Source organism: Vibrio sp. FF266 (assembly GCF_041439695.1).
Taxonomy (GTDB): domain Bacteria; phylum Pseudomonadota; class Gammaproteobacteria; order Enterobacterales; family Vibrionaceae; genus Vibrio; species Vibrio tasmaniensis_A.
Genome location: NZ_JBGOOO010000002.1, coordinates 247405 through 304856, shown reverse-complemented (window position 1 = coordinate 304856; position 57452 = coordinate 247405). Strand labels below are relative to the sequence as shown.

At 44.2% G+C, this 57452-nt stretch carries 57 protein-coding genes (1 of these 57 running past the window's edge); 27 read left to right on the top strand and 30 right to left on the bottom strand.

Annotated elements, in window-relative coordinates; genetic code table 11:
* Positions 1–137 precede the first annotated feature (137 nt).
* Together ACED59_RS03180 and ACED59_RS03175 are read left to right on the top strand one after the other, a co-directional pair.
* A complete protein-coding gene (locus tag ACED59_RS03180; RefSeq protein ID WP_009847354.1) occupies positions 138–1067 on the top strand; it encodes an SPFH domain-containing protein in 930 nt (309 codons plus the stop codon).
* 3 nt (positions 1068–1070) lie between these two features.
* Positions 1071–1526, top strand: a complete 456-nt coding sequence (locus tag ACED59_RS03175) for an NfeD family protein (RefSeq protein WP_009847355.1) — start codon at positions 1071–1073, stop codon at positions 1524–1526.
* Between the two features lie 37 nt (positions 1527–1563).
* Here the strand turns inward: ACED59_RS03175 and cueR are convergent, their stop codons facing one another.
* The 5 genes from cueR to zipA form a co-directional block, all read right to left on the bottom strand.
* Positions 1564–1959 carry a Cu(I)-responsive transcriptional regulator gene (gene cueR / locus ACED59_RS03170; RefSeq protein ID WP_009847356.1) on the bottom strand — a complete coding sequence of 132 codons (396 nt, stop codon included), beginning with the start codon at positions 1957–1959 and terminating at the stop codon, positions 1564–1566.
* Between the two features lie 538 nt (positions 1960–2497).
* The gene (locus tag ACED59_RS03165) at positions 2498–3340 is read right to left on the bottom strand and encodes a DUF2057 domain-containing protein (protein ID WP_371704750.1); all 843 of its coding nucleotides are present in this window, start codon (positions 3338–3340) and stop codon (positions 2498–2500) included.
* 125 nt (positions 3341–3465) lie between these two features.
* Positions 3466–4620 carry a porin gene (locus tag ACED59_RS03160; RefSeq protein WP_017096848.1) on the bottom strand — a complete coding sequence of 385 codons (1155 nt, stop codon included), beginning with the start codon at positions 4618–4620 and terminating at the stop codon, positions 3466–3468.
* Positions 4621–5144: 524 nt separating this feature from the next.
* Positions 5145–7157: an NAD-dependent DNA ligase LigA gene (ligA, locus tag ACED59_RS03155; RefSeq protein WP_017096847.1), complete on the bottom strand. Its 2013-nt coding sequence runs from the start codon at positions 7155–7157 to the stop codon at positions 5145–5147.
* A gap of 92 nt (positions 7158–7249) precedes the next feature.
* Positions 7250–8386 carry a cell division protein ZipA gene (gene zipA / locus ACED59_RS03150; RefSeq protein ID WP_017096846.1) on the bottom strand — a complete coding sequence of 379 codons (1137 nt, stop codon included), beginning with the start codon at positions 8384–8386 and terminating at the stop codon, positions 7250–7252.
* A 229-nt stretch (positions 8387–8615) separates the two neighbouring features.
* Here zipA and cysZ point away from each other — a divergent pair, with 229 nt between their 5' ends.
* The 5 genes from cysZ (at position 8616) to crr (ending at position 13617) form a co-directional block, all read left to right on the top strand.
* Positions 8616–9374 carry a sulfate transporter CysZ gene (cysZ, locus tag ACED59_RS03145; RefSeq protein ID WP_012604561.1) on the top strand — a complete coding sequence of 253 codons (759 nt, stop codon included), beginning with the start codon at positions 8616–8618 and terminating at the stop codon, positions 9372–9374.
* Positions 9375–9610: 236 nt separating this feature from the next.
* Positions 9611–10579, top strand: coding sequence for a cysteine synthase A (cysK, locus tag ACED59_RS03140; protein WP_012604562.1), 969 nt, complete (start codon positions 9611–9613; stop codon positions 10577–10579).
* Between the two features lie 303 nt (positions 10580–10882).
* Positions 10883–11140: an HPr family phosphocarrier protein gene (locus ACED59_RS03135; protein ID WP_004734263.1), complete on the top strand. Its 258-nt coding sequence runs from the start codon at positions 10883–10885 to the stop codon at positions 11138–11140.
* A 136-nt stretch (positions 11141–11276) separates the two neighbouring features.
* A complete protein-coding gene (ptsI, locus tag ACED59_RS03130) occupies positions 11277–13001 on the top strand; it encodes a phosphoenolpyruvate-protein phosphotransferase PtsI (protein WP_017096845.1) in 1725 nt (574 codons plus the stop codon).
* Between the two features lie 106 nt (positions 13002–13107).
* Positions 13108–13617, top strand: a complete 510-nt coding sequence (crr, locus tag ACED59_RS03125) for a PTS glucose transporter subunit IIA (protein ID WP_009847364.1) — start codon at positions 13108–13110, stop codon at positions 13615–13617.
* A gap of 742 nt (positions 13618–14359) precedes the next feature.
* On the opposite strand, the gene ACED59_RS03120 is transcribed toward crr, so the two are convergent.
* From ACED59_RS03120 to ACED59_RS03105, 4 genes are all read right to left on the bottom strand, one after another.
* On the bottom strand, positions 14360–15526 hold the full coding sequence (locus tag ACED59_RS03120; protein WP_086049875.1) for a flagellin: 1167 nt from the start codon (positions 15524–15526) through the stop codon (positions 14360–14362).
* Between the two features lie 297 nt (positions 15527–15823).
* A complete protein-coding gene (locus ACED59_RS03115; protein ID WP_017096843.1) occupies positions 15824–16957 on the bottom strand; it encodes a flagellin in 1134 nt (377 codons plus the stop codon).
* A 120-nt stretch (positions 16958–17077) separates the two neighbouring features.
* Positions 17078–18001, bottom strand: coding sequence for a Dyp-type peroxidase (locus ACED59_RS03110; RefSeq protein WP_017096842.1), 924 nt, complete (start codon positions 17999–18001; stop codon positions 17078–17080).
* Between the two features lie 65 nt (positions 18002–18066).
* Positions 18067–18528, bottom strand: coding sequence for a DUF2919 domain-containing protein (locus tag ACED59_RS03105; RefSeq protein WP_032499208.1), 462 nt, complete (start codon positions 18526–18528; stop codon positions 18067–18069).
* 109 nt (positions 18529–18637) lie between these two features.
* Between ACED59_RS03105 and ACED59_RS03100 the strand changes: the two genes are divergently transcribed.
* Positions 18638–18982, top strand: coding sequence for a DUF2956 domain-containing protein (locus ACED59_RS03100; RefSeq protein ID WP_017096841.1), 345 nt, complete (start codon positions 18638–18640; stop codon positions 18980–18982).
* A gap of 12 nt (positions 18983–18994) precedes the next feature.
* Complete coding sequence (locus tag ACED59_RS03095; RefSeq protein WP_017096840.1) at positions 18995–19327, top strand: DUF4156 domain-containing protein; 333 nt, start codon at positions 18995–18997, stop codon at positions 19325–19327.
* 56 nt (positions 19328–19383) lie between these two features.
* Here the strand turns inward: ACED59_RS03095 and ACED59_RS03090 are convergent, their stop codons facing one another.
* Entirely contained in the window at positions 19384–19671 is a 288-nt protein-coding gene (locus ACED59_RS03090; protein WP_004734273.1) for a helix-turn-helix domain-containing protein, read from the bottom strand.
* A gap of 205 nt (positions 19672–19876) precedes the next feature.
* Here ACED59_RS03090 and ACED59_RS03085 point away from each other — a divergent pair, with 205 nt between their 5' ends.
* The 4 genes from ACED59_RS03085 to ACED59_RS03070 all read left to right on the top strand — a co-directional run bounded on the left by ACED59_RS03085 (position 19877) and on the right by ACED59_RS03070 (position 22396).
* Positions 19877–20224, top strand: coding sequence for an ArsC family reductase (locus ACED59_RS03085; protein ID WP_017096839.1), 348 nt, complete (start codon positions 19877–19879; stop codon positions 20222–20224).
* Positions 20225–20320: 96 nt separating this feature from the next.
* Positions 20321–21457 (top strand): succinyl-diaminopimelate desuccinylase, encoded by a 1137-nt coding sequence (gene dapE / locus ACED59_RS03080; protein WP_017096838.1) that lies wholly within the window; start codon positions 20321–20323, stop codon positions 21455–21457.
* 46 nt (positions 21458–21503) lie between these two features.
* Positions 21504–22178 (top strand): M15 family metallopeptidase, encoded by a 675-nt coding sequence (locus ACED59_RS03075; protein ID WP_017096837.1) that lies wholly within the window; start codon positions 21504–21506, stop codon positions 22176–22178.
* Between the two features lie 8 nt (positions 22179–22186).
* Entirely contained in the window at positions 22187–22396 is a 210-nt protein-coding gene (locus ACED59_RS03070) for a DUF2897 family protein (RefSeq protein ID WP_017096836.1), read from the top strand.
* 164 nt (positions 22397–22560) lie between these two features.
* On the opposite strand, the gene bamC is transcribed toward ACED59_RS03070, so the two are convergent.
* The gene (gene bamC, locus ACED59_RS03065; protein ID WP_017096835.1) at positions 22561–23607 is read right to left on the bottom strand and encodes an outer membrane protein assembly factor BamC; all 1047 of its coding nucleotides are present in this window, start codon (positions 23605–23607) and stop codon (positions 22561–22563) included.
* Between the two features lie 49 nt (positions 23608–23656).
* On the bottom strand, positions 23657–24535 hold the full coding sequence (gene dapA, locus ACED59_RS03060) for a 4-hydroxy-tetrahydrodipicolinate synthase (RefSeq protein ID WP_009847376.1): 879 nt from the start codon (positions 24533–24535) through the stop codon (positions 23657–23659).
* Between the two features lie 372 nt (positions 24536–24907).
* Between dapA and ACED59_RS03055 the strand changes: the two genes are divergently transcribed.
* Both ACED59_RS03055 and bcp read left to right on the top strand, forming a co-directional pair.
* Complete coding sequence (locus ACED59_RS03055; RefSeq protein ID WP_009847377.1) at positions 24908–25450, top strand: glycine cleavage system protein R; 543 nt, start codon at positions 24908–24910, stop codon at positions 25448–25450.
* 12 nt (positions 25451–25462) lie between these two features.
* Complete coding sequence (bcp, locus tag ACED59_RS03050) at positions 25463–25933, top strand: thioredoxin-dependent thiol peroxidase (RefSeq protein ID WP_009847378.1); 471 nt, start codon at positions 25463–25465, stop codon at positions 25931–25933.
* 158 nt (positions 25934–26091) lie between these two features.
* On the opposite strand, the gene ACED59_RS03045 is transcribed toward bcp, so the two are convergent.
* On the bottom strand, positions 26092–27168 hold the full coding sequence (locus tag ACED59_RS03045) for an AI-2E family transporter (protein WP_009847379.1): 1077 nt from the start codon (positions 27166–27168) through the stop codon (positions 26092–26094).
* Positions 27161–27400, bottom strand: a complete 240-nt coding sequence (locus tag ACED59_RS03040) for a sulfurtransferase TusA family protein (RefSeq protein WP_012604576.1) — start codon at positions 27398–27400, stop codon at positions 27161–27163. The genes ACED59_RS03045 and ACED59_RS03040 overlap by 8 nt, the downstream gene beginning before the upstream one ends.
* 178 nt (positions 27401–27578) lie before the next feature.
* Here ACED59_RS03040 and ACED59_RS03035 point away from each other — a divergent pair, with 178 nt between their 5' ends.
* From ACED59_RS03035 to ACED59_RS03020, 4 genes are all read left to right on the top strand, one after another.
* On the top strand, positions 27579–29033 hold the full coding sequence (locus tag ACED59_RS03035; RefSeq protein WP_009847382.1) for a M48 family metallopeptidase: 1455 nt from the start codon (positions 27579–27581) through the stop codon (positions 29031–29033).
* Positions 29034–29156: 123 nt separating this feature from the next.
* Positions 29157–29507 carry an arsenate reductase (glutaredoxin) gene (gene arsC / locus ACED59_RS03030; RefSeq protein WP_017096833.1) on the top strand — a complete coding sequence of 117 codons (351 nt, stop codon included), beginning with the start codon at positions 29157–29159 and terminating at the stop codon, positions 29505–29507.
* Positions 29508–29513: 6 nt separating this feature from the next.
* Positions 29514–30107, top strand: coding sequence for an NAD(P)H:quinone oxidoreductase (gene wrbA / locus ACED59_RS03025; protein ID WP_017096832.1), 594 nt, complete (start codon positions 29514–29516; stop codon positions 30105–30107).
* Complete coding sequence (locus ACED59_RS03020; protein WP_017096831.1) at positions 30104–30541, top strand: DUF2069 domain-containing protein; 438 nt, start codon at positions 30104–30106, stop codon at positions 30539–30541. The genes wrbA and ACED59_RS03020 overlap by 4 nt, the downstream gene beginning before the upstream one ends.
* Positions 30542–30656: 115 nt before the next feature.
* Here ACED59_RS03020 and ACED59_RS03015 read toward each other — a convergent pair whose 3' ends face one another.
* Positions 30657–31916, bottom strand: coding sequence for a DUF2066 domain-containing protein (locus ACED59_RS03015; RefSeq protein WP_029223800.1), 1260 nt, complete (start codon positions 31914–31916; stop codon positions 30657–30659).
* Positions 31917–32193: 277 nt separating this feature from the next.
* Between ACED59_RS03015 and ACED59_RS03010 the strand changes: the two genes are divergently transcribed.
* Positions 32194–33432 (top strand): uracil-xanthine permease family protein, encoded by a 1239-nt coding sequence (locus ACED59_RS03010; RefSeq protein WP_017096829.1) that lies wholly within the window; start codon positions 32194–32196, stop codon positions 33430–33432.
* 160 nt (positions 33433–33592) lie between these two features.
* Here ACED59_RS03010 and upp read toward each other — a convergent pair whose 3' ends face one another.
* Positions 33593–34219, bottom strand: coding sequence for a uracil phosphoribosyltransferase (upp, locus tag ACED59_RS03005; RefSeq protein WP_009847387.1), 627 nt, complete (start codon positions 34217–34219; stop codon positions 33593–33595).
* A gap of 168 nt (positions 34220–34387) precedes the next feature.
* On the opposite strand from upp, the gene purM reads away from it, so the two are divergent.
* A complete protein-coding gene (gene purM / locus ACED59_RS03000) occupies positions 34388–35428 on the top strand; it encodes a phosphoribosylformylglycinamidine cyclo-ligase (RefSeq protein ID WP_008222945.1) in 1041 nt (346 codons plus the stop codon).
* Between the two features lie 120 nt (positions 35429–35548).
* Entirely contained in the window at positions 35549–36235 is a 687-nt protein-coding gene (gene purN / locus ACED59_RS02995; protein WP_139137269.1) for a phosphoribosylglycinamide formyltransferase, read from the top strand.
* Positions 36236–36370: 135 nt separating this feature from the next.
* On the opposite strand, the gene ACED59_RS02990 is transcribed toward purN, so the two are convergent.
* The gene (locus tag ACED59_RS02990; RefSeq protein WP_009847389.1) at positions 36371–37216 is read right to left on the bottom strand and encodes a class II glutamine amidotransferase; all 846 of its coding nucleotides are present in this window, start codon (positions 37214–37216) and stop codon (positions 36371–36373) included.
* 67 nt (positions 37217–37283) lie between these two features.
* Positions 37284–37859, bottom strand: coding sequence for a D-sedoheptulose 7-phosphate isomerase (gene lpcA / locus ACED59_RS02985; protein ID WP_009847390.1), 576 nt, complete (start codon positions 37857–37859; stop codon positions 37284–37286).
* A gap of 328 nt (positions 37860–38187) precedes the next feature.
* Between lpcA and fadE the strand changes: the two genes are divergently transcribed.
* Positions 38188–40653 (top strand): acyl-CoA dehydrogenase FadE, encoded by a 2466-nt coding sequence (gene fadE / locus ACED59_RS02980; RefSeq protein WP_017096827.1) that lies wholly within the window; start codon positions 38188–38190, stop codon positions 40651–40653.
* 190 nt (positions 40654–40843) lie between these two features.
* Here the strand turns inward: fadE and ACED59_RS02975 are convergent, their stop codons facing one another.
* Both ACED59_RS02975 and dnaQ read right to left on the bottom strand, forming a co-directional pair.
* Positions 40844–42091, bottom strand: a complete 1248-nt coding sequence (locus ACED59_RS02975) for a TIGR03503 family protein (RefSeq protein WP_017096826.1) — start codon at positions 42089–42091, stop codon at positions 40844–40846.
* A gap of 9 nt (positions 42092–42100) precedes the next feature.
* Positions 42101–42868 (bottom strand): DNA polymerase III subunit epsilon, encoded by a 768-nt coding sequence (dnaQ, locus tag ACED59_RS02970; protein WP_009847393.1) that lies wholly within the window; start codon positions 42866–42868, stop codon positions 42101–42103.
* Between the two features lie 56 nt (positions 42869–42924).
* On the opposite strand from dnaQ, the gene rnhA reads away from it, so the two are divergent.
* Entirely contained in the window at positions 42925–43389 is a 465-nt protein-coding gene (gene rnhA / locus ACED59_RS02965) for a ribonuclease HI (RefSeq protein WP_009847394.1), read from the top strand.
* A 56-nt stretch (positions 43390–43445) separates the two neighbouring features.
* Here rnhA and ACED59_RS02960 read toward each other — a convergent pair whose 3' ends face one another.
* On the bottom strand, positions 43446–44231 hold the full coding sequence (locus ACED59_RS02960; protein ID WP_371704752.1) for a class I SAM-dependent methyltransferase: 786 nt from the start codon (positions 44229–44231) through the stop codon (positions 43446–43448).
* 53 nt (positions 44232–44284) lie between these two features.
* On the opposite strand from ACED59_RS02960, the gene gloB reads away from it, so the two are divergent.
* From gloB to ACED59_RS02945, 3 genes are all read left to right on the top strand, one after another.
* Entirely contained in the window at positions 44285–45043 is a 759-nt protein-coding gene (gene gloB, locus ACED59_RS02955; protein ID WP_017096824.1) for a hydroxyacylglutathione hydrolase, read from the top strand.
* A gap of 70 nt (positions 45044–45113) precedes the next feature.
* Positions 45114–46685, top strand: a complete 1572-nt coding sequence (locus ACED59_RS02950) for a LysM peptidoglycan-binding domain-containing protein (protein WP_069595676.1) — start codon at positions 45114–45116, stop codon at positions 46683–46685.
* Positions 46682–47368, top strand: coding sequence for a YIP1 family protein (locus ACED59_RS02945; RefSeq protein WP_012604590.1), 687 nt, complete (start codon positions 46682–46684; stop codon positions 47366–47368). The genes ACED59_RS02950 and ACED59_RS02945 overlap by 4 nt, the downstream gene beginning before the upstream one ends.
* Positions 47369–47509: 141 nt before the next feature.
* Here ACED59_RS02945 and ACED59_RS02940 read toward each other — a convergent pair whose 3' ends face one another.
* From ACED59_RS02940 to lpxA, 9 genes are all read right to left on the bottom strand, one after another.
* Positions 47510–48352 (bottom strand): endonuclease/exonuclease/phosphatase family protein, encoded by an 843-nt coding sequence (locus ACED59_RS02940; protein WP_029223798.1) that lies wholly within the window; start codon positions 48350–48352, stop codon positions 47510–47512.
* A 61-nt stretch (positions 48353–48413) separates the two neighbouring features.
* Positions 48414–48752, bottom strand: a complete 339-nt coding sequence (glnB, locus tag ACED59_RS02935) for a nitrogen regulatory protein P-II (protein WP_017063373.1) — start codon at positions 48750–48752, stop codon at positions 48414–48416.
* Between the two features lie 130 nt (positions 48753–48882).
* Positions 48883–49206, bottom strand: coding sequence for a cytochrome c (locus ACED59_RS02930; protein ID WP_017096821.1), 324 nt, complete (start codon positions 49204–49206; stop codon positions 48883–48885).
* 46 nt (positions 49207–49252) lie between these two features.
* The gene (tilS, locus tag ACED59_RS02925) at positions 49253–50599 is read right to left on the bottom strand and encodes a tRNA lysidine(34) synthetase TilS (RefSeq protein WP_017096820.1); all 1347 of its coding nucleotides are present in this window, start codon (positions 50597–50599) and stop codon (positions 49253–49255) included.
* Positions 50600–50730: 131 nt separating this feature from the next.
* Positions 50731–51690 carry an acetyl-CoA carboxylase carboxyl transferase subunit alpha gene (gene accA, locus ACED59_RS02920; protein WP_017096819.1) on the bottom strand — a complete coding sequence of 320 codons (960 nt, stop codon included), beginning with the start codon at positions 51688–51690 and terminating at the stop codon, positions 50731–50733.
* A gap of 45 nt (positions 51691–51735) precedes the next feature.
* Positions 51736–55215, bottom strand: a complete 3480-nt coding sequence (gene dnaE / locus ACED59_RS02915) for a DNA polymerase III subunit alpha (RefSeq protein ID WP_017096818.1) — start codon at positions 55213–55215, stop codon at positions 51736–51738.
* A gap of 96 nt (positions 55216–55311) precedes the next feature.
* Positions 55312–55932, bottom strand: coding sequence for a ribonuclease HII (gene rnhB / locus ACED59_RS02910; RefSeq protein WP_017096817.1), 621 nt, complete (start codon positions 55930–55932; stop codon positions 55312–55314).
* 48 nt (positions 55933–55980) lie between these two features.
* Positions 55981–57177: a lipid-A-disaccharide synthase gene (lpxB, locus tag ACED59_RS02905; RefSeq protein WP_371704753.1), complete on the bottom strand. Its 1197-nt coding sequence runs from the start codon at positions 57175–57177 to the stop codon at positions 55981–55983.
* A gap of 129 nt (positions 57178–57306) precedes the next feature.
* Positions 57307–57452: the 3' end of an acyl-ACP--UDP-N-acetylglucosamine O-acyltransferase gene (gene lpxA / locus ACED59_RS02900; protein ID WP_009847407.1), read on the bottom strand. 643 nt of this gene lie beyond the right edge of the window; 146 of the gene's 789 nt are visible here — the last part of the coding sequence; its start codon lies off the right edge, out of view; its stop codon occupies positions 57307–57309.

The window sequence follows — 57452 nt, the reverse complement described above, 5'->3', positions numbered from 1 at the left end:
CGAATTAAATAATGTAAAATGGGCCATAAAATCAATATTTTATGGCCCATTTCTCATTTATAAATTTGCTCAGAATTTAAATATGAGCCAGTATCAATACTGAACTATCAAAAACTTAAACTTGCAAAGGATTTTGTATGGCTATTGATACATTGATTACTATCGGCGTCTTTACTGCCGTCGCAATATTGTTTATTTTCGCCGGAGTAAAAACGGTTCCGCAAGGCAATAACTGGACAGTAGAACGCTTCGGCCGTTATACACAAACCCTCCAACCAGGTCTGAATCTGATCATTCCGTTTATCGATAAAATCGGACAACGCATCAGTATGATGGAACGTGTTCTCGACATCCCGGCACAAGAAGTCATCTCCAAAGATAATGCAAATGTGGTTATTGATGCGGTGTGTTTCGTACAAGTGATCGATGCGCCTAAAGCGGCTTATGAGGTGAATGACCTTGAGCACGCGATTCGTAATTTAACTCTCACCAATATCCGTACTGTATTGGGCTCGATGGAACTGGATGAAATGCTCAGCCAGCGAGACATGATTAACACCAAATTATTGAATATCGTTGATGAAGCGACAAACCCTTGGGGTGTCAAAGTTACGCGTATCGAAATTAAAGACGTGCAGCCACCAGCCGATCTTACTGCTGCGATGAACGCCCAGATGAAAGCCGAGCGTAACAAACGTGCAGATATCCTAGAGGCAGAGGGTGTACGACAAGCTGAGATACTGAAAGCAGAAGGTCACAAGCAATCAGAAATCTTAAAAGCAGAAGGCCAAAAGCAAGCCGCGATACTTCAAGCTGAAGCTCGTGAACGGGCTGCAGAAGCAGAAGCTAAAGCGACAGAAATGGTATCAACGGCGATTGCTCAAGGTGACATGCAAGCAGTCAATTACTTTATTGCACAAGGTTACACTGACGCACTGAAGTCTATTGGCCAAGCAGAAAACGGTAAGATCATCATGCTACCGCTCGAAGCGACTGGACTAATGGGTTCTGTTGCGGGTATTGCAGAGATGTTTGCACATAAGAATGACAAGGGTAGTAAGGATTAACTTATGGTCGAATTACTCGAACAAGTAAACTACTGGCATTGGTTAGCGTTCGGTCTAGCATTGTTAGCGCTTGAGCTAATTGGAACCGCTGGTTACTTTTTATGGATAGGCATATCTGCCATGCTGGTCGGGGCCCTATTAGGCGCACTACCAATCGGTTGGCAGATGCAATGGCTATCCTTTGCGAGCTTCTCGCTTATCACCACTTGGCTGTGGTGGAGAAGACAGCTATCTAGTGACAAGCAATCTGACTCTACTCGAGACCTTAATCAGCGAGAGAAGCAACTGATTGGAAGAAAGACTCGCCTCTTAGAGCCGGTACAAAAAGGTAACTGCAGGATAAAGCTAGGGGATAGCTCATGGTCTGCGATGAGTACACATGATATTGATGCGGGAGAGGAAGTCGTGATTACTGCTGTCGATGGCATTGTTCTCACGATAAGCCCTACTAAACAATAATCAAGAAAACCCTCCTTCAAAGCCATAAGTAACCAACTTATGGCTTTTTCTCTACAAGTGAATCGATAATTGGGCAATGGCTATTTGAGTCACCAGGGCATTGTTCAACCCACTCTTTCAATGTCTTCTGAATGATCAGTAAGTCTTCAATTTTTTTATTCACTTCTTCCAATTTACTTAGCGCTTTTGCTTTAACATCGGCACTTTCGCGACATGGGTTGTCGGCTAATTCAACAAGCGCACGACACTCATCAAGCGAAAAACCAGCGCTTCTCGCTTTCGCTACGATTCCGAGTTCCTTGATCTGCTTCTCACCATAAGACCGATAACCATTTTCAGAACGTAACGGTGCAGATATCACCCCTTTGTCTTCATACAAACGAATAGACTTAGGTGATAACTGCGTGAGGCTTGCAACTTCGCTTATGTTCATAATATTACTCAAGTAAATATCGCATAAAAACTATTTAGAAACCTAAGACCATTATTCAAACATCTAGGAATGCTAACTACCGAAACAAAAACATTGAAGCAATATAATGTTCGAAAATAAAGTCTGCTGTTTATGGCTATTTTACATCAAATGATGAGAGTAGCTTAGATTTTCCAACAAACCCAAACACCAACTATCAACAAGTTACTGATTGAAATAGCAAAATAGGCTTTGGTTATTTTTCATAGGAAATTTTTTGATTTTTTTGATTTTTGAGAAATACCTCACATACTAATGAATATCTCTTGTTTGAAGAGATTTTTAGTGAGGTGTCATTATGAAATGTTATCTAGCGTTAATTTTTAGCTTAATTTTAAGCTTCTCTGTATCCGCCCAAAATGTAGGAAGCACTGCATCTGGGCCGATCATAAAATGTGACTTAGGAAGTAGTGTTGTAGAATATATGCCTATCGTTATATGCAAGCATAGTAATGGTAAGGTTCTACACTAACAAAAAAGGAGCCTAGGCTCCTTTCCTTTAAAACTCGATTAATTGTTTGATTATCGCTTTACGTTCTTCTTTGGAAGCTTTGTTAAACCAATATTCGAACATTTCAATCTCTTTGACATTATCACCTAAAGAATCAACAACACCATTTCGATTTGCTACAGACCAGTTAATAACAGAGTCTCTTTGTTCCGTCGGAATTTGTTCAAACCAATATTTTGACATCTCTTGAGCTTGGCTTACCGGCTCTTGCTGAAGCGCGGGAACTGCAGCTACAGGTGCGGCTGCGGCTACAGGTGCGGCTGCGGCTACAGGTGCTGCTACTATCACTGGCTTAGCTGTTGCGTTTTTATCACCCGTATTTACGATTGCTTCGATATAGCCAGCAGGAATAGAAAACGAAATGCTGTTCGCATTTGAAACCTGGACATCAAAAATTAGATCTTTAAAAGGTGCTTCGTTGAAGATTTCATTAGATACAGGAAATTTCACATACTGTGTTTGAGTACATATATCGCTGCATGTTTCAGCTGAAGCCGCATAAGGTTTTAATGGCACTTTACCTTCAGAACCTTGAACTAAGACAGAGCGATACTCGTTGTAATTTTTAAAGTACTGAAGCTCCATCGTTATGTATGAATCAGGTACCGCTACAGTACTGTTCGGGGTAACGTAATTTAGCTCTAAAGACGAGTTAACTAGCTGACCTTGTCTAACTTCAAGCACATCAGGAGACAACGACTCACCAACGACGATTTGGTAATTTTGCTTACTCTCTATTCTTTTTACGGAATCCGTAAAATCACTATTAGAATCTAATGTTGTACATCCAATTAAGAACAAAGGAATCGATGCTAAAACTATTTTTTTCATATTAACTACCTCGAGGGTTTCCCCATAATATTATTTCGATGCCTTTTCTTTCTTAGGCTGGACCAGAAATGAATATGCGCCGACTAACAAGTCAGCGCATCTCTTTACTTAAAGCATGGTTTCAATTAGAAGCCGTACTCTAAACCAATACGTGTAACGAACGTATCTGTGTTAGCAATAGAACCTTTATCGTCAGCTTTGATATCACGCTGTGCAATACGGATGTAAGGAACAAAGCCGTTATGAACGTACATTAGCTGACCTGAGATTACGCTATCTTCATCAGCATTTTTAACACCATCAGTTTCAGACTCTAGGTTAGCTGCGTAACCTAGTTTGAAGCCCCAAGGGCCGTTCCAGTACTGACCGATTACAGAGTATGAAGCCTGTTCAGACTTAGCGCCGCCTTGAACATCTGACTCACCCGCTTTGTAAGCTGCAGAAATACCGAAGCCTGCAGGAAGTGACGCTTCAAAACCGATTAGGTAACCGAATGTGTCAGCCATTTCAGCAGAAGTCGCTGCAACCGCTGCAGTCGCATCGCCAAACTTAACACCATCACAGCCAGAACTTACTAAACATGTACCAGCAGCTTTTGCATCAGTACCAGCTTTAAGTTGACGATCTGATTCAGATTCAACTGCAGCGTGGAAAGTAACCGTATCAGCTAAACGGTAGTGAGCAGCCGCGCCGTAGAAGTAGTTATCTTTAACACTAGAGTCACCACGACCTGTTGCTAGGTTGAATGTAAAACCATTCAAGTCAGCAGAGTCGTATCGAGCCATATCACCATGACGGTCACGGTTATATTTAACATCACCGCCCCAGTCCCATACTGCGCCCAAACCTGGGTTAGCATAAGGCCAGTCAATTACTTCATACATTGGCGTTAGCATACGACCAAAACGTACTTTACCCCAGTCACCTTGCAGGCCTAGGAACGTATCACGGTTACCTAGTGTTGCACCGTCACCGTTTTCACCAACGTAGCCAGATTCAATTTGCATGAATACGTTCACGTTATCGAACATGTCTTTACTTGCACGGAAACCAATACGAGATTCATTCTCGTAATCGTATCCCGTACCTGTATCAGTTTTTACGCCGTTTTTAGTTTTTTCTGAATCGTAGTTAACAACAGAGATTGCTGCTACACCGTAAGCCTGAACGTTAAAATCTGAGATAACACCAACTTGAGAAGATTCAGATGCGAATGCACCACTTGAAATCATCGCAACTGCAGCACCAAGTAAAGTACGTTTGAAAATTTTGTTTTCCATGGAATAAAACTCCTAAAAATGGATATAGCTGTTTGAATATTTCCCGCCTAAAGTTGGCCGCCGTAGAGAGAAATACCTTTTCTTGTTTGAGAATCCTGAAACACCGAATTCTCGATTTCCTTTCTGGTTATACACAATGTGCATCCATGCCAATAAGACTAACTTCACCCCAAAAAAGATCAATGAGAACTTAATTTTCATCTAAAAAAATATGAGTTGGTGCAAATTTATCATGTACTTAGTGATCCAGATCTACTAATTGAAAAAACCGAGGAACCAAAGAGTAAAAACATTAAAAAACAAAAACTTACTAACAAAGCAGCCTCTTAAAAATTGATATCACTCGCATTTAGTAAACAACTATAACAACATTTCATTAATGTTGAGCGTCATCACTGTCCTGATTTCATAGTTCGTATAGGAACAAATTTCTCAACAATTAAAAAGTGATTACTTTTATATCAGAAACGAAAAAGGCACTCCCTTGAAAGGAGTGCCTTTGAGCTTTTTTTATCTGTATTTACTTACGAAATAAGGGCTATTAGATCTTCTTCTGTTCTTATTTCGATACCTAAATCTTGTGCTTTAGTCAGTTTAGAACCAGCGGCTTCACCAGCAAATAAGATATCCGTTTTCTTAGACACGCTACCGGTTACTTTTGCACCTAAAGCTTGCAAAGCAGCTTTCGCTTCGCTGCGACCTAATTTAGAAAGTGAGCCAGTCAACACAACTACTTTGCCTTCTAACGGTAGCTCTTGATCATCCGCAACAGCTTCAATTGCAGGCCAGTTAACTCCAAGCTCGATAAGTTGGTCGACTACTGCTCTGTTTTTCTCTTGTGAGAAGAAGCTCGTGAGGTGACTTGCTACGATGTCACCAATATCTGACACTTCAACCAACTGCTCATGAGTTGCAGCTTGAACCAACTCTAGCGTTTTAAAGTGCTGAGCTAAGTTCATAGCCGTCGCTTCACCGACTTCTCGAATTCCTAAAGAATAAAGGAAGCGTGCCAATGTCGTGTCTTTCGCTTTGTTAAGCGCACTCACTACATTCTGTGCCGATTTAGGTCCCATACGATCAAGAACAGTAATCACGCCCGCGCTCAGCTTGAACAGGTCCGCTGGCGTTTCGACCATTTCGCGATCCACAAGCTGTTCTATCACCTTTACGCCAAGGCCATCGACATCCAGCGCCTTTCTAGACACAAAGTGCTTAAGTGCCTCTTTACGCTGCGCCTGACACACTAAACCGCCAGTACAACGCGCTACAGCTTCGCCCTCTACGCGCTCCACTGCAGAATTACATACAGGGCAAGCATCAGGGAAAACTATATCTTTTGCCGACTCAGGACGACGATCTTGTACCACAGCCACAATTTGTGGGATCACGTCACCGGCACGGCGGATAATCACGCTATCTCCGACCTTCACTCCTAAACGAGCGATCTCATCAGCATTGTGCAACGTTGCATTACTCACCGTCACGCCGCCAACAAAAATAGGTTCAAGCTTAGCAACCGGCGTAATAGCGCCTGTACGACCGACCTGAAACTCAACATCATTGAGCAGAGTAATTTCTTCTTGAGCTGGGAACTTATAAGCAATAGCCCAGCGAGGTGCTCGTGCAACAAAACCTAGAGTTTCTTGTGCGGCAATGTCATCAACCTTAATCACCACCCCATCAATTTCATAAGCCAAGGTGTCACGACGAGTCATGATATCTTGGTAATAGGCTTTTACATCCTCAAGAGAACTTAGTTGCTTTGTCTCTGGACACATAGGCAAGCCCCAAGCCTTGAGCTGTAGGAAACGTTGATAGTGGCTATTTGAAAGCTCAGCGCCTTGTACAACACCGACACTGTATGCGTAGAAAGCCAAGGGGCGTTTTGCTGTAATACGAGAATCAAGCTGACGTAAGCTACCTGCGGCGGCATTACGTGGATTCACAAAGACCTTCTCGCCCTTCTTCAATGCCATCTCATTCAATTTGTCGAAGCCCGCTTTTGGCATAAACACTTCGCCACGTACTTCGATGCGTTCCGGCCAGCCTTCACCTTGTAACTTAAGCGGAATCGAGCTGATCGTACGCACGTTTTCGGTAATATTTTCGCCAGTCGCACCATCACCACGCGTCGCCGCCTGTACTAAGGTGCCGTTAACATAGAGTAGGCTCACCGCTAAACCATCAAGCTTAGGTTCACAACAGAAGGTTTTTAGGTTCGCAGTTGGCGCTCGATCAGACATGCGCTTATTGAACGCATCTAAGTCGTCATCAGAGAAAGCATTATCTAAAGAAAGCATCGGGATCTCATGGGTCACTTGAGTGAAGCCGTCTAGAGGCTGACCGCCGACACGCTGACTCGGCGAATCTACCGTCACAAGTTCTGGGTTCTCTTCTTCGAGCTTTAGCAGTTGTTGCATCAATCGATCGTACTCGACATCAGGGATCTCAGGGCTATCTTCTACGTAATAACGAACGGCATGATAGTGCAGAGTTTCTCTTAACTGCTCTAAGGTAACTTGAATCGATTCTTTCATATCATTCTCTGTCGTGATTGAAATATCAAAAAGGGCTCCCTTAGGAGCCCTTTTCTATAAATATAGATTATTTACAAGGCTAAACAATACGGCTAGGCGTTAGCTGCCGTCATAAAGTCTCGGATTTGCTTGCGGTAGTCAGACAAACGGTTTGGCGTCATTAAGTTACGTGACTCATCCAATACGTTTCCGCCCATATCGTCGGCAATTTTCTGTGCAGCACTCAGCATCACATTGAAGTTTTGGTCAGCTTGACCATAACAAGGCAGCGTCATAAAGAACGAAATACCTTTGGTGGTAAAGTCAGCAGGGTCGTCATGTTCTAGTGTTCCTGGCTGCATCATATTTGCTACGCTGAAAATAACTTTTGGCTCATCGCTCGCTTGTGCAAAGCAGTGATAAATCGACATTTCACCATAAGCTAGGCCGTTGTTCTCCATGCTACGGAAAAGTTCAGTACCCACAAACGGGATCTCCCCAGCACAGTGGACATTAAGAACAATGACTTCAAGGCCAAGATCTTCATTTGAGTGAGCTTTTTCATCTAACTTACTTTCGTCAGCTAAATTAACTTCGTTACCCAACTGAGCTTCTTCTGCTAAGTTAGCATCTTTATCTAACTTAGTTTCTTCAACCGAAGTAACACTTTGTGCAGCAACCACTTCTTTCCCAATAAATGGTTCGCTTGGCGTTAAGCCTTCGCTAGAAAGTAGTGGATCAGCGACCGCATCAGAGGCTTCTTCAAACGAACCGTACTGCTCTTTAAAGCCTGCGTGATTTTGTTTTTGCTCGTCAGTCAATTCAAAGTTAGGAACTTCAGGTTCAACAACCTTCTCTTCCTCAACCTGTTCAAGCTCACCTTTAACTTCGATCGGGTCTTCAACACTGAAAGAAGGAAGATCATTCAATTCTATTTCGTCTTCGTGAGCATCTTTTTGCTGTGGCGCTGACAATGGATCTGAGTCAATCAGCGGATCAGTTGCAGACGGTGAGACAGAAAAATCCGGTTCTTTACGCTCTTTTCGGATTATCTCAAAATCATCCTCAGGAGCGAATGAACGGTTTGGGATCGTTTCAGCTTCATCTAAGCTGTCGTTATCAAGCTTACCAAGCGGCTTATCTCCAAACTTTGCTTTCCCTTCTTTCTTACTCGTCCATAGACCATGGAACAATAATGCGGCGATAGCTAATGCGCCAACAATAATGAGTACAAATCGCAATTCCTGCATTTTTCGCTCTCAGCTTTCTTAGTCAACTAGCTATAAACACGCTGTCACTAAGTTAGGTTAATTTGGCTAATCTCACTACTCTATCAAAAGTAGCCACTGTTTTAGAACCACTTAATACAATTAGTTCATTACTTGGTGTGATTTTCACCACGCTTTTTTTCTTAATTTCGGTCGAGTACACTAGAGATGTTTGCTATTTAACCAAATTCACATGTGACCCAATTTAAATATGACTATTGAATCTGTTCCTCGCTCTGGCTTTGGCTATTTTATTTTCGGAATAAAAATTGCCTTATCGCCGAGTATCCGTAAGTTTGTACTGCTTCCTCTTATCGCTAACGTGTTACTCGTGGGCGGTGCTTTATTTTATATTTTCTCCAACTTAAACACTTGGATTGAAGGCTGGATTGGTGCATTGCCAAGTTTCTTGTCGTGGTTGTCATATATCCTATGGCCGCTACTTGTGTTAACCGTTTTGGCTACGTTTTCGTATTTCTTCAGTACACTCGCTAACTTTATTGCCGCACCTTTCAACGGATTACTCGCGGAAAAAGTCGAAGAACTGCTGAGTGGTAAAAAAGTCAATGATGATGGTTTACTGGATGTACTTAAAGACACCCCTCGTATTTTAGCAAGAGAATGGCGCAAGCTTGTCTATATCCTGCCAAAAGCGATCGGTTTGTTCCTACTTTTGTTAATTCCAGCGCTAGGACAAACTGTTGCACCGTTTTTATGGTTCATTTTCACTGCATGGATGTTAGCTATTCAGTACGCTGACTACCCATTCGACAACCATAAAATCAAGTTTGATGACATGAGAAATAATTTGAAACAAAAGCAAGGTAAGAGCTACAGCTTCGGCGCACTTGTTTCCGTGTTTACTACCATTCCAGTTTTAAACCTGATTGTGATGCCAGTTGCCGTCTGCGGCGCTACTGCAATGTGGGTTGCAGAGTTTAAAGACCAAGCTCTACGCTCTCGTCTATAGCTATCGCCTATAGTTCTACAGCCTGCTCTAACAACGCCTATCTTTTTGAAGTTCTGATTTCAATAAAGATAGGCGTGAATCCTGCGACATCTCTATATGATATAACTTTTTAATCCTTTTACCTTTTTTTCAACTTGTTTAATCTAAATTCAAGCTAAACAAACATCGAAAGACACTAGACGGTAAATTGGTAGATATACTACGTTTAGTTCTGTCATTAAATGAAGGAATATCGCATGAGCAAGATCTACGAAGACAACACCCTAACGATTGGTAACACACCTCTAGTCCGCCTAAACAAAGTAAGCAAAGGTAACGTCCTAGCTAAGATCGAAGCTCGTAACCCAAGCTTCAGCGTTAAGTGTCGTATCGGTTCAAACATGATCTGGGAAGCAGAAAAAGCAGGTACGCTTAAGCCAGGTATCGAGCTTGTTGAGCCTACCAGTGGTAATACAGGTGTTGCTCTTGCATTTGTTGCTGCAGCGCGCGGTTACAAGCTAACACTAACAATGCCTGAATCAATGAGCCTAGAACGTCGTAAGCTGCTTAAAGCTCTTGGCGCAAACCTAGTGCTAACTGAAGCACCAAAAGGTATGAACGGCGCGATTGCTAAAGCTGAAGAGATTGTTGCTTCAGACCCAGACAAATACCTACTACTGCAACAATTCAACAACCCAGCGAACCCACAAATTCACGAGCAGACAACTGGCCCTGAAATTTGGGAAGCAACAGATGGTGAGATCGACGTGTTTGTAGCCGGTGTAGGTACAGGTGGCACTATCACTGGAACAAGTCGTTACATTAAAGGTGAAAAAGGCAAAGCCATCACTTCTGTAGCCGTTGAACCAGCAGAATCTCCAGTGATTGCGCAGGCACTTGCAGGTGAAGAAATCAAACCAGCACCACACAAAATCCAAGGTATTGGCGCAGGTTTCATTCCTGGCAACCTAGATTTAGACATTATTGACCGTGTAGAGTCAGTAACTTCTGAAGAAGCAATTGAGATGGCTCAACGCCTAATGAAAGAAGAAGGTATCCTAGCGGGCATCTCATCTGGTGCAGCAGTAGTAGCAGCAAACAGAATTTCGGAACTACCTGAATTTGCAGGAAAAACTATCGTTACTGTACTACCAAGCTCGGGTGAGCGTTACCTTAGTACGGCCCTATTTGCTGGTATCTTTACGGAAAAAGAGAACCAACAATAATATGTGGTCAAATCAATTTTTCGTCCAAAAAAGCCCCATTTAGGGGCTTTTTTGTTGATCCCTGCCTCACCTTTGGTAATATCGGGTCTGTTTTATTTTTCGCTTCAAAATAAAAGAAGCAATAAACAAATTCTGAAAGTCATGAGTACTCAACAAAAGACGACCATGGCTGGATAAAAATTTATAACCAGTCTAAGTTCTAACACGAACATGGCGTACTAGCCTCTAGCGCATTTGAGCTAAAGCAGTTAAGCTAAATCTGGTTACAAACTTACAAAAAATAAATTAATTGGGGTATATAAAATGTACGAGAAGCAAGTAGAAATCACAGCAGAAAACGGTCTTCACACTCGTCCAGCTGCACAGTTTGTTAAAGAAGCAAAATCTTTCGACGCTGACATCACAGTGACTTCTAACGGCAAAAGCGCTAGCGCGAAAAGCCTGTTCAAACTACAAACTTTAGGCCTAGTAAAAGGTACTAACGTTACTATTTCAGCTGAAGGCCCTCAAGCTCAGCAAGCTGTAGACCACCTAGTTGCTCTTATGGATCAACTACACTAATACGGTCTCCTTCTTTCAAAGCCATTTTGCACAGCAAAGTGGCTTTGTTCGAAATAGATAGCAATAAGCGCGACATTAGTCGACGACTTAAAGTCACACATTCTCCCGTTTACAGTTGAACAACTAAGGTAAGGCTATGATTTCAGGCATCCTAGCATCTCCTGGTATTGCTTTCGGTAAAGCACTACTACTTCAAGAAGATGAAATTGTCCTAAACACTCAATCTATCTCAGACGATCAAGTTGAAGCAGAAGTTCAGCGTTTTTTTGACGCTCGTAACAAATCTTCTCAACAACTTGAAGTTGTAAAGCAAAAAGCACTTGAAACTTTTGGCGAAGAAAAAGAAGCAATCTTTGAAGGCCACATCATGCTGCTTGAAGATGAAGAGCTAGAAGAAGAGATTTTAGCACTCATCAAGAAAGACAAAATGCACGCAGACGACGCGATCTACACAGTGATCGAAGAGCAAGCTGTTGCACTAGAGTCGCTTGATGATGAGTACCTAAAAGAACGTGCGACTGATATCCGTGATATCGGTACTCGCTTCGTTAAAAATGCACTAGGCATTAACATTGTGTCTCTAGCAGATATCAATGAAGAAGTTATCCTAGTTGCTTACGATTTAACGCCATCTGAAACGGCACAAATCAACCTAGACTACGTTCTTGGTTTTGCTTGTGACATCGGCGGTCGTACATCTCATACTTCAATCATGGCACGTTCACTTGAGCTTCCAGCTATCGTTGGTACTAACGATATCACTAAGCAAGTTAAAAACGGCGACATGCTTGTGCTAGACGCGATGAACAACAAGATCATCATCAACCCTTCTGACGCTGAATTAGCAGAAGCTAAGAAAATCAAATCTGATTTCGAAGCAGAAGCAGTTGAACTAGCAAAACTAAAAGATTTACATGCTGAAACTCTAGACGGTCACCGTGTAGAAGTTTGTGGCAACATCGGTACAGTAAAAGACTGTGACGGTATTCTGCGTAACGGTGGTGAAGGCGTTGGTCTGTACCGTACTGAATTCTTATTCATGGACCGTACTGCACTTCCTACTGAAGAAGAGCAATACGTTGCTTACAAAGAAGTAGCGGAAGCAATGGAAGGCGAGTCAGTGATTATCCGTACTATGGATATCGGTGGCGATAAAGACCTACCATACATGGACCTTCCACAAGAGATGAACCCTTTCCTAGGCTGGCGTGCAGTACGTATCAGCTTGGATCGTCGTGAAATTCTACGTGACCAACTACGTGGTATCCTACGTGCATCTGCACACGGTAAACTACGCATCATGTTCCCAATGATCATTTCTGTTGAAGAGATCCGTGAACTGAAAAAAGCAATCGAAGAGTACAAAGTTGAACTTCGCGCTGAAGGCCTAGCTTTCGATGAAGAAATCGAAATCGGCGTAATGGTTGAGACTCCAGCAGCAGCTGCAATCGCACACCACCTAGCGAAAGAAGTATCTTTCTTCTCTATCGGTACTAACGACCTAACGCAATATACACTTGCGGTAGACCGTGGTAACGAAATGATTTCTCACCTATACAACCCACTATCTCCAGCGGTTCTTCTTGTTATCAAGCAAGTAATCGATGCTTCTCACAAAGAAGGTAAATGGACAGGTATGTGTGGCGAACTAGCAGGTGATGAGCGTGCAACTCTACTTCTTCTTGGTATGGGTCTAGATGAGTTCTCTATGAGCGGTATCTCTATCCCTAAAGTTAAGAAAGTAATCCGTAACTCTAACTTCGCTGAAGTTAAAGCTATGGCTGACGAAGCACTATCTCTACCTACAGCTGCAGAAATTGAAGCTTGTGTAGAAAAGTTCATCGCTGAGAAAACTCAGTAATCACCAAGAGCTTAATGAAGTTAGACGGCTAAAAATAGTCGTCTAATTTGTTAGATTGGTATAGTATATTCTACAGAATAAAACTAAACGTTAGGAGCATGACACAATGGGTCTGTTTGACAAACTGAAAAAGCTTGTATCTGATGACAGCGCTGATGCTGGTGCAATCGAAATCATCGCACCTCTTTCTGGTGAAATCGTAAACATCGAAGACGTGCCAGATGTAGTTTTCGCTGAAAAAATCGTTGGTGATGGCATTGCTATCAAACCAGCTGGCGATAAAATGGTAGCTCCAGTTAACGGTACTATCGGTAAAATCTTCGAAACAAACCACGCATTCTCTATCGAGTCTGACGACGGTATTGAGCTTTTCGTTCACTTCGGTATCGATACTGTTGAACTTAAAGGCGAAGGCTTCACTCGTGTAGCTGAAGAAGGTCAATCTGTTAAAGCTGGTGACACAATCATCACTTTCGACCTTGCGCTTCTAGAAGAGAAAGCAAAATCTACGCTTACTCCAGTTGTTATCTCTAACATGGACGAAATCAAGGAGCTGAACAAGCTTTCTGGTTCTGTAACTGTTGGCGAAACTCCAGTTCTTAAAGTAACTAAGTAATCCCGATTACTTATCTGCTTTAATTAAAACGCTACCTAAGGGTGGCGTTTTTTGTGCCTGCTATATTTGTCGAGTTCCTTAACCGACGGTTCTGACTGCCGCTCTTCACCTCATTGTAGACAGCCCCTCAATAAGCCACAGCAATACCAATCCTTAATTGCCAACTAACCGCCCTACTTTGTTATTAAACCAAGTTAAACGCCATCCTAGGCGCTGAACCTGCATGTTAGATCATGCGGTATGACTTCAGGTAGACAACAGATCTCTGATATCTCGCTCAGCTCGATTTCGAGATGACGAATGTTGACCACATTACTTATTCCTGGTTATTCACCTATGTGAAAGGCAGTTAGCGCTATCTAGTTTATTATCTTTCGACCACAACAAGAGCCTAATGTCTAATCCGAATCAAGCCTCGACCAAAAGCAGATTCCTGATACCTCGCTCTGCTCGGTTCTGGAATGACGAAAGGCTGCTTCAATGCAATAGATGATGGAAGTATCATTTCCCGGTCCCGTTATTCCCTACAGCGAGGGACGAGCGTGATAGGGAACCGCGCTTTTGCTACTTTCAGCATTACGGCACTTTTCCAAATTCACCTTCGCTAAATAACAGGCAATAAAAAACCCAGCCGAAGCTGGGTTTGTTTAGCGCTCATCTCTCACCACGAGCTAATTTGTGGAAGCCTAACGTTGACGCTTGTGATCAACAACGCTTAAAGTCAACGTGGCCTTTCAACCGATTAACCTAGTAGGCTAAGTGCCGAGTTCGGAGCTTGCTTCGCTTGTGCAAGAATTGAACTTGAAGCCTGTGAAAGAATCTGAGACTTAGTCATATTAGTCGTTTCTTTAGCGAAATCGGTATCTTTGATACGGCTCTTAGATGCATTAACGTTTTCGTTGATGTTGTCTAAGTTGTTAATTGCGTGGTCGAAACGGTTTTGGAAAGCACCAAGCTCAGAACGATGGCTATCTACATATTTAAGTGCCGCATCGATAACAGCTACAGATTCTTGAGCGCCACCAACAGACGTTACGTCGATAGTATCAACCGTTACTTGCTTAGCCTCTAGCGTTTTTGGGTCTTCAGGTTTAGCACCTGCTGTCATGCCTAGTTCATCTGATAAAGCACCAGAAAATGCAATTTCCCCATCAACTTTGTTGTTACCAGCGAAGATTTGCAGTTTACCTTCTTCATCAATTGACGCTTTTACTAGGTCTTGTTGACCGTTAATGTAAGTCGCTAGCTCTTCGATATCATCGCCTGCTTTAGCAGAGATGTTGATTTCTCGTTGGTCACCGAAGCTATCTTTTAATGACATGGTTAAGTCATTAGCACCAGCTGTTACACCCCAATCTTTACCTTTAGCTTCTGTAAATTGGTAGCTGTTGCCGCCCATTTGGTCGTTATCAGAACGCATGTCTTTCAGCTGAAGCATTACTGCCTCACCATTGTCTGCACCAATTTGGAATGACTTAGTACCGTGAGTACCGTTAAGCAGCTTGTTGCCACCAAAAGATGTGGTTTCAGCGATACGATTTAATTCATCATTAAGCGCCGTTACTTCTTCTTGGATTGCTACACGGTCAGATTTAGTATTTGAACCGTTTGTTGATTGCAAAGACAAATCACGCATACGTTGTAGAATGTTTGATGTTTCATTCATCGCACCTTCTGCTGTTTGAGCGATAGAGATACCATCGTTCGCGTTACGTACAGCAACATCAAGACCGCGGCTCTGAACGTTCAAACGGTTCGAGATTTGTAGGCCAGCAGCGTCATCTTTTGCGCTGTTGATTTTAGAACCTGAAGATAGACGTTCCATTGATGTTTGTTGAGCGCTGTTTGCACTGTTTAGGTAACGTTGTGCTGTCATTGCTGATACGTTGGTATTTACATTCACTGCCATGGTGATTTCTCCAATTGATTTTCCGGTATAGCGGCTTCCGACGTCTCGGAAAACCAAGTAGTTATCTCTAAGTTACTTTTAATAACGGCGTGAATGCTGAAACCTTTAGAAAAAAAGCAACAAAATTAAAGAAATAGCGAGAAAGGATAAGAAAGCGTGACTGGCAGTGAAATTATCAAAAAAAGATGAGAAAAAGGCTAAAGTTGTCGAAAAGTCAGCCGGGGGAAATATTGTATTTTAATTAACCAAAGGACTTTAGTTAACCGAGAATACCTTTATAAGAATTGACCTAATTTATTAGCCTAGCAGCGTTAAAGCTAAGTTCGGCGCTTGCTTAGCTTGAGCTAAAATAGTGGTACTGACTTGCTGCAGTATTTGTTGTTTGAGCATTTGAGTGGTTTCTTTGGCGTAGTCTGTATCTTTGATTCGACTGTTTGATGCCCCCAAGTTCTCATGAACATTTTCAAGGTTATTAATCGCATGATCAAAGCGGTTTTGCATCGCCCCGAGTTCAGAACGGTGACTATCAACATACTTCATCGCTGTATCCAAAATAGACACGGCGCGCTGTGCTCCACCAACATCAGTGACATTAATATCATCGACTGACTCGTAATAACCCGCCGACATCGAAAGCTCACTGGCTAACGAGCCTGAGAAAGAGATCGTGCCTGCCGTGTCTTCGCCTGACATGTAGATCTGAAGCTGCCCTTCATCATTGACGGAAGCCGAAACCAGATCCGTTTGACCATTGATATAAGTCGCTAGCTCTTCAATGTCATCGCCCGCCTTGGCATTAATGTTGATCTCTTGAGGCTGACCAAAACGATCGGTAAACGCCATCGTCATATCTGTCTGGTTGGATTTAACTTCCCACGAGTCACTTGCCATGCCATTGGCAACATAGCTAAAGCCGCCCATGTTGATATCATCGGTGCGCATGTTTTTCAAACCTATCTGCACCGCCTCACCAGAGCTACCACCGATTTGAAATGACGAGCTACCAAAACTGCCGTTAAGGAGCTTTTTCCCACCAAATGAAGTGGTTTCCGCAATTCGGTTCAACTCATCATTTAAGGCGGTTACTTCTTCTTGAATAGCCGTCCTTTCCGATTGGCTATTCGAACCATTAGTCGCTTGCAGTGACAGGTCTCGCATGCGTTGCATGATATTGGTGGTTTCATTCATCGCCCCTTCTGCTGTCTGCATAATGGAGATACCGTCGTTAGCATTTCGAACCGCAACATCGATGCCGCTCATCTGTGCTTCTAATCGATTGGAGATTTGTAAGCCAGCAGCATCGTCTTTTGCACTATTAATACGACTCCCTGAAGCCAAGCGCTCCAAAGATTGGTTCAGCATGTTATTGGCATTAGAGAGATTCCTCTGAGCCACTAATGCTGAAACATTCGTATTAACAGTTATAGCCATAGACCTTCACTTACAAAAAGATGAATAAAACTTACGATTGCTCTTGTATCGACCTATTTATATAAAACTTTAAAAAAAAGGAGCCATGAGGCTCCCTTTGTTTATTCTATTTGAGACGACTTACTTAATCGTTAGTACACTCAACATCTCAGCTGAAGGAGCAAAGTAGTAAGCGCCAGTAACGGCTTTAGTAAAGCGAAGCAGTTGGTCTGTTTTGCCATCTGTTTCGCCGTACATACTCTCTAACATCGCATCAAAATTATGACGAACGTTACAGTAAGCAATGAACAGTAAGCCGTGATCGCCCGTTGCTGTGCCGTAAGGCAGGCTATGACGAACGATTTTAAGACCCTTGCCTTCTTCTTTGATATCCACACGGCCAACGTGAGACGCCGCTGGAACATCGTCTAGCTCGATCGAATCTGGCTTGGTACGGCCAACCACTTTCTCTTGTGCCGATACGTTTAATCTATTCCAAGCTGGCAGGTTATGCACAAAACGCTGCACCATTACGTAGCTACCACCTGCGAATTCACCTTCAGGCACAATCGCCACTTCAGCACGCTGCGCGTCTTTCGGGTTTTCAGTGCCATCAACGAAATCAGTCATGTCACGTGAGTCTAGGAAACGGTAACCGTAAGTTTCATCTACCACTTCCACGTCCGCAGCTACTTCAGATAGCAATTTACGTAGGATGAAGAAGTGTAGGTCATGTCGGTTTGAATGACAGTGAATCAGAACATCAGACAGTGTGCTCGGTGCTGTGATATCACCTTCACCAAGCGCAGGAAAATCAATTAGATCAGAGGGAGCAGCTTGCTCGAACTTATCCCAAAAAGTTTTTGAGAACGCTATCGACGCCGTTAGGTTCGCATCAGGTTGAGTTTGGTTTAGCTCGTCGATTAGAGTCGGAAGCTTTTGAATTTCTGCTAGTACATTAGCAGTATTAGCGTTCACTTTAAGTTGAACGTAAAGAGCGAAAGGCCCAGCTTCAGGCAAAATAGCACTTTGAACGTTAGGCTGCTCATTTAAAACATTAAGCATAGATTATTCCTTCCAGTTTTAGCTTCTAAGTATAATTGTGAATGGTACAAATGTTTTGATGAGAATCAGTCTTCGTGCTCAACCACTTTAAAGCAATCCCTAGCGGCATGGCTATTGGTTAAATAAAGCGCTAACCAGAGGAGCAATAATAGGGTGATAGCATTTGACCAACGGAACCATCCGTTATCCAAATAGATTAAATAAATTGTATGGGAGCCCTGTGCCAAGATAGCCATCATGGTAACCCAACGCCCCCATGACACGACTTTGTTAAGGCGCTTTCTATCTGGAGATCTTAGTCCAAACAACCACATCAATAACAAACTAGGGACACTCAACGCAATCCCGACATAAAACATCTGGTGGTCTGGATAGATGGTCTCAAGAATATCCGTTCCCGACTCTCGGCTTGCGCCCGCAACAATGAAAACGACCAAAGCTTTCGCAAGAAACAGCCAACCTAACCATAATAAGATTGGGGCTTTCAAAAAGCCGTGTTTATCGTATTGTTCTATGGAGTACCGCACAACTCTCACTTTCACTTGTTTTCAAACCAACACTTTAACGCAAATCATTCATACTTAACTAGGTTTGCGTTATCTTATTGGTTAATCCGTTTTAATTGTCGAACTCAGTATGAAAAAGAAAACTAATACACCGTCTGTTGAATCTCAACAAGAAGCACTGAAGATAGCCAAAGCGACGCAAAAGCCAGCTCAAACCAAAGAACAAACAAAATTAATTGCTCAAGGTATCGAAAAAGGCATCGCACTTTATAAGAAACAGCAAAAAGAACGCAGCCGCCAAGCCGATAAAGCAAGAAAACGCGTACAGAAAGAGAAGCAAACTCAACAAACTAATCTAGACGAAGAGAACAATGTAGACACAATTGTTGAAACAACATCAAATCACGCCAACAAATTGTCGTGGTTACTATTGATCGCAAGCTGGGTAGGTTTCGCGATTTATTTGATGAAATAGCAGGATAAATGTATGAAAAAAGAATTAGTCGCTTTAGCTATGACAGGCATATTAGTTGGGTGCACGACACCGACAACAGTCCCACATAGCGAATCTGACCAAGTACAAATGGATTACCACGGACTGATTGATATCAACGAGTGCGAATATAAAGGCGAAGTGACCGGCAGCGAAGGTCACTGGTATAGTTACCTGTTTTACCCGAACGACACTCTAATTCAAGGCGCAATGAATGAGCTAAAGTCCAATGCTATTGGATTAGGTGCGGACACCGTAATTTTCACACTTCCCCAAGATTTTGCGACTTCCGTAACCATGTTGGGCACCGCTTATCGGTGTCGCTAATTCGACTTATCGCTAATCGGTAAGGAGAAGAAAGAAGAAAGCCAGCTTTCGCTGGCTTATGCACTAAATCCAAGGCTTGTTGCTATATCGCCTTTACGCTGGATAACCCATTGACTGTCAAATGGCCCCCAGTCGGATAATTGGTAATAGCCATCATTATGACGTCGCCCATCTTGAACAAACATAAGTTCAATACCGATCCCCGGTAACGCCTTGAGTACATCTTGAATAGTACGACGAGGCCACCCCGTTTTTTCGATGAGTTTAGGCACATTTGGCCTATCAAGGCTTTCCACTAACAATGCTAAATATAGCCGCCTTGCAAAAACAGGACTCAACTCCATTGACACCTCCTATATATGTGCAACTCAATTATTTCTTTTTTTGCTGACAACATGTTGAGGCTGATCAATAAGTCTCCAATAGTGACATTTTCTTACTGTTTTTTTTCACTCTATGAAATATTCCTCACTCTATTTTGTCTGAATTGCCGCTTCCTGATAGGATTCAACTCATAACAACGAAATAAAATCACCCAAAGGAAGAATAATGACTATCACTATGTTTGGCATTCCGAATTGCGACACCATCAAAAAAGCAAAAAAATGGCTAGAAGCTGAAGGTATTGAGTTCGAATTTCACGATTATCGTAAACAAGGCATCACCGAAGAGTTGGTAACAAGCTTCTGTTCAGAGCTTGGTTGGGAGCTTGTGCTAAACAAACGTGGGACGACTTACCGCCAACTTTCTCAAGAGCAAAAAGACACGCTAACGGAAGAAAAAGCCGTTGCTCTGCTTGTTGAACAACCAGCAATGATCAAGCGCCCTATCTTGAAAGTCGATGGCAAGCTTCATATTGGCTTCAAAGCTGATCAATACGCTGCTATTTTTGCGTAATCAGCTGTATTAGAACAGATAACAAAGCGTTGAACTTCCCCTGTTCAACGCCTGAAATTAATGACTAGACGTTTAATTTAAACAAGGAACTCAAGGATGACAGACAGCCCAACTTTGGCTCTGGCAAAAGACCTAATCAGCCGTCAATCGGTAACACCAGAAGATGCAGGCTGCCAAGACCTGATGATTGAACGCTTAAAAGCGCTAGGTTTCGAAATCGAAGTGATGGTATTTGAAGATACGACGAACTTCTGGGCTCGCCGTGGTACCGAAGCCCCCCTATTTGCTTTTGCTGGTCACACTGATGTTGTACCTGCAGGCCCAATTGAGCAGTGGAACACTAAGCCATTTGAACCGACTATCGTAGATGGTTTCCTACACGGTCGCGGCGCGGCAGATATGAAAGGTTCTCTGGCTTCAATGGTTGTGGCTGTAGAACAGTTCATTGCTAAGCACCCTGATCACACAGGCTCAATCGGTTTCCTTATCACGTCAGATGAAGAAGGCCCGTTCATCAACGGGACAGTGCGCGTTGTCGAAGCATTGATGGCTCGTGGTGAGAACATCGACATGTGTATTGTTGGCGAACCATCAAGTACTGAGTACGTAGGTGATGTCGTAAAGAACGGCCGTCGTGGTTCTATCACTGGCGATCTAACGATTAAAGGCACACAAGGTCACGTTGCCTACCCTCACCTTGCGAACAACCCGGTACACAGCTCCCTGCTTGCGATCAATGAATTGGCGACGACCGAGTGGGACAAAGGTAATGATTATTTCCCACCAACCAGCTTCCAGATCCCAAATGTAAGTGCGGGCACTGGCGCATCAAACGTGATTCCTGGTGAATTTAATGTTCAGTTTAACCTTCGCTTTAGCACAGAGTTAAACAACGACATCATCGTTGAAAGAATCACAAATACACTCGACAAGTACGATTTCGAATACGATTTAAAATGGACATTCAATGGCGACCCGTTCTTAACCGACGCAGGCTCGTTGCTTGATGCTATTGTCGATGCAGTAGGTCACGTGAATGATGTCAAGCCAGCACTGCTTACCACAGGTGGTACTTCTGACGGACGCTTTATTGCGCGCATGAAAGGACAAGTGGTAGAACTAGGCCCTGTGAATGCAACCATTCACAAGGTTAACGAGTGCGTGAAAGTGGCTGATTTAGAGAAACTAACCGACATGTACGAAAGAACACTAGTGAACCTGTTCGCTAAATAGTTCTTTCATCAGCGATTAATAGCATCTAATTATTGAGAGACACGTTATGACACCAGAGCAGCTTACCGGACAATCAGATTCTCATCTGGAACCTAGCCTGATTGGCAGCAAAACCTTCTTGGTCCACAGTGATGTCAAAGATGACCTAAACAATTTGATTGAAGCTGCTCAAGTCGCTGGTTTTAAAATGGAGATTGCCAGTGGCTTTCGCGACTATGAAAGGCAATCTCTGATTTGGAACCGCAAGTTTTCTGGTGAAGCACCGATATTAGACTCAGAAAGCCAACCACTGGATGCTTCAACACTCAGTGAACATCAAAAGTTGTCGGCGATTCTTAGGTGGTCTGCGCTTCCCGGAGCGAGTCGTCACCATTGGGGTTGTGACTTTGATGTCTTTGCTCGTAATCACTTACCTGAGGGGACTCAGCTACAACTGGAACCATGGGAATACCTCACTGGCCACCAGCAAGTGTTTTACCAATGGCTGTCTGCCAACGCATCTCAGTTTGGATTCTTCTTTCCTTACAGCCAAGACCTTGGTGGTGTGGCGATAGAACCTTGGCATATAAGCCACCGTAAAGTTTCACAGTTGTGTTTATCACAGTTATCTCCCACTTTACTTGGCAAGCAACTCCAATCTAAGCCAATATTAGGGTATGAAATTATTGCGGAGCAGCTAGACGAGATCTATGCGCGCTTCGTGGCGAATATCAGTCATTAGGAGCGCTTATGTTAGAGTGGCTTACAAACCCTTGGGTTATCATCATCATCGTGGTTAGCGTTGTGGTGGGTAATATTGCTGCGCTCAAACAGACCGCTAATATGGATCTGACAGGTCGTAACAAAACAGAAAAAGACTTAGACAAGCTCAATCAATTGGATAAACAGAACCAAGAGAAAGCTCAAAAAGATGAGTCGACTGACAGCAAAAACATTTAGCTTAACGCCCTTGATGCGCTAGCCCCAACAAGTCAGGTGCGTGTGACTCCTTGTTAGCGAAATAACAACATAAATTGACAACACGCACATAAAACACTGACTAACAAACATAAAAAAGAGGACATTGTATGTCCTCTTTTTTTTCTTCTAAATTTGCTCAGTGCTTATTCAGATTTTGCTTCTTTCTTGTCTTTGGTTTGGTCTGCAACGTGTGCTAATACCGGTACCATTGACTTAAGTAGCTCTTCTTCTACAGGCTTACCTGTTGCATCCGTTACGTTGATCGATGTACGGTTGCCAAGATCACCAAACAAGAAGGTGTAAGTACCTGGCGCTAAGTCAATAGGCTGTAGGCCAATCTCTTCCCAGAATTCATCATCTGGCGCGGCATACTTAGCTTTCACTGTACCTTGAGACTGGTTACGCTCTTCAAGTTCGAAGCCCATCGTCGGTAGCAAGGTAGGTAGACGTTGCCACAATACATTGTATGGTGTACGAGCAATGATCACAGGGAAACCACTGCGGTCCGACCCCATTGAAATAGGAATACGTTTCACCAACTCTTGTGCTTTCAGTGCCGCTTCAGCACGAAGATCTGCATCGTATCTCGCCATCACTAGGTTCGTTAGGAACGCGTTGTAGCGTTCTTTATTGGTTGCCGATACTGGCTTCTCTTCAGAACCTTCACGCCAATCAATCAGGTTAATCTTGAAACCATGGCGATTGTTCGCCTGAAAACGTGAGATAGAGTAGCGGCTACCAATCTCAACTTCTTCATCTTCAGAAACCCACGTAACCCAATCAGTCTCAATGTCATTTTCTGACTGTTCACGAATGCCGATATTACGCTGGGTCAGCATATCTACAGCCGTTTGCCATACTCGGTCAGCCTCTTCAGCACGAAGGAGCCATAACGTCACTTCACCATTTTGACGCTCAGTACGAGCACCTGGGATCAGTTCAAGAACCTGTTGAGGAGGACGAATATCCACTTGACGACCGGTACCACCACTGAATTCACCGCTTGGGATATCAAAGTTTGGGTAAAACTGAGGCTGAGCATCTTCAGGCAATTGCCATTGTGAAAACTCAGGTGTTTCTAAGTATTCAAAATCATCTTTGGCTTGGCGACGTTGAGTCGGGCTGCCAGAACATGCTGTAAGAACGAAAACAGCCAGTGAACCGATCACTAGCTGGTGAGAATACTTCATTTATACTCCTAAATGCCGAAGGTTCGCTTCGGCATTGCTTTATACGTTTTTAGTAAATGCACGCTTCAGTCATTGCTTGAGCAACAACAGGTTGAGCTGGTTTTGACAGTTCAGTCAGTGGTAGACGTAAGCCACCTTCAGCAATCAGACCCATTTTGTGAACCGCCCATTTTACGGGAATAGGGTTAGACTCAACGAACAAATTCTTATGTAGAGGCATCAAACGCTCATTGATCGCTTCTGCTTCCTCAAACTTGCCCTCCTTCGCTAGCTTGAACATAGTCGCCATATCAGCAGCTGCAACATTGTTCGTTACAGAGATCACGCCATCGCCACCACGCTTAACAAATTCAAGACCAGTTAAGTCATCACCACTTAGTAAGATAAAGTCTTCGCCACAAAGTTCACGGTGAATTGCAATTCTTTCGAGATCACCCGTCGCATCTTTAAGTGCAACGATGTTTTCGATCTCTGCAAGGCGAGCAACCGTTTCTGGCAACAAGTCTACCGCAGTGCGACCAGGTACATTGTAAAGGATCTGTGGAACGTCACTGACTTCAGCAATTGCTTTGTAATGTTGGTACAAACCTTCTTGAGTCGGTTTGTTGTAGTACGGCGTTACGCTCAGGCAACCAGCAATACCAGAACCATTGAGCAAACGGCTGAAAAGTACAGATTCGTGAGTTGCGTTTGCACCCGTACCAGCTATAACAGGAATACGGCCATCAGCAAATTCAACGACCTTATTGACGACTTTGACATGCTCTTCAATAGTGAGTGTTGAAGACTCACCAGTTGTGCCAACCGCAACCAGACCATCACTACCTGCTGCAACATGGTGATCAACTAACTTTTTAAGGCTGTCGAAATCCACTTCACCATCTGTATTAAATGGTGTAACTAGCGCAACGATACTTCCTGAAAACATGTCTATCTCCCTTAATTTATTCTTTTTGCATGTTACTGTAAGCCAATCAATAAACACAAGACATTAAAGTGGCTTACCAGCAACATCTGCAGTAAATATTGTCGTATGTTTGAGGTAAAACGACTTATAACCGCGTTCGACCTAGAATTTGGGTAACCTACACTCAATCTAGCGAATAGCTCAGCACTCGATGTCAGTAACAAGTAAGCAATACTCTCACACCACTCTTTGAATTTTGAACACTCTAAATATTCCTATTACTTGTTACATATTTGAAGCAAAGTACCTCATAAAAGCCCCAAGCACACACTTATTCCTCTAGCTAACTGTGCTAACATGCATGAATCAATGGAATATAAGAGACGTGATTTTATGACTCAACATCTAGTAATCACAGCTGTGGGCACAGATCGCCCAGGTGTATGCAACCAAGTGGTTCATTTAGTCACCCAATCAGGCTGTAACATTATTGATAGCCGTATCGCTCAATTTGGCGAAGAATTTACGCTTATCATGCTACTGTCTGGAAAGGCAAACAACATCACCCGCGTTGAAACCACCCTGCCCTTGCTTGGACAAGAGCACGACTTGATTACGATTATGAAGCGAACCTCAACTCATGATGTTATTGAGAACTCTTACACAGTAGAGGTGTTCGTTGAGTCAGACGATAAAATCGGCCTTACCGAGCAGTTTACCCAGTTCTTCGCAGACCGAAACATCGGCCTCGATTCGTTAAGTGCGCGAACCATCAATAAATCTAAAGTTCAGCTCGACAACGACCAATTCCATATCTCTATTACCGCTTCTGTGCAATCAGAATGTAATTTGATGCAGCTACAAGAAGAATTCGACGCGCTGTGTCAGAGCCTATCCGTACAAGGCTCGCTCAACTTTATCAAAAACAGTTTTTAAAAAGGAAATATCATGAATACGCTAACGGCTGGTGTTCCAGCACCTGCTTTTTCTCTTCCAGATCAAGATGGCAATATCGTATCTCTTGGTGACTTCAAAGGTAAAAAAGTCCTTTTCTATTTTTACCCAAAAGCAATGACTCCAGGTTGTATTGTGCAAGCGGAAGGCCTGCGTGATATCAAAGCACAGCTTGATGATCTGAATGTGGTTGTTCTAGGTGTGAGTGTTGACCCAGTTAAACGCTTACCAAATTTCGTTGCGAAGAAATCTCTGAACTTCACACTTCTATCTGATGAAGACCACAGTGTTGCTGAACAGTTTGGTGTTTGGGGCGAGAAGAAATTTATGGGCAAAGTGTACGACGGTCTTCACCGTATTAGCTTCCTAATTGATGAAGAAGGTCAGATTGAACATGTCTTCAACAAGTTCAAAACAAAGACTCACCACGAAGTGGTTCTAGACTACTTCAATCCAGAAGCTTAATGTTGATTTTAGTGAGTTGATTCTCTAAATTCGCACCTAGCGAATCTAAATACACTACTCACTACTAAGCCAAATGCCAAAAGGCCGAATATCATGGATATTCGGCCTTTTTGTACTTATTAAAATTGATAGCGCATTCAAATTGATAGCGCGTTCAATTACGATTGGTGTTCAGGGTCATCATCGAGAGCGTGACTCGGTAAGGCATTCCAAACCGCTTTCACTAGCGTGGCTAGAGGGATCGCAAAGAACACTCCCCAGAACCCCCACAGTCCGCCAAACACCAACACCGCTACAATAATCGCTACTGGGTGTAGGTTCACTGCTTCAGAGAACAGAACAGGAACGAGCACGTTACCATCTAACGCTTGGATAATACCGTAAGCGAGAAGCAACCAATAAAACTGAGGTTCTAAGCCCCACTGGAACAGGCCAACAATCGCGACTGGAACGGTCACAGCCGCCGCACCGATGTAAGGAATCAATACCGAGAAACCAACCGCAACAGCCAGCAGTGCTGAATAACGTAAATCCAGAATCGCAAAGGTTACGTAGCTGACACCACCGACGATCAAAATCTCAAGCACCTTACCGCGAATGTAATTTGAGATTTGTTGATTCATCTCTACCCAAACCTTGGTCGCTAGACGACGGTTCTTAGGCAGAACACCACTTGCCATACTGATCATCTCTTCTTTGTCTTTCAAAAGGAAGAAAATCAGCAGCGGTACAAGAATCAGGTAAACCGCAAGCGTCGCCAAACTAACAAGAGAAGCTAAAGAGCCCTTCACAACGCTTTCGCCAAAGCCTAATGCTTTGTTTTTCGCATTGGACACAATCGATTCTACGATCTGCAGGTTTGCTAGTTCAGGGTAACGCTCAGGAATGGTTGCGATGAACTTCTGTAAGCCACCATACATGCTTGGAATATCATTGATAAGGTTACCTACCTGTTCCCAAATCGTTGGTACTAGACCAAACAGCGCAAGTAACATCACGCTAAAGAACATTAAAATCACCAACATCACTGATGGGGTTCTTGGAACACCGAGTCTTTGAAGTTGAGTAACCGGCCACTCAAGCAGATAAGCCAAAACAATAGCCACCAAAAGTGGGGCAATGAGGTGACCAAAGAAGTAGATCGTAATAAAGCCGAAGAGAATGATGGCAACCAAGCTGACAGCATGGGGATCAGAGAAACGTCGTTTATACCAACGATTGACCATTTCAAGCATTTGACTGCAATTCCTTTTTAGTGACGAGGAGATGATGGTAATTAGAGCAAACCTCTACGATGACGTCATAGGCTTGCTTAGACAAAAAAGTAACAATATCTTTCATCGAGCTGTTATCAGAGACATAAATTGACAATGATTGCCCTACTTCTAACTTTACACTGTGACGCTTGGCTAATAATAGTGCCATTGGACAGCGCTCTTGGCGTAAATCTAGAATATTAGGTGTCATTCTTTAGCTCGATGCTTATTATAAGGGTCGTATTGTAATCTGTTTTTGAAAACGCGCCATCATTCATTCATCTTCCTTCATGATAGCGCACGCACTTGATAAAGGTTACATCAGATAGAGAACCAATTTGCATTGCACTTGTCTTACTGTCAGAAGAAACGGAGTATTACTGACTAATATGTTTAAACGCGCTCGCTCAATTGCTTGCTTATGCATCGCAGCTACATTAAGCACTCCAACGTTGGCAAATACCAATGGTTTGGAGCTTCCCGATATCGGCACCGCGGCTGGCGGCACACTCACTATCGACCAAGAACTTATCTATGGTGATGCCTACATGCGCATCATCAGAAGCAGCCAGCCTATCGTAAACGACCCGGTTCTAAACCAATACATTGACACGCTTGGCCATCGCCTTGTTGCGAACGCAAATGATGTAAAGACACCTTTCCAGTTCTTTATGATCCGTGACCGAAACATCAACGCTTTTGCTTTTTTTGGTGGTTATGTTGCTTTGCACTCAGGTTTGTTCTTGCATGCACAGTCTGAAAGTGAACTCGCTTCCGTATTGGCGCACGAAATCGCGCACGTTACCCAGCGTCACTTAGCACGTAGTATGGAAGATCAAGCTCGCCGCTCTCCTGCAACCATCGCAGCACTGGCCGCTTCTGTATTATTAGCGATTGCAGCACCAGAAGCCGGTATCGCAGCGATCACTGCAACAACTGCTGGTAACATGCAAAGCCAAATAAACTACACCCGAAGTAATGAAAAAGAAGCCGACCGCTTTGGCATCAACACGCTGGCAAAAGCAGGGTTCGATGTAAACGCGATGCCACGTTTCTTTGGTCGCTTAGCTGATGAATACCGCTATGCAAGCACACCGCCACCAATGCTATTAACTCACCCGTTGCCTGAAGACCGAATCACAGATTCACGCGCTCGTGCTCGTAGCTATACCCCACTAAAACTGGCTCCGTCATTGGATTACCATTTAGCAAGAGCCCGTATTGTTGCGCGCTATGCTGGTATCAATAATGATGCAGCTCTTGATTGGTTTGAGCGAAAGCTGAAGAAAGCCCCCAAAGCCTTGGTTCCATCATTAGAGTATGGACAAGCACTGGTTTACCTAGATTCAAAAAAACTAGATAAAGCAGAACCGATTCTGACCAAGCTGATGAATAGCGACCCAACCAACTTGTTCTATCTGGATGCTATTTCAGATCTGCACATTGAACAGAAAAAGCCTGAGATTGCGATTAAAGAACTTAAGTCAGCACTTGAGCGTCAACCAAACAACTCAGTTCTAACCATAAACTACGCCAATGCACTGATCGAAAATGAAGACCTACAGGAAGCCGTTCGCGTGTTGCAACGTTACACGCACGATAACCCGAACGACACCAATGGGTGGTACCTGCTTTCAAAGGCAAATACAAACCTTGGTAACAGCGATGAAGAACTGTCTGCTAGGGCAGAGATCTTGGCACTGCAAGCCAACTGGAACAAAGCGATTCAGTACTACACGCAGGCGAGCCAAATCGCGGAACTAGGCAGCCTAAAACAAGCACGTTATGACGCTCGAATTGATCAACTAATGATACAGCGCGAACGCTTCTTATCGTTGCAATAAGTATAATGACTGGTAGCGAAGCTCGTTGCCAAAATACAAAGAAAGCTCGACGTTACACAATAAGAAGCCACTCAGTTGGCTTCGACTGAACGATTAAATCAAAAACAATAATGAGGAAGAACCATGTCTGTCGTGATTTATCATAACCCACGCTGCTCAAAGAGCCGTCAAACTCTCGAACTGCTTGAAGCAAACGGCGTACAGCCAGAGGTGATCAAATACCTAGATACGCCTTTGACTGTTGAACAGCTGAAAGTGCTTTTCACTCAGCTTGGTTTTGAGAGTGTTCGCGACATGATGCGTACCAAAGAAGCGGATTACAAAGAAGCGAACCTTGGTGACGCATCAGTGACTGATGAAGATCTTTTCGCTGCGATGGCAACGAATCCAAAACTGTTTGAACGTCCAGTAGTTGTCGCGAACAACAAAGCAAAAATTGGTCGTCCACCAGAACAAGTACTAGAGATTCTGTAATCCAATATGAGCATCAACATTCTTGTTCTCTACTATAGTCGACACGGCAACACCCAAGCGCTAGCAAGGCAAATCGCTCGAGGGGTGGAATCCATCCCGAACTGCGAAGCCATGCTAAGAACGGTGAACAACGTGTATACGGTAGAAGAGCAGCCGGATTCGCGCTATCAACCAACAGATCCTATTGCGACCTTACAAGATCTCCGTTCTTGCGATGGTTTAGCACTCGGCAGCCCAGTATGGTTTGGCAATATGGCAGGGCCAATGAAGCACTTTTGGGATAGCACAACATCGTTATGGATTAATGGCGATCTCATCGATAAACCAGCTTGTGTATTTACTTCCTCTTCATCACTACATGGTGGTCAAGAGACGACACAGCAAAGCATGATGCAGCCTCTACTTCATCATGGCATGTTAGTCGTGGGCATCCCCTATTCAGAACCTGCGCTGCACACCACTCAAACCGGTGGCACACCTTACGGTGCAAGCAGCACTGGAGAGAGCGCTTCATTAAGCAAAGAAGAAATTGAGTTGGCGAAAAACCTAGGCAAACGCGTAGCGCGCATCGCTATTAACCAGAAGGGAATGCCTCAATGATGTATATGTCAGAGAGACCGATGTCTCCCAAAACCAAGCTATTTCGCTACCTTGCTTTAACGGGCAATTTGTCGCTTTTATTCTGGGTGGTTGCTTGGCAGATGACACTTTCACCGCACCCTCACCTCAGTAATGTAACACTGGCGATGGCTTGGGCTATACCGCTGTTACTACCATTACCGGGAATATTATCGGGCAAACCTTATACGCATGCTTGGGCGAATTTCGTCTTAATGCTCTACTTCCTACACGCGTTAACTATTATGTATGTAGACGGTGGAGAGCGCTTGTTAGCCGCTGTAGAACTGCTTTTGACGACTCTAGGCTTCGCAGGCAATATATTATTTACCCGTTTTAGAGCCAAAGAGTTAGGCATCAAGTTGAAGCGCCTTTCCGAAGTAGAAAAGAAAGAGAAAGCTAAATTCGAGCAATAATATTGATTCGATGCTCTAGATCTGACATGACAACAGATAAACAAAAAGCCCTGCGAGATTTCTCTTGCAGGGCTTTTTTCATGATTTCATATCAATCTGTCATGTCGGTAGACGATTACGAGCGAACCCATTCGTATACCAAGCTTGGCTTAGCATGTACTGGCGCTGTAACTGGTAGCGCTTCCTCGTCAGATTCACCTAGCGTCACCTCAGTTGTATTTGTTAGCTCAGCACCTGTAGATAACTCACTGCCTTTCATCACTTGAACGCTTGGCGTAGTTTCATTGCCCATCGCATCAGTAACAACAGCAGAGTTATCGCCTACAGACATAATGTTATCTTGCGCTTCAAATTCTGGGCTCACTTCAGGTTCGATATAAGACTCTTCAACCTTCGCGACTTGGCGAATGCTTTCAACTTCTTGTTCAAACTCTTGTTGGGTCGATAACAAATGAATTCGGAACGTCACTTCATTGTTTTGAATTTGTAGAATATCTAAGCTTGCCACCGAGTTTAGACGCTTCAGTGCATTCTCCAATTGGAAGAAGTCTTGCGCGTTATTCAGGCTGATAAACTGCGTTAAGATTGATTCCGAAGATTCACTCGCAACCGTTACTGCACTCTTACTCGCGTAGTAGTTACTGATTTGGTCAACAAGCTTCTTAGAAGTCGTCGCGCTGTTGCCCGATACCGAACCACTCACAGGCGATTTTGGCGCGCTCGTCAGTTGGTTTGGTTTTTGATCATACAAAGTCCAGCGTAATCCAGAAGACTGTGCCTTAATCACCAAAACAGCATCAACAGGGTAACGTTGACTCGCGTTGCTAATCGGTGTGACAAAGCTGCCCCACAAATCCGAGGTGGCCACTCCCGTAACATCATCAAAATCACCAACAGGAAACATCAAAGGCAAACCGCGCTCTTTTGCATTGGCTTGTAAGCCTACAGCTAACAGTGAGTTGGAGTGTTCCCAGACAATGTTCTTGTCGTAGTTACTCTCTTCTACCAGCCAAACAAGAATATTTGAGCGAGTATCAGGCCAATACGGTAATTGCGCTTGAGTCAGTAGTGAACGAATTTGAGCACCGTTAAAACGCATACGCAATGTTGATTGGTCATTGCTTTCGCCAAAACTCATTTGAGACATGTACTGCGCACTCTTACGCATCGCCTTTTGAATCGTCTCATTCGACGCGACATCAGTTTGGCCAGTCGCACGTATCAATACCTGCTCCATGCCAGTATTTCTTGCCACTTGTTCTGGTTGTTTGTCTTCAGCGTTAATCGCAACTTCAGCACTAAAGATATCTACTTGAGTTAAGGCATAACTCGGAGAGGCTAATAGTCCCATCAACAACAATGCTATGTAGCGCATATTGATCCTAATATTCAAAGCTTGTGCCTTGATGATAAGCAACTATGGATTGAGGGGCAAGGTCGTTAGCACCCACTGTGTTTAATAACCACAAAATATCACCTGACCATGATAAATCGTTCACTTGTAAACTGAATTTTTCTTATTTTGATAGAGATAAACATAACTAATATAAATAAATTTGATCTATCTGACATAGCAACCGATTGCCAAGTGATAGAATCCCGCGAATTTTATTTTTCGCTTTTCATATAACGACCATTTTTAAGGACATAACATGAAAAATGCTCTGCAAGGTGCGCAAATGCTATTTGTCGCTTTTGGTGCACTTGTACTGGTGCCCCTGCTGACAGGCCTTGATCCCAACGTAGCGCTCTTTGGGGCAGGTATCGGTACCCTTTTATTCCAACTTATTACACGCCGTTCAGTACCTATTTTCCTTGCGTCTTCTTTTGCATTCATCGCACCTATCATGTTTGGCATTCAAACTTGGGGTGTAGGTGCAACCATGGGCGGCCTTATGGCAGCAGGTGTTGTGTATGTATTAATGGGTGCCTTAATTAAGGTACGTGGTGTAGCCTTTATCCACAAACTGCTTCCACCAGTCGTAGTTGGCCCTGTAATCATGGTGATCGGCTTAGGCCTTGCGCCTGTTGCGGTTAACATGGCGCTAGGTAAGACAGGCGATGGCGCGGTTCAGCTTGTTGATGCAGACGCTGCACTGTGGATCTCTTCTATTTCACTGTTAGTGACCATTGTCATCAGTGTGTTCTCGAAAGGCTTCCTTAAGCTACTGCCAATCTTCGGTGGTATTGTCGCAGGTTACATCACAAGCTTGGTTTATGGCGCAGTCGACTTCACACCAGTAGCGCAAGCATCTTGGCTAGCACTGCCAAACTTCACAGCGCCAGAGTTCAACATCAACGCTATCTTCTTTATGGTATTTGTTGCGATTGCACCTGCTGTTGAACACGTAGGTGACATGCTTGCTATTTCTAACGTGACCGGTAAAGACTACCTTAAAAAACCTGGCCTACACCGCACAATTACTGGCGACGGTGTGGCAACAATTGCTGCTTCTATGCTGGGCGCGCCACCAAACACGACGTACAGTGAAGTAACGGGTGCGGTAATGCTGACCAAAGCATTCAATCCAGTGATCATGACTTGGGCAGCAGTAACAGCGATTGTTCTAGCATTAGTAGGTAAGCTAGGCGCACTACTTCAAACGATTCCAGTTCCTGTTATGGGCGGCATCATGATTCTTCTGTTTGGTTCTATCGCAACGGTAGGCTTGAATACTCTAATTCAGAACAAAGTTGACCTACACAAATCACGCAACCTTGTGATTGTCGGCATTACTTTGGTCTTCGGCATTGGCGGCATGGCATTTGGCATCGGCGACTTTAGCCTGCAAGGCGTAAGCTTATGCGGTATCGTGGCAATTCTGCTTAACCTAGTGCTTCCAGAAGAGTTAGGCGATAACACCGTAGTAGACAAAGCCCAAATCGACTAACTGCAAGTCAACAAACTGTTGAGGCTTGTGATCCTCAATTAAGAGCATCACAAGCTAGCAAGATCAAAAAAGGGAGAGCATCGAATGCTCTCCCTTTTTATTAATACGGCTAATTCAGCGAGTTAAGAAACGGTTTAGCGTAACTTAAGCTGAAACCGAATTACTTAGTACCGAAGATCTTATCACCAGCATCACCAAGACCAGGAACAATGTAGCCCTTGTCGTTTAGCTTCTCATCGATTGCAGCAGTGTAAAGCTCAACATCTGGGTGCGCTTTTTCTAGTGCAGCGATACCTTCAGGGGCAGCAACAAGTACCAGTACTTTAAATACTTTACAGCCTTGCTCTTTTAGAAGGTCAAGAGTTGCAATCATAGAACCGCCAGTTGCTAACATTGGATCAACCACTAGAGCAATACGCTCATCAATGTTAGATGCTAGCTTGTTGAAGTATGGTACAGGCTCTAATGTTTCTTCGTCACGGTAGATACCCACGACACTGATTCGAGCACTTGGCATATGCTCTAAAACACCATCCATCATGCCTAGACCTGCACGTAGGATTGGCACTACTGTTACCTTTTTACCTTTAATTTGGTCAACTTCTACTGGGCCGTTCCAACCATCAATAGTTACACGTTCAGTTTCAAAGTCTGATGTCGCTTCGTATGTTAGAAGGCTACCCACTTCTGTCGCTAGCTCACGAAAACGCTTAGTACTAATGTCACCTTCACGCATCAGGCCAATTTTATGTTTTACTAGCGGGTGTTTCACTTCAACAACTTTCATTTCCAACTCCGGCAATATTTAAACAAACCTGTAGATTATACACGAACTGTGGGGTTATTTCAGAATCTTTATTCTAATAAAAAAACCGCGCAAACGTTTGCTCTTCGTAATCAAGCCCTGTTAGAATAGCGCCGTTTTCACATCCAACTTAAGTTCGAGGACTATCCCGTGAGTGGTAATACTTCTTCTCTAAGCTACAAAGACGCTGGTGTTGATATCGATGCAGGTAATGCACTAGTAGACCGTATTAAAGGTGCTGTTAAACGCACTCGTCGCCCTGAAGTAATGGGCGGTATTGGTGGCTTTGGCGCCCTATGTGAACTTCCAACGAAATACAAAGAGCCGGTACTTGTTTCAGGTACTGATGGTGTTGGTACTAAACTTCGCCTTGCTTTGGATCTGAAAAAACACGACACCATTGGTATCGACCTAGTGGCAATGTGTGTGAACGACTTAATCGTTCAAGGTGGTGAGCCGCTATTCTTCCTAGACTACTACGCAACAGGTAAGCTAGATGTAGATACAGCAGCAGATGTTGTTTCTGGTATTGCTGAAGGCTGTGTTCAAGCAGGTTGTGCACTGATCGGCGGTGAAACGGCTGAAATGCCAGGTATGTACGAAGGCGACGACTACGATGTAGCCGGCTTCTGTGTTGGTGTTGTAGAAAAAGCTGACATCATCGACGGCACTAAAGTAGCTGCAGGCGACGCACTTATCGCTGTTGGCTCAAGTGGTCCACACTCAAATGGTTACTCTTTGATTCGTAAAGTTCTAGAAGTTTCTGGAGCTGATAAGAGTGAAGAGCTAGAAGGTCGCACTATCGGTGAACACCTACTAGAACCGACTAAGATTTACATCAAATCGGCACTTAAGATGATTGCAGAGCATGACATTCATGCTATCTCGCACATCACAGGTGGTGGTTTCTGGGAAAACATCCCACGCGTACTTCCTGAAGGTACTAAAGCAGTGATTGATGGCAAGAGCTGGGAATGGCCTGCTATCTTCAACTGGCTACAAGAGAAAGGTAACGTGGAGACATTTGAAATGTACCGCACTTTCAACTGTGGTGTAGGCCTAGTTGTTGCTCTACCTAAAGATCAAGCAGACGCTGCGGTTGAACTGCTGAAAGCCGAAGGCGAAAACGCTTGGGTTATCGGTGAGATCGCAAACGCTGAAGCTGGCGAAGAGCAAGTTGAAATCAAATAAGTGACACGTTCGCTTACTTAGTTAATCAATGAGGACCTTATGGTCCTCATTTTGCTATTAAGCCCACAGAAAACCTTAGTTTATGTAGGTACATTGTAAACAGTTCAGTTAATCAATCGCATGACCCACTCTATGAAAAACAGCCATTCTATGAATAACAGTCACTCTAAGAAAAACATCGTCGTTTTAGTCTCAGGAAGCGGAAGTAACTTGCAAGCAATTTTGGACGCCTGCGAGAGCAATATGATTGATGCTTCAGTTAAAGCTGTCTTCTCAAATAAAGCAGAAGCTTTTGGTTTAGAGCGAGCGAAAACCGCGGGTGTTGACGCACATTCTGTGAACCCAAAAAACTATGGTTCACGTGAAGAGTTCGATCATGAATTGATGATTCAGATCGATGCTTACCAACCCGATTTAATCGTACTTGCGGGATACATGCGTATCTTGAGTTCAGAATTTGTTCGTCACTATGCCGGTAAAATGGTCAACATCCACCCTTCCCTGTTACCTAAATACCCAGGCCTACACACCCACCAGCGTGCCATTGATGCACAAGACAAAGAGCACGGTACAAGCGTCCACTTTGTTACCGAAGAACTTGATGGTGGCCCTGTAATCTTGCAAGCCAAGGTGCCGGTATTTGAAGATGATGATGCTGACATGTTAGCAAGCCGAGTACTGACTCAAGAGCACTGTATTTACCCGATGGTTTGTAAATGGTTTGCTGAAGATCGTTTATCGATGGTAAACGGGAAGGCTGTCTTAGACGGTGAAACATTAGGTACACACGGTTACGCAGAAGAGTAATTAATAAGGTTGTTCTCCCAGAGTAAATCACGGAAGAATAAGCCTTAAAAAACAGAAAACAAAAAGGCCGCTCACTGACTTATTAGTACAGTAAGCGGCCTTTTTTAATCAGAACAAATAATAGTATCGACTAGATTAGCTCAATGGTTCAGTAGGCGCTTGGCTTGCCACCTTCTTCGGAGCATAAGCGACATCTTCCAACGCTTGGTGGTTGTTGCCAATTAACTCTCCAAAATGAAACAGTGCGTACTCACCCGGCTTCATTCTAAACCACTCTTCATTATCTGTTAGAGGTTGAGTTGCAACGACGGTTACCACATCATTGGGCGTAGTTTCTTCTTGGAAGTTAATCTCAACATCTTCATCAATCAGGCTCGCGTTACCAAAAGGAGCGCGTCTTGTTATCCAGTATAAATGGTTCGTACAATAGTTCATCACGTACTCACCGTCACTGAGCAACATATTGAAAACACCTTTCTCTCGTAACTGGTCACAGCACTCAGCGACAAAGCGAAACATACCTTCCATATCTTGAGGAGGTTCAGGAAAACGGTCTTCAAGTTGTTTCAACAACCAGCAGAAAGAGAGTTCGCTGTCCGTCTCACCAACAGGTCTGAATCGACCACTAATCAGATCATCATAATCCGTTAGTTGACCATTGTGAGCAAAGGTCCAGTATCGTCCCCAAAGCTCACGAGTGAAAGGGTGAGTATTTTCTAGATTAACGCCACCGCGGTTAGCTTGACGGATATGACTGACAACAGCTTGGCTCTTAATTGGGTAGTTTTGAACCAGCTCAGCGATCTTTGATTCACAACTAGGATTAGGGTCTTTAAATGTACGAAAACCCTTCCCCTCATAGAAAGTAATACCCCAGCCATCACGATGTGGACCAGTGTTGCCTCCACGCTGCATAAGGCCAGTAAAGCTAAAACAAATATCAGTTGGCACATTCGCGCTCATACCGAGCAATTCACACATGGTTTAATCTACTCCCTATTTAAACCAATGGAGCCACAAACCTAGGCTCCAAATATCTGTAAAACTATTATTCCATTTCTTTTTCAACAAGCTGAATCACAATGTGGATGATCTTAATGTGAATCTCTTGGATGCGATCAGCGTAGCCAAAGTGTGGGACTCGGATTTCGATATCAGCACAACCTGCCATTTTACCGCCATCTTTACCGGTCAGCGCAATGGTTTTCATCCCTTTAGCTTGAGCAGCTTCAATCGCTTTTAGGATGTTGCCAGAGTTACCTGAAGTCGACAAACCAAACAACACATCGCCTTTACGACCGACGGCTTCTACATAACGAGAAAATACGTGGTCGTAGCCAAAGTCGTTACTCACGCAAGACAGGTGACTCGGATCTGAAATCGCAATACCAGCAAAGCCTGGGCGATTTTCGCGGTATCGGCCTGTTAGCTCTTCCGCGAAATGCATTGCATCACAGTGTGAACCACCGTTACCACAAGAAAGCACTTTGCCTTCTTGCTTGAATGAATCTGCAATCATTTTTGCAGCAGCTTCAATTTGAGCAATGTTATGGTCATCACTCAAGAACTTGTTCAGAACGTCAGCAGCTTCGTTCAATTCACTTTTGATTAGGTCTTGGTACATTTGGCTTATCTCTTATGTTTTTTGACGCAACTTAAAGTGCGTGAAATGAGAATTGAGGGTTTTCCCCTCTTTATCACTGAGTTTACCCACAAACATGAAATAGTGTCGACACTTAAGCCCAAAGATTGCCATCTTAATTAACCTCTCACTGTCGATCCGTCCAAATATTCACCACCAACCTCTCACAATTAGAACTTTAACTCTATTGAGATCACTTTTTATTCACTTTGGAGTTTTACAAATATTTAATATTTTGTTTACACTTGACTGGTTAGACCTCTTACCTAAACTTAATAACAATAAGTGATCTCTGAAAAGGAAATCGATCATGAACATATTGCTCTCCCTACTCGGCATGACAGCCATCTTAGGCGTCTGTCTTTACCATAGAGTTAGTCTGGTCCGTGCGTTAATTGTGTTAACTGGCGCAATGGTCGCATTAACCCTGTTTGGCAGCGTGGCAGTCACTGGCTGGCTTTGTTATCTATTGGCCATTGCAATCTTTGCTGTACCAGCAATTCGCCAGACCCTCATTAGCCAAAAAGCACTTTCTTTGTTTAAGAAGGTTCTACCAGCAATGTCTCAGACGGAAAAAGAGGCATTGGAAGCAGGCACAGTATGGTGGGAAGCAGAGCTGTTCAAAGGCAAGCCTGAGTGGAAGAAGCTTCAAAACATTGCGGATCCGAAACTTTCTGAGGCGGAACAAGCGTTTTTAGATGGCCCAGTCAATACAGTGTGTGAAATGGTCAATGACTACCAAGTAACACATGAGCTTGCTGATTTACCACCAGAAGTTTGGCAGTACCTAAAAGACCATAAATTCTTCGCCATGATCATCAAGAAAAAATACGGCGGTTTAGAATTCTCAGCTTACGCTCAGTCGTTAGTTCTACAGAAGCTAACGGGTGTTTCTAGCGTATTATCCTCAACCGTTGGCGTCCCTAATTCGTTAGGTCCCGGTGAGCTATTGCAACACTATGGTACAGAAGATCAAAGAAACCACTACCTACCTCGCCTAGCCGAAGGTAAAGAAATCCCTTGTTTTGCCTTAACTAGCCCAGAAGCCGGCTCAGATGCTGGCTCAATTCCAGATTACGGCGTGGTGTGTAAGGGTGAATGGCAAGGCGAAGAAGTATTGGGCATGCGCCTAACTTGGAACAAACGTTACATCACTCTAGCGCCTGTTGCGACCGTTTTAGGCTTAGCCTTTAAACTGAGAGACCCAGAAGGTCTGCTTGGTGACAAGCAAGACCTTGGCATCACCTGTGCCCTTATCCCTACCGATTTAAAAGGCGTAGAGATTGGTAACCGTCACTTCCCACTCAACGTGCCTTTCCAAAATGGTCCGACTCAAGGTGATGACATCTTCGTGCCTATCGATTTCATCATCGGCGGCCAGAAAATGGCAGGACAAGGCTGGCGTATGTTGGTTGAATGTCTGTCGGTTGGTCGTGGTATCACACTGCCTTCAAACTCAACCGGTGGTATTAAGTCTGCAGCATTAGCAACCGGTGCTTACGCTCGTATTCGTCGTCAATTCAAACAACCCATTGGTCGTATGGAAGGGGTTGAAGAGCCACTGGCACGTCTAGCAGGTAACGCCTATGTAATGGACGCAGCAAGTAACCTAACGGTTGCGGGTATCGATCTTGGTGAAAAGCCTTCGGTTATCTCAGCAATCGTGAAGTACCACTGTACTCACCGTGGCCAACGCAGCATCATCGATGCGATGGATATCGTCGGCGGTAAAGGCATTTGCTTAGGCCCATCGAACTTCCTCGCTCGTGGTTATCAAGGCTCACCAATTGCAATTACGGTTGAAGGCGCAAACATCCTGACTCGTTCAATGATCATCTATGGTCAAGGCGCGATTCGCTGCCACCCTTATGTTCTGAACGAAATGGAAGCGGCTTATTCGGAAAGCAGCGATGCACTTGATAAGTTTGATTCAGCATTAGCAGGACACGTTAGCTTTACTATGAGTAACCTAGTCCGCAGCTTGTGGTTTGGTTTAACCGACGGCCGTGGTTCAGACGCTCCAACACCATCCAATAAAACGGATAAGCAGACACAGCGTTACTACCAACAGCTGAACCGCTACAGTGCTAACCTAGCGCTACTGTCTGATATTTCAATGGCTGTATTAGGCGGTTCACTGAAACGCAGAGAGCGCCTATCAGCAAGACTGGGGGATATCCTGAGTCAACTCTACCTAGGTTCAGCAACACTTAAGCGCTTTGAAAGCGAAGGTAGCCATGCTGAAGATCTCCCATTAGTCCATTGGGGTATGCAAGACAGCTTGCGTCAAACTGAAGTCGCGATTGATGAGTTCTTGGCGAACTTCCCTAACCCTGTGATTGGTCGACTACTTCGCGTTGTGTTAATGCCATTTGGCCGTATCCGTCGTGCACCAAACGACAAGTTGGATAGCCAAGTCGCGCAAATCCTACAAACACCTAGTGAAACACGCTCTCGTATCGGCCGTGGCCAATACTTGGAAGCAACGGAATACAACCCTGTAGGCAAGATTGAAAAAGCGCTAGAAGTGATTCTTCAAGCTGAACCTCTGTTCGATAAGGTTTGTAAAGAAACACATCAAAAACGTGCTTTCTTACGACTCGACCTTGTCGCTCAGTTGGGACTTGAGAAAGGTATCTTAACGCAAGAAGAAGCAAATCTTCTGATTAGCGCTGAGGAACACAGACTGTACACGATTAACGTGGATGATTTCTCGCCTGAGGAGCTTGCAGCAAAGACTCAGTACCCAGACCAATCGATTGATAACGTCGCTTAAGGTCAGAGAAACAAACAAAAACGGGACTCCTATGAGTCCCGTTTTTTTATTCATCACTTCATTGTCACAAATTTTAATGCTTGCTCTATCGAGGCTTGTTCTATCTAAGTTTAGTCTCTCGAGGTTTGTTGTCCCGACGTTTACTCACTCAAGACAACAATCTCAAGACAACTCTAGGGATGCAGACGAGTTACTTAGGCGCCTTGAGCTGCATCTCAGGTAGCGCTCTCTTCTTCGCTGTGATTTTACGTATTGCAAACCAAATCAGTAAGCCCAATAAAATCGCAGCCACATTCCCTACCGCTATAATCATTATGCTGCGCTGCCTGTCATCTTCTCTTTTTTGAAGAATCATTAATTTTTCAGCAATACGCTTCTGCTCAGCAAGAGCTTCCTCTTGAAGACGTCGAGATTCTGCTAGGTCTATCTCTTGAACAACGCTGTACGACTGCTCGGTAATCGGGAAGATCAGTGGACGCTGGCTTGACGCATCGGTGGCATAAACCATCCCCGACCAAGTGTAAATTCCCAAATCATCATTATAAGGCAACGATAAAGATACTTTCATCGCATCCGCTTCGGCTTGGCCTTGCTTATACATCACATACCCATCAGGGGCTTTATACTCAACGTGAGCTGCTAACGAGCTCGGTGCAATCATACCTGGCTCGCCAGATGCCACGACGGTATGAGATAAGCCTTCTTTGCGAGACTGAATGAAGGTGGTGGTGATTGGCGTTGGGTAAACCAAGACCTCTTGCTCTTGCGCTCGCAGGAACACACCATTACCAGAAGTAATTCGAGCTCGATATTTACCAGGCTCAATGTCCATTGGTAACGACACGGTGAACACACCATCTCCAGCTTTTTCGTCAAGATCAACGCCATCATCGGCAAATTCACCCATGACAACCGGAATTGGCCGCGCTTCTCTCACTAAGGACTCTTCGTTTTCGACGAACTTAGTGAATGTTACTTTAAGCTTCACACGGTCAAGAAAATCCCGCAGCACAAGCGGCTTGCCATCGGATGTCAAACGAGCGGTAAATTTAATGTGTTCAGTTTGGTACAACTTGTCTGGAAATTCATTGGCGTCTAAAACCAGATGAGATAAAAGTTTGATATTATTTTTAGGTGAGACTTTACCTACCGCTTGCCAAGGACCCGGCATCGGATTGTCGATAGAGATAATATCCATTGACGATTCTTGGTACCAACGGACATTATCAGCATGACGCAAAGCGTGGTACTTCTTGCCATCAGGACGAACCAAGACGACGGGTTTAGAATTATCGGCTCGATAGATCACAAAAGTAACTTGCTCGATACTGGGATCAACTCGAAAGCGATTATCCAATAAACTCATTACAGATTCTGTTGCTGCGTGTAAGCCAAAGCTCAACAGCAATAAACAACCGGTAGCCAATACCCTTAACATACTTTCTCCCTACTGACGCCAGAGGCAGCTTCCGCTTTTCTCGACGAGGTCTAAACGACTTTGATGCGCTTCTACTTCATCGGCCGTAGCTCGCAAAACCTTTAGGGATTTTCGACCACTTTCTGCTCTTCGTATGCTTTCGCCTTCGCCTTCTTGTTGGCCAGCGTTAAATTGCAGCGAAGTTTGCCCACCTGTCATCAATAAGTAGACGTCCGCTAGAATCTCCGCATCGAGCAATGCGCCGTGAAGAGTACGGTGTGAGTTATCAATACCATAACGGTCACATAAGATATCTAGATTGTTTCTTTTCCCTGGGAATATCTTCTTCGCCATCGCCAAGGTGTCGGTAACTTTACAGTAGTCATCCGTTTTACCTATCGCAGGATTAAGTTTCTCAAACTCATAGTCCATAAAGCCCGTATCGAAGGGCGCGTTATGAGCCACCAGCTCCGCACCTTTAATAAAGTCGAGAAACTCTTTATGTATGTCTTGGTATTCTGGTTTATCAATCAAGAATTCATCGGTAATACCGTGAACGCCAATCGCCTCTTCTTGAATCGCACGATCGGGCTTGATATAGACGTGAAAGTGACGCCCAGTCAGCCTACGGTTGATGATCTCTACTGCACCAATTTCAACGATGCGATGTCCCATATAGTGGGGGCCACCCTCTGTATTCATACCGGTGGTTTCGGTATCAAGTACAACGATGCGTTTGTTTTCATTCGAACTGTTTTTTTCGTTCGTGCTTTGTTCTGGAGTGCTACTGGTATTCATAAGGATAACTGTGTCAGACTATGCCGATAATGTGCTTGAGGTAATAGTATCAAATCATGACGAAACAAGTTGAAATTTTCACTGATGGTTCTTGTTTAGGCAACCCAGGTCCTGGCGGCTACGGCATCGTACTTCGCTACAAAAAAGTAGAGAAGACGTTAGCCGAAGGTTTCACCTTAACCACCAATAACCGCATGGAAATGCTCGCCGCTGTTGTGGCTCTCCAAGCCCTCAAAGAGCCTTGCTCTGTCATTCTGACCACAGATAGCCAATACGTACGTCAAGGTATCACCCAGTGGATTCACAACTGGAAAAAGCGTGATTGGAAAACAGCCGATAAAAAGCCCGTTAAAAACGCAGACCTGTGGCAAAGACTCGACAAAGAGACGGCGCGCCATAGCGTTGATTGGCGCTGGGTTAAGGGGCACGCGGGGCACCGAGAAAATGAAATGTGTGATGATTTAGCTCGAAGTGCAGCTGAAAACCCGACCCAAGAAGATACGGGCTATCAGCCAAGCTGATCATTTTCTTAAAGGAAATGTCAGTATCTAAAACAGATATAGCAATGGAAAGCCGACTATGAGTCGGCTTTTTCTGCTTTTAACGGATACGAATTTTTAGCGGAGTCCAAGGTGCGACGCGTATTGGTTCTAAAACTGGCTCCTACAGGAGAGAAGCGTCGCTTAAGGTGCCAATGTGGCTTGATAGGCTTAAGTGGATAAGTACGTTTACGAGCAACAATAAAGTATTGGCTACCAGCGAACGATGCACAGCTGCCTAAGCTGTTCTCCAACCACGTCCACATCGCTTGGTATTTACTCATAGGGAACAACGCGTAGGTGTCACAATGAATCACTTCATAATTAAGTACGCCTAGCCAATCTTTAATTCGGTTTGGCGTGTACATACGTCCACTCCATGGCAAGCTGTTCTTTCGCCAAGGCATCAAACTGGCAAGCCCAGTCACACTAAAAGGGTTAAAGCCGGTGATAATAATATAGCCATCGTCCATCATTACTCGGTCGACTTCCCTCAATAGCCGGTGTGGGTCGTTGCTATAATCTAACTGATGACTCAGCACCACAACATCAAAGCTTTTCTCTAAAAAGGGTAAATTATAACCATCTGCTATCACATTATGTAATGGGTTCTGGATATCTAGGTTTACTTGATGTTGAATGTTGCATGTGCAGCTAGAAATCTCACTGCTGAGGCCACCAAGTTTGAGCATATGGTAACCAAATAGTTTTGGGCACCACTCATCAAGTCGAGTTTGAATAGATTCTCTCAACCAGTCCCCATTGTGCAATTGTGCCCAAGTATAAGGACGCTCAAACTTCTTTCTGCTACGTGCTGGCTTCATCAATAATCTGTCTCACTTATTCTGTCTCACTAAAAGTGACTGGAGAACCAATAATGTTACATATCAAAAGCATACCTGCATTTAACGACAATTACATCTGGCTGATTCAAAATAGCGATCGCCGTTGTGCTGTCGTCGACCCTGGTGATGCAGCTCCAGTATTAGAGTTCTTAGCACACCATGAGCTAACTTTAGATGCAATCTTGATTACGCACCACCACCACGATCACATTGGTGGCGTGCCAGAGCTGGTAAGACAATTCCCTGGCGTGGATGTCGTTGGCCCCAAAAATGAACCTATCCCGACCTTAACGCATCCCGTTGATGACGGTGACCAATTAGAGCTGTTTGGCGAAGTATTCCTCGTGCTAGGGCTCAGTGGGCACACCGCTGGGCACATTGGTTATGTGGGTGATGCCAAACTGTTTTGTGGCGATGTACTGTTTTCAGCTGGTTGTGGGCGAATCATGGAAGGCACACCACAGCAGATGTTTGATGCATTGAACAAGATCACAGCACTCCCACAAGAAACCGAGGTTTACTGTGCTCATGAATACACGGCAGCCAATATCGCTTTTGCACTGGCTGTTGAGCCTGACAACCAACATTTGCAACAATACCGCGACCAAGTGAATCGGCTTCGAGCCCAAAATAAGTCGACCATCCCCACAAATTTAAGACAAGAAAAGTTTATTAACCCCTTCTTACGCTACACAGAACCAAGTGTAGTGAAATCAGTATCTAATCGTACTGAGCAGACCGATCCTTTATCGGTTTTTACCGCTTTACGTGCGTGGAAGAACGAATTTTAACAAATACAGGCTTGTCACTCATAGGGAGTGGCAAGTATTATCATCGGCCGTTTATTAAAAAGGCTGTAACATGCGAGTTAAGTACAGCTGGGCTTTGGTACTACTACTTTCTGGTTGCCAATTAACTCAGTCAGAGAATCCAGACCAAGCTTCCGAGCAAACCAACACCTCCCCTACTAAAGAAGTTTCTCAAGCGAACGTTTCATCGGGAGCGATCCAAGAACAACCAAAAGTTGAAACACCTGTCGTTACTCCACAAACACAGCAAGATGTTTGGAAACGTATTGCGATGCAACTTGAAATGGAAGTTCCGGACCAAAAGAAAGTCGACTACTACCGCACTTGGTACCTCAAGCACCCTGGTCATCTAAAAACTGTATCAAAACGCGCTGAACCTTTCCTTTACTTGATCACAACTAAGATTGAAGAAAGAGACTTGCCTTTGGAGCTGGCCCTGTTGCCCGTCGTTGAAAGCTCGTTTGATGCATTTGCTTATTCTCACGGTAGCGCTGCTGGACTATGGCAGTTCATTTCGGGTACTGGCAAAGCTTACGGACTAGAACAAAACTTCTGGTACGATGGCCGCCGTGACGTAGCCGCTTCAACCGACGCTGCATTGGATTTCTTAACCGACCTGAACAAACGTTTTGATGGGAACTGGCAACACGCAATCGCTGCCTACAACAGTGGCGGTGGTCGTGTGAACAGCGCAATCCGTAAGAACAAGAAGCTGGGTAAGCCAATCGACTTTTTCTCTCTAGACTTACCAAAAGAGACCAGCAGCTATGTACCTAAGCTACTTGCACTGGCCGACGTGATTGCCAACCAAGAAAAGTATGGCATCGATATCCCTGCGATCCCGAACAAGCCAGTGCTGACTCTGGTTAACCCAGACGAACAACTTGATCTGGCGATTGCGGCAAACTACGCAGGCATTCCTGTCAAAGAGCTGCAAGGCTACAACCCAGCTTATAACCAGTGGGCAACGGCACCAGAGAAACACCAACAATTATTGCTTCCTCTAAGCTCTGTTGAGAAGTTCAATAAAGAAGTGGCAGCCAATAAAGGCAAAGGCATGAAGTTGGTGCGCTATAAAGTGCAATCTGGCGATAGCATCAGCGTACTGGCGAGTAAATACAACACCACCAGCAAAGTGATCCGCTCTGCAAACGGTTTGAGCAACAATAATATTCGTGTTGGTCAGCATCTATTTATTCCAACATCAACCAAAGACGACAAGACATACGCACTAAGCGCTTCAAATCGCCTAGCAAGCACACAGTCAAAGAGTCGGGGTCAATATAAGCTTAGCCATACCGTAAAAAGTGGTGATAGCCTATGGACGATTGCGCGCGCAAATAAGGTATCTCACCAATCACTGGCTAAGTGGAATGGCATGGGACCACGTGACACACTTAGAATTGGTCAAGAACTGGTCATTTGGAAGAATGGTTCAGACGGTGCCATCATCCGAACTGTCTTTTATAACGTAAGATCAGGTGACACAGTCAGCGGTATTGCATCAAAGTTCAAAGTAAAAAGCGCAGATGTTGTAAAATGGAACGCTTTGCAGAACAAGAAATACCTACAGCCAGGACAAAAACTGAAGCTGTATGTTGATGTAACTAAGGTAAGTGTATGAACCCGTCAAGTAACCCACTCGTCATGCTGTTGGATATATTCCGTTCACCAACAGCGTGTTTCTTAGCGCTTTATCAAAGAAGTGCTTGGGGATGGCAACCCTACGTCGTATTAATGCTCAGCCCATTCTTATTTTGGGGTGCCTATTTTTCGAATGTAGATTTTGCATGGTTAAGCGCTGAGTTGTCACAGCAACTGGCTCAAACAAACCCTGACCAATTGGCGTTACTTGACAGTAATACTCTACTCGCGAGTGAAATCATCAGTGATGTATTCGGCCGTACGTTAACCATCATTCTGTTGGCATTTTGGTTTAACTTAGCAACAAAGCCAAGCCAACACCAACATAGCTTTTGGCGATGGTTTGCAGCCGCATCGGTAGTGATATTCCCTGCCGTTCTAGGCGATGTAGCAAGCTACGCAAGCCTGATACTCAAGCACGGGCATGTGATGAGCTACGCGGCCGACTTGAACAGCTTAAACGGCTTAATCAAGTTGCCACTAACCAATGATTGGTCGCAATTTGCCAGCTCATTACCACTCTTGTTGCCTTGGTACATTGTATTGGGTTATGCAGCAGTATTAACTTGGACGGAGTTTGAGCGTGGTCAGGCACTGGCCATCTCTGGTTTGCCATGGGTTGGCTATTACCTAATCTGGGCTCTCTACATTTTAATCTTTTAAGCTGAATAGATAAAAACAAGGCTAGCGAAAATTCACTAGCCTATTTGCTCCGTTAGATTACCCAACGTAACCACCGTGCGAATGGTTAAGCTCCAATGACTAATAAGCTAATAGGCTAATAGGCTGGCTAATAGCTTCTTACTATTTAACCTTAAAGGTCACTCGCATAGGGTTATGATCAGAGGCGTCCGTAATGGGCGCTTTTGCTTTGTCTACTTCTAACCCTCGATAGAACACATGATCGAGCACCAACCCTGTCATAAACTGTGTACGGTTATCTGGTTCAAAAGCAACTTCCGTCAAACCTACCTGTTCCAACGCATCTTTCAATACAGCAAAGCGAGCTTCACTCCAACTGTTAAAATCCCCAGCAAAAATAACAGGCCCACGATACTTTTGGAGATTGTCGGTTAAGCTCTTGAGCTGAGCCTCGTAATCTTCCGTACCAAAGGTAAAGTTCACCGCATGGATATTAATCACAGCCAGCTCTTCGCCATTACTTAGCAGATAGCGAGACCAAAGTGCAGATTTAGGTAATTGAAGCCAAGGTTCTTCATGAGTATAAGCACAAGCTTCAATCGGTAGATGCGTCGCTAGGTTGAGTACGCCTGCACTTTGTTCAAAAGCTTCAAATGCATTCACTCGAGTACTTCCCCATTGACCACTCGTTACCCATTGGCGAAGCCCTTCTGTCATACTCGCTTCTTGCAGCAAAACTAAATCGCTACCGGCTGACAGCTGATTTAACTCACTTTGCCAATTATTTCGGTTTTGCTTATAGATATTCCACACGGTAATGTCTAGGCCATCAGACACATCAATCGCTTTCGGGGCTGAGTTTTGGTAGCAGCTGTAGATATCGTTGCTAGTATTTTGAGAAGAAGTGATCAAATTGGGTTTATTCGGGATCACGAAGATAATATGAAAGCTAACAACAGCAAGCGTTATCAATAACGTGATAACAATGATGGTTTTCTTAAACATACAGCACCCTACCAGAAATGAAAAAGGAGCGATAAACGCTCCTTTTAAGGTAATAGTTTTTTTATACGGCGTCTTCGTCTTCTTCGCCAGTACGAATACGTACCACACGTTCAACTTCAGTAATGAAGATCTTACCGTCACCAATTTTACCTGTTTGAGCCGTTTCGATAATGGTATCAACACATTGGTCAGCCACTTCGTCGGTCACAACAATTTCCAATTTCACTTTAGGTAAAAAATCGACCATGTACTCTGCGCCGCGGTATAGCTCAGTATGACCTTTTTGACGTCCAAAGCCTTTAACTTCAGATACTGTCATACCCGTAATACCCACTTCTGCAAGTGCTTCACGTACATCATCAAGTTTGAATGGCTTGATAATGGCTTCAATCTTTTTCATGTTCATCCCTTAAACTGTGCGAATAGCTCATTATCGGTTAGCTATAGTAAACATTCAATGAAAAAAGCCAGAGCTTTAAAGCTCTGGCTCGAAATTTATCATCTTGTTTAATCAGCGCTTTGAGAAGGTTTTACTTAAGGCTTGCGTAGTAAGCGGCTAGATTCGCGATGTCTTCATCACTCAGCATTGAAGCCTGAGCCTGCATTACAGCCGCCAAACCGCCGGTGCGCTGGCCGTTCTTATATGCCTTAATTGATGAAGCGATGTATTGCTCGTTTTGGCCTTTAAGGTTTGGATATCCTGGGATCATTGCGATACCGTCTGCGCCATGACAAGCCGCACAGATTGCCGCTTTAGCTTGACCCGCAGCAACATCACCCGCCAGAGCGTTACCACTCAATAGTCCAAATCCAAGAACTAATCCTAGTGTAATTTTCTTCATTGCATATTCCATTAATTATTTTTATTAAAGTGACGGTGAATTGTGACACAAACTTTTTCTACTTGCTCCAAAGCGCTTCACAATCTTGACCTTCGTAGTTTTTATCTACGAATAAGCCTAAAACAGCGATCACTCGATCGCCATCCATTAATATTGGCGTTCGACGTCTTAACCAGCTGGGTACTTGGTATTCCTGAAAAAGCTTCTTGAGTTTTCGACTATGACCACGACCAACTGGGTGAGCCGACACTCCTTCAGGGTTAAAGATCACTCGTAAGGTTCCGTTGGCTTTAGTAAGGGAAAACCGTTGTACCTCTCGGTTATTAGATGCACTAGCACTCGACACCGCTTTCAAATGGATCTCACCTAAACCATCAGGCAATAATAAATTCTCATCAATCAAGATTTCACTTTCCCAGTTCGACAAATCTTTAGTGTCTTGTACCAAGTAGAGCTGATTATTAAAGCGCCTAATCTCAACATCATTCAACACCAGCTTAGGATTGGCGTCTGCCTGAGCACAAGCCACTTCATCCCAAATAAGTTTTAGCTGCTTTTGGCTTGGCATCGGTTGATTACAATGGCTGATCCACATTCTGATCAAACGTGCTCGTAACAAATCAGAATGCTGAGATAACGAATCAATGCTTAAGCTCTGGCTCTTACTGTTACAGCCTCCCAAAGCTTGTTGTAAGTGAGACTCAAGCAGTTCGTCGAGTAGCGACTCTTGTTCTGCACATAATTGAGCACTGCGACAGACCGATTCTCGAAAGCTAGGCCAGCGCTCTGTCAACGTCGGAGTGACTTGATGACGAATGAAATTTCGATCAAAGCGCAGATCCTGATTACTCTCATCTTCGACCCAAGTTAACCCCATATCGTGAGCCGACGCTTCGATGTCTAATCGAGTCACTGACAGCAGAGGTCTCACAATAAACGCTTCGCCAAACGACATCACTTTCGCCATTGAAGAGAGTCCTTTCGGACCGCTGCCACGTTTTAATGCCAGCAAGAAAGTTTCGAGTTGGTCATCAATATGTTGGCCTGTAATTAGAACATCACCAAAACTAAGGTGCTTCTGAAGCGAATCATAACGAGCATCTCGAGCCAGCTTTTCAACACTTTCTCCGCTGTTAATATCTAGAGATACTCGCTCGATGGCTAAAGGAACCGACAAAGCATCACACCATGTTTGGCATTGCTCAGCCCAAAGATCAGCATTCTTACTGAGACCGTGATGAACGTGCACCGCACAGCACTCAATGTGATGGGACTTAGCGTATTGCGCAGCCAATTCCAATAACACTCGCGAATCGACACCACCACTGAAAGCAACGACTAACCGACGAGGTTTTAGATCGCTTTGTTGAAATGCAGAGGTAAAAGTTTCGATTAAGTGAGTCATGGGGTTAAGTGAGCCGTGTGTACTAATGAGAAAGGAGAATGTTTTAATAATAAAAAAGGGTTGGCACTGAGTCCAACCCTTTCATCAACTTGTTACGGAAAGCAGGTCTTATACCTTGCTAAGGTCGCTTATCAGCAGTAACCGTAGCTCATTAGACGCTGGTAACGACGCTCTAGAAGTGCTTCGTTATCAAATTGCTCTAGCTCTTCTAACTGTTTAACTAACATGTCTTTCATGTTCTGAGCTGTCTGTATTGGATCGCGGTGCGCGCCACCTAGAGGCTCAGGGATGATTTCATCGATAAGCTCAAGCTCTTTAAGGCGAGGAGCTACTAGGCCCATCGCTTCAGCAGCTTGTGGTGCTTTATCTGAATCACGCCACAGGATTGAAGCACAACCTTCTGGAGAGATTACTGAGTATGTAGAGTACTGAAGCATGTTCACGTAATCACCAACACCAATCGCTAGTGCACCGCCTGAACCGCCTTCACCTACAACGTTACAGATAACCGGAACTGAAAGGCCGGCCATTACTTTAAGGTTCTTTGCGATCGCTTCAGATTGGCCACGTTCTTCAGCACCAACACCTGGGTAAGCACCCGCTGTGTCGATGAAAGTAATGATTGGCATGTTGAAACGCTCAGCCGTTTCCATTAGGCGAAGTGCCTTACGGTAACCTTCTGGCTTTGGCATACCAAAGTTACGGATCACTTTCTCTTTAGTCTCACGACCTTTCTGGTGACCAATAACCATAACAGGACGACCATTTAGACGAGCCATACCACCCACAATTGCTTTGTCGTCAGCGTAAGCGCGATCGCCCGCCATCTCTTCAAACTCTGTGAAGGCATGCTCCAGGTAATCTTTGGTGTAAGGACGTTGAGGGTGACGAGCAAGTTGAGCTACCTGCCATGCACCTAAGTCACTAAAGATTTTCTGTTTAAGCTCTAAGCTTTTTTTCTCTAGTTGTTCAATTTCTTTGTCTAGATCTACCGCTGCGTCACCACCGTGACGCGAAACGTCACGTAGCGCTTCGATTTTTGCTTCAAGTTCAGCGATAGGCTTTTCAAATTCTAGAAAGTTCAGGCTCATCTATGAATCCTTGTTGATTCAGCTCCGCAGTTACGGAGCTAAATTTTAGTTAAATTCGAGTTCTACTTGGCTATTTCCAAGCAGCTGTTTTAATTCGTCTAGTAATGTATCACTTGGCGTCACACGCCATTCTGTGCCCAATGTTAACCGCGCTCTAGCGTCGGCACGTTGGTAGTATACATTGACTGGGACCGTTCCGGCTCTATAAGGTTCTAAGATTTGACCAAAGCGTTCAAAAAATTGACCGTTAATTTGGGATTGCTCGATAGATATCGACACCCCACGAGCATATTTCTCACGGGCGCTTCCTAAGTCCATGACCTCGCGCGCGGACATTTTAAGCCCACCATTGAAATCATCAAAGCTGACCTGTCCAGAAACAACCACAATTTTGTCTTTTTCGAGCAATTCTGCGTAGCGATCGAGCGCATCAGAGAACAACATCACTTCCATCCGACCCGATCGGTCATCAAGAGTCATCAAACCGATTCGAGTACCGCGCTTCGTGGTCATGACCCTAGCCGCAATGACCAAACCTGCAATCGTTAAGGATTGGTCACGACGAGTCGGCGTCGCATCTTTCAAGCGACAGCTGGTGTATTTCGCAAGTTCTTTAATGTAAGCATTCACCGGGTGACCCGTTAAATACAAACCAAGCGTTTCGCGTTCACCTTCTAGCCAAACCTTTTCAGGCCATTTAGGCACTTGAGTATACTTGTGTTCAACCTCTTCCGGAGCGTCGGTCAACACACCAAACATATCAGATTGACCGAACGACTCAGCATGGTGATGTTGGCTTGCTGCCTTAACCGCATCTTTCAAAGATGCCATCATCGCCGCTCGGTGAGGACCTAATCTATCTAAGGCTCCGGATAGAATCAACTTTTCGATAACACGTTTGTTGACCTTCTTCAGATCAAGACGTGCACAGAAGTCGAATAAGTCTTTAAAGTAACCACCTTTGTTACGCGCTTCGATGATGGCTTCAATTGGGCCTTCACCAACCCCTTTAATCGCACCGATTCCATAAACAATTGCGCCATCTTCATCCACATTAAAGCGGTATAGGCCCGAGTTGATGTCAGGTGGAAGGAGCTTGAGTTTCATACGGAAACACTCATCGACAAGGCCAATAACCTTCTCGGTGTTATCCATATCCGCGGTCATTACTGCCGCCATGAATTCCGCAGGGTAGTGTGTTTTCAACCACAGTGTTTGATAAGAAACCAGTGCGTATGCAGCCGAGTGAGATTTGTTAAAGCCGTAGCCCGCAAACTTCTCTACCAAGTCAAAGATCTTCATGGACAGTTCGCCATCAACACCATTGGCTTCAGCACCTTCTTTAAAGGTACCGCGCTGCTTTGCCATCTCTTCTGGCTTTTTCTTACCCATCGCACGACGCAGCATATCGGCTCCACCAAGCGTATAACCCGCAAGGATCTGAGCGATTTGCATTACCTGTTCTTGATACAGGATGATACCGTAAGTCGGTTCTAGTGTTTCTTTTAACGATTCGTGTTGCCACGTTTCATCAGGGTAAGATACTGCCTCTCGTCCGTGTTTACGGTCGATAAAGTTATCTACCATGCCTGATTGCAGAGGGCCCGGACGGAACAAGGCCACCAATGCGATGATATCTTCAAAACAGTCGGGCTGTAGACGCTTGATCAGGTCTTTCATACCGCGGGATTCCAGCTGGAATACCGCCGTCGTTTCTGAATTCTGTAATAAGTTAAATGACGCTTGATCATCCAAAGGAATCGACTCGATACGAACCGGATCTTTCCCCTCTTTCGCTAAACGAGGGTTTACTAGGCCAAGTGCCCAGTCAATGATCGTCAGTGTACGCAGCCCCAAGAAGTCAAACTTAACCAAGCCAGCAGTTTCTACGTCATTCTTATCGAATTGCGTTACTGGGAAGTTACCTTCCGCATCGGCATAGATAGGTGCAAAGTCAGTAATCGTGGTCGGTGAGATTACAACACCACCCGCGTGCTTACCTGCGTTTCGCGTACAACCTTCTAGAATTCGACATTTATCAATCAGCTCACGAACTTCTTCATCACCATCATAAAGTTCAGGCAATGCAGGCTCTGCGAGGAATGCTTTCTCTAGCGTCATGCCCGGATCAGGCGGAACCAGCTTAGAAATTCGGTCAACAAAACCAAATGGGTGGCCTAATACACGGCCAACGTCACGGATTACCGCTTTTGCCGCCATAGTACCAAAGGTGATGATCTGAGAAACGGCATCACGGCCGTACATTTCAGCTACGTGGTCAATAACTTGGTCACGTTTATCCATACAGAAATCGATATCGAAATCGGGCATGGATACACGTTCTGGGTTCAAGAAACGTTCGAACAGCAAGTCATATTCAAGTGGATCAAGATCGGTGATATCAAGCGCGTAAGCCACCAAAGAACCAGCACCAGAACCACGACCTGGGCCTACTGGTACATCGTTATCTTTTGACCACTGGATGAACTCCATTACGATCAAGAAGTAACCTGGGAAACCCATGTTATTAACTACTTCTAGCTCGATTTTAAGTCGCTCATCGTATTCAGGCCTGCGTTCAGCTCTGACTTTTTCATCAGGAAACAAGAATGCTAAACGTCGCTCAAGACCTTCTTCTGATTTTTTGATCAGGAAGTCTTCAATCGCTAAACCTTCCGTCGGGAAGTTAGGTAAGAAGTACTCCCCTAAACGTACAGTCACGTTACAACGCTTAGCGATCTCAACACTGTTCTCTAATGCTTCAGGGATATCTGAGAACAACTCACACATCTCTTCTTCGCTACGGAGGTACTGTTGTGGACTGTAGTTTTTCGGTCGACGTGGATCAACCATGGTAAAGCCGTCGTGAATCGCCACACGGATTTCATGAGCGTCAAACAAGTCTTCGGAAATGAAGACCACTTCATTAGTCGCGACAACAGGCAGGTCTTCTTGCTCGGCTAATTCCAGCGCAAAGTGCAGATAAGACTCTTCGTCCGTACGTCCAGTTCGAATGAGCTCCAGATAAAAACGGTCTGCGAAATGTGTTTTGTAAAACTCAACGCTGCTTGCAACCAACTCTCTATTGCCTTTCAGCAACGCTTTACCAATCTCACCTTCTTTTGCACCCGATAAAAGAATCAGGCCTTCCGCATGTTCAATCAGCCACTCTTTATCAATAACAGGCTGATGCTGCACATGGCCACGAAGGTAAGCTTTTGATATTAATAACGTTAGGTTGTTGTAGCCTTTATTACTCGTTGCAATAACGGTGAGTTTTGTCAATTCATCGCCAAAATCAGGAGACTGCATCAAGAAGTCAGAACCAATAATTGGTTTAACCCCACACCCATGAGCAGTACCGTAGAATTTCACCAAACCGCACAGGTTGGTAAAGTCGGTCAATGCTAGAGCAGGCATACCCATTTCAGCGACTTTTTTTACTAATGGTGGCACCTTGGATAGGCCATCCACCATCGAAAAGTCACTGTGTACGCGTAGGTGAACAAATTTTGGATCTGACATTATTTTTCCTGAGTTCTAGGTTTGAGCCTAGGATTACAACTGTGTGTATTCTATTTTTTTCTAGCGCCACTAAGCAACTTTATTCGATGCTAAGCTCTAATCTATGCCAAGAATACGTTTTACTGGCTTAAAGCTTTTACGGTAATGCTCGGTTACGCCATGTTTTTCAATCGCTTCAAAATGCGCTTTTGTCGGGTAACCTTTATGTTTAGCAAAACCAAACTCTGGATGAAGCTTATCAAGTTCTTCCATCTCTTGGTCACGAACCACTTTAGCGATGATAGACGCTGCGCTGATTTCAGCCACCCGTAAATCCCCTTTCACAATAGCCAGACCGGCCATCGGTAGCTCAGGGACTCGGTTTCCATCTATTAGCGCCATATCAGGTTGAACACTCAGCCCGGCAATAGCACGCTGCATAGCTACCATAGTCGCTTGTAAGATATTCAACTCATCAATTTCTTGTGGGGAACAACGACCCACAGACCATGCCAAGGCTTTCTCTTTAATTTGAGGAAGCAGGGCAAGGCGCTTTTTCTCAGACAGTTTTTTTGAATCGTTCAAGCCTTCGATTGGGTTATTCGGATCGAGGATAACCGCGGCGGTAACTACATCACCAACTAACGGCCCACGCCCCACTTCATCAACACCAGCGAATAACTGGTAGCCTTGAGGATACTCAAAAGGAGGAAATTCTTTTTTCTCTTTTACTGCCATGACAATTCTCTTTGTAACTTTTAAGCAAATGCTTTTGAAAGAAGCACTTTATGATTCAACAAACTCTCGACCGATCAATTTCAGAACTGCGTTAGCCGCCTGTTTGTCAGCATCTTTACGAATCCAGTGATGCATTTCAGTAAAGCGTTCAATAAGTGGCGCGTTGTCGGTTGAAAGCATCTTATCGACCGATGGGAAAAGGTAATCTGGGTGACACTCTTCAAGAATGTGTTCTTTTACGATTTCTTCACCCGCTAGGATATTCGGTAACGAGACAAATTCTGTGATCGACAATTTCTTAACGATATAGCCAGTGAGCTTGTTGACCTTGTAGCCAACGACCATCGGTCGTTTCAGCAACATACACTCAAGAGCAACAGTACCAGAAGCTAACAAAACAGAATCAGCAGCAGTAATCACATTGGTAGCCGTATCTTCTACTAAGGTAAATTCAAGTTCAGGTGCCGTCGATTGCCAGATCTCTGTAAACTGTTTCTTGCGCTGTTCATTAACCAATGCAACAACAAAATTGATATCAGGGTACTTTTGCTTAATGCGCTGACAAGTTTCGATAAATGGTTGAGCAATCAAACTCATTTCACCACCACGGCTACCCGGCAATACCGCTAACCACGGCTTATCTTGATCTAAACCTAAAAGATCGCGAGCCTCTTTCTTATTCGGCTCCAGTGGAATGGTATCAGCCAGCGTGTGGCCAACGAATTCACAAGCAACGTTATATTTATCATAAAACGCTTTTTCGAATGGTAAGAAAGCAAGTACCAAATCGGTTGCTTTGTCGATTTTAAAGATACGCTTTGGACGCCATGCCCAGACTGAAGGGCTGACATAATGAACAGTCTTAATGCCCGCGTTCTTAAGATCTAATTCAAGTCTTAGATTAAAGTCTGGCGCATCAATACCGACGAAGACATCTGGCGGGTTTTGAGTAAAGTACTTAACTAGATCCGCTTTCACTTTTAGCAAGCGAGGTAAACGACCAAGCACTTCTACAAGCCCCATCACGGCAAGCTCTTCCATTTCGAAAAGAGACTCACAACCAAGCGCCTTCATTTTTGGTCCGCCAATACCCACGAATTCAGCATTCGGATATTGTGATTTGATCGCTTTAATAAAGCCTTCGCCAAGCGTGTCACCAGAGAGTTCTCCAACAACGATACCTACGCGCAGAGGTTCATTCGAAACAAAGTCCAAGCTATTGGTTGCTGCTTCTTGCTGTGCCATAGTTTTCTAATTCCCTTCTTGCCTAAAACAAAAAAGATCGCCTAACGAGTAGCGATCTTTTTGTTATACCAATCTAACGAGGTAACTATTGTCATACTCATGTTGATTGGTACATAACCACATCAAGTATTAACGAATAATACCGCGCTCAGAGCTCTCTAGCATTTCTAACATAGGAGTTACCGAAGCAAACTCTTTCGCCATTTCAACTAAAGCGGCTTTCGCTTCTTCAAGTGTTTTGCCTGAACGGTATAACTCTTTGTACGCTTTCTGTA

What these genes read in the sequence shown, in the direction of transcription:
- ACED59_RS03180 (WP_009847354.1), top strand. Translation starts at nt 138, where the DNA reads ATGGCTATTGATACATTGATTACTATCGGCGTCTTTACTGCCGTCGCA.
- ACED59_RS03175 (WP_009847355.1), top strand. Translation starts at nt 1,071, where the DNA reads ATGGTCGAATTACTCGAACAAGTAAACTACTGGCATTGGTTAGCGTTC.
- cueR (WP_009847356.1), bottom strand. Translation starts at nt 1,959, where the DNA reads ATGAACATAAGCGAAGTTGCAAGCCTCACGCAGTTATCACCTAAGTCT.
- ACED59_RS03165 (WP_371704750.1), bottom strand. Translation starts at nt 3,340, where the DNA reads ATGAAAAAAATAGTTTTAGCATCGATTCCTTTGTTCTTAATTGGATGT.
- ACED59_RS03160 (WP_017096848.1), bottom strand. Translation starts at nt 4,620, where the DNA reads ATGGAAAACAAAATTTTCAAACGTACTTTACTTGGTGCTGCAGTTGCG.
- ligA (WP_017096847.1), bottom strand. Translation starts at nt 7,157, where the DNA reads ATGAAAGAATCGATTCAAGTTACCTTAGAGCAGTTAAGAGAAACTCTG.
- zipA (WP_017096846.1), bottom strand. Translation starts at nt 8,386, where the DNA reads ATGCAGGAATTGCGATTTGTACTCATTATTGTTGGCGCATTAGCTATC.
- cysZ (WP_012604561.1), top strand. Translation starts at nt 8,616, where the DNA reads ATGACTATTGAATCTGTTCCTCGCTCTGGCTTTGGCTATTTTATTTTC.
- cysK (WP_012604562.1), top strand. Translation starts at nt 9,611, where the DNA reads ATGAGCAAGATCTACGAAGACAACACCCTAACGATTGGTAACACACCT.
- ACED59_RS03135 (WP_004734263.1), top strand. Translation starts at nt 10,883, where the DNA reads ATGTACGAGAAGCAAGTAGAAATCACAGCAGAAAACGGTCTTCACACT.
- ptsI (WP_017096845.1), top strand. Translation starts at nt 11,277, where the DNA reads ATGATTTCAGGCATCCTAGCATCTCCTGGTATTGCTTTCGGTAAAGCA.
- crr (WP_009847364.1), top strand. Translation starts at nt 13,108, where the DNA reads ATGGGTCTGTTTGACAAACTGAAAAAGCTTGTATCTGATGACAGCGCT.
- ACED59_RS03120 (WP_086049875.1), bottom strand. Translation starts at nt 15,526, where the DNA reads ATGGCAGTGAATGTAAATACCAACGTATCAGCAATGACAGCACAACGT.
- ACED59_RS03115 (WP_017096843.1), bottom strand. Translation starts at nt 16,957, where the DNA reads ATGGCTATAACTGTTAATACGAATGTTTCAGCATTAGTGGCTCAGAGG.
- ACED59_RS03110 (WP_017096842.1), bottom strand. Translation starts at nt 18,001, where the DNA reads ATGCTTAATGTTTTAAATGAGCAGCCTAACGTTCAAAGTGCTATTTTG.
- ACED59_RS03100 (WP_017096841.1), top strand. Translation starts at nt 18,638, where the DNA reads ATGAAAAAGAAAACTAATACACCGTCTGTTGAATCTCAACAAGAAGCA.
- ACED59_RS03095 (WP_017096840.1), top strand. Translation starts at nt 18,995, where the DNA reads ATGAAAAAAGAATTAGTCGCTTTAGCTATGACAGGCATATTAGTTGGG.
- ACED59_RS03090 (WP_004734273.1), bottom strand. Translation starts at nt 19,671, where the DNA reads ATGGAGTTGAGTCCTGTTTTTGCAAGGCGGCTATATTTAGCATTGTTA.
- ACED59_RS03085 (WP_017096839.1), top strand. Translation starts at nt 19,877, where the DNA reads ATGACTATCACTATGTTTGGCATTCCGAATTGCGACACCATCAAAAAA.
- dapE (WP_017096838.1), top strand. Translation starts at nt 20,321, where the DNA reads ATGACAGACAGCCCAACTTTGGCTCTGGCAAAAGACCTAATCAGCCGT.
- ACED59_RS03075 (WP_017096837.1), top strand. Translation starts at nt 21,504, where the DNA reads ATGACACCAGAGCAGCTTACCGGACAATCAGATTCTCATCTGGAACCT.
- ACED59_RS03070 (WP_017096836.1), top strand. Translation starts at nt 22,187, where the DNA reads ATGTTAGAGTGGCTTACAAACCCTTGGGTTATCATCATCATCGTGGTT.
- bamC (WP_017096835.1), bottom strand. Translation starts at nt 23,607, where the DNA reads ATGAAGTATTCTCACCAGCTAGTGATCGGTTCACTGGCTGTTTTCGTT.
- dapA (WP_009847376.1), bottom strand. Translation starts at nt 24,535, where the DNA reads ATGTTTTCAGGAAGTATCGTTGCGCTAGTTACACCATTTAATACAGAT.
- ACED59_RS03055 (WP_009847377.1), top strand. Translation starts at nt 24,908, where the DNA reads ATGACTCAACATCTAGTAATCACAGCTGTGGGCACAGATCGCCCAGGT.
- bcp (WP_009847378.1), top strand. Translation starts at nt 25,463, where the DNA reads ATGAATACGCTAACGGCTGGTGTTCCAGCACCTGCTTTTTCTCTTCCA.
- ACED59_RS03045 (WP_009847379.1), bottom strand. Translation starts at nt 27,168, where the DNA reads ATGCTTGAAATGGTCAATCGTTGGTATAAACGACGTTTCTCTGATCCC.
- ACED59_RS03040 (WP_012604576.1), bottom strand. Translation starts at nt 27,400, where the DNA reads ATGACACCTAATATTCTAGATTTACGCCAAGAGCGCTGTCCAATGGCA.
- ACED59_RS03035 (WP_009847382.1), top strand. Translation starts at nt 27,579, where the DNA reads ATGTTTAAACGCGCTCGCTCAATTGCTTGCTTATGCATCGCAGCTACA.
- arsC (WP_017096833.1), top strand. Translation starts at nt 29,157, where the DNA reads ATGTCTGTCGTGATTTATCATAACCCACGCTGCTCAAAGAGCCGTCAA.
- wrbA (WP_017096832.1), top strand. Translation starts at nt 29,514, where the DNA reads ATGAGCATCAACATTCTTGTTCTCTACTATAGTCGACACGGCAACACC.
- ACED59_RS03020 (WP_017096831.1), top strand. Translation starts at nt 30,104, where the DNA reads ATGATGTATATGTCAGAGAGACCGATGTCTCCCAAAACCAAGCTATTT.
- ACED59_RS03015 (WP_029223800.1), bottom strand. Translation starts at nt 31,916, where the DNA reads ATGCGCTACATAGCATTGTTGTTGATGGGACTATTAGCCTCTCCGAGT.
- ACED59_RS03010 (WP_017096829.1), top strand. Translation starts at nt 32,194, where the DNA reads ATGAAAAATGCTCTGCAAGGTGCGCAAATGCTATTTGTCGCTTTTGGT.
- upp (WP_009847387.1), bottom strand. Translation starts at nt 34,219, where the DNA reads ATGAAAGTTGTTGAAGTGAAACACCCGCTAGTAAAACATAAAATTGGC.
- purN (WP_139137269.1), top strand. Translation starts at nt 35,549, where the DNA reads ATGACCCACTCTATGAAAAACAGCCATTCTATGAATAACAGTCACTCT.
- ACED59_RS02990 (WP_009847389.1), bottom strand. Translation starts at nt 37,216, where the DNA reads ATGTGTGAATTGCTCGGTATGAGCGCGAATGTGCCAACTGATATTTGT.
- lpcA (WP_009847390.1), bottom strand. Translation starts at nt 37,859, where the DNA reads ATGTACCAAGACCTAATCAAAAGTGAATTGAACGAAGCTGCTGACGTT.
- fadE (WP_017096827.1), top strand. Translation starts at nt 38,188, where the DNA reads ATGAACATATTGCTCTCCCTACTCGGCATGACAGCCATCTTAGGCGTC.
- ACED59_RS02975 (WP_017096826.1), bottom strand. Translation starts at nt 42,091, where the DNA reads ATGTTAAGGGTATTGGCTACCGGTTGTTTATTGCTGTTGAGCTTTGGC.
- dnaQ (WP_009847393.1), bottom strand. Translation starts at nt 42,868, where the DNA reads ATGAATACCAGTAGCACTCCAGAACAAAGCACGAACGAAAAAAACAGT.
- rnhA (WP_009847394.1), top strand. Translation starts at nt 42,925, where the DNA reads ATGACGAAACAAGTTGAAATTTTCACTGATGGTTCTTGTTTAGGCAAC.
- ACED59_RS02960 (WP_371704752.1), bottom strand. Translation starts at nt 44,231, where the DNA reads ATGAAGCCAGCACGTAGCAGAAAGAAGTTTGAGCGTCCTTATACTTGG.
- gloB (WP_017096824.1), top strand. Translation starts at nt 44,285, where the DNA reads ATGTTACATATCAAAAGCATACCTGCATTTAACGACAATTACATCTGG.
- ACED59_RS02950 (WP_069595676.1), top strand. Translation starts at nt 45,114, where the DNA reads ATGCGAGTTAAGTACAGCTGGGCTTTGGTACTACTACTTTCTGGTTGC.
- ACED59_RS02945 (WP_012604590.1), top strand. Translation starts at nt 46,682, where the DNA reads ATGAACCCGTCAAGTAACCCACTCGTCATGCTGTTGGATATATTCCGT.
- ACED59_RS02940 (WP_029223798.1), bottom strand. Translation starts at nt 48,352, where the DNA reads ATGTTTAAGAAAACCATCATTGTTATCACGTTATTGATAACGCTTGCT.
- glnB (WP_017063373.1), bottom strand. Translation starts at nt 48,752, where the DNA reads ATGAAAAAGATTGAAGCCATTATCAAGCCATTCAAACTTGATGATGTA.
- ACED59_RS02930 (WP_017096821.1), bottom strand. Translation starts at nt 49,206, where the DNA reads ATGGAATATGCAATGAAGAAAATTACACTAGGATTAGTTCTTGGATTT.
- tilS (WP_017096820.1), bottom strand. Translation starts at nt 50,599, where the DNA reads ATGACTCACTTAATCGAAACTTTTACCTCTGCATTTCAACAAAGCGAT.
- accA (WP_017096819.1), bottom strand. Translation starts at nt 51,690, where the DNA reads ATGAGCCTGAACTTTCTAGAATTTGAAAAGCCTATCGCTGAACTTGAA.
- dnaE (WP_017096818.1), bottom strand. Translation starts at nt 55,215, where the DNA reads ATGTCAGATCCAAAATTTGTTCACCTACGCGTACACAGTGACTTTTCG.
- rnhB (WP_017096817.1), bottom strand. Translation starts at nt 55,932, where the DNA reads ATGGCAGTAAAAGAGAAAAAAGAATTTCCTCCTTTTGAGTATCCTCAA.
- lpxB (WP_371704753.1), bottom strand. Translation starts at nt 57,177, where the DNA reads ATGGCACAGCAAGAAGCAGCAACCAATAGCTTGGACTTTGTTTCGAAT.